Origin of the sequence: Roseobacter sp. HKCCA0434, assembly GCF_032464675.1 — a bacterium.
GTDB lineage: Bacteria > Pseudomonadota > Alphaproteobacteria > Rhodobacterales > Rhodobacteraceae > Pontivivens.
The window spans coordinates 1-42,160 of sequence record NZ_JAWDKL010000026.1 but is presented as its reverse complement, the minus strand read 5'-3'; the positions used below and the strand labels follow the sequence as shown (position 1 = coordinate 42,160).

Here is a 42,160-nt window from a genome sequence, read left to right as displayed (position 1 = left end):
CGGAGAGTAGCTTAGAGACCGCCAGACCCTGTCCAAGGATCGGGGAGCACCTCAGTCGATGATCAAATGGTCCGACGTGAAGGGCATGGACCGGCCGGTCGAAGGCCACGTCACGCTGACGCTTCGGCACACGAAAGGGCGCAAGGTTCGGACGATCACGCTCCGCCAGCAGGCGATCGACATCCTGGTGAAGATCCCGCGCTCCAACCGGTCCCCTCATGTGTTCTGGAACAAGACCGAGGAGGGCTACTACCGCGGCCCAGCGAACCTCTTCTGGGACTATGCCCAGGAGACGGGTTTCGGAGCCCGGCTCCATGACATCCGCCACAAGTTCGCGATCGAACGGCTGAGGGAAGGGTGGTCGGTCTATCGCGTCCAGCGCTACATAGGCCACGGATCGGTGAACACGACCGAGCGCTATTACTTCCGCTACCTATCGCGGGAGCAGCAGGAGATCGCCAACGCGGACGGTAATGCCGGTCTTTGAAACAGCATGGCGTATGCCCGCAGCAGCCCCGCCCGAAACGGCGGGACTTCGTCGTTTCAGGACATCTTCCGGGAAGTTCGCTTGGCATCGGCGGCTGCATCTCGGCATAGTCGGTGCAACCGGCGCGGCGAACAGTCGTCATACTATGCCGAGTCTGGCATTTCATGACTCCAAGACCCGCAAGGGCGGGTAAGACCAGAAACCAGTAAAATAAGGCCAAAGTGGCGGAGAGACAGGGATTCGAACCCTGGGTGCCCGCAAAGGCACAACGGTTTTCGAGACCGCCCCGTTCGACCACTCCGGCACCTCTCCGCGGGGTGGGGATCGTCTAGCGAAAGGTGCGGGGGGCTGCAAGCCCTCTTTGCGGCGAAAACGCGGTCCCCTCGCGCGCCGGGGCAGAGGAGGGTTGACAGGGGCCGCTTGCGCGCGCATAGGGACGCCTCCGGATCACCTCGCGAGGGGTGGTGCGGGCTGTTTTCAATGTGTCCCGTGACCGACGGGACCGCTGTCCGAGGTGCGGGGGACCCCGCGCGAACACCCCGCAAGGGGGGCCACAGGGCGCGACAGGACAAGGACGACACGCATGTTCGCGGTCATCAAGACGGGCGGTAAGCAGTACCGCGTTGCAAAGGACGACGTCTTCACCATCGAGAAGCTCGATGGCGAGGCCGGTGACGAGATCCGCTTCGGCGAGGTCCTGATGGTGGGCGGCGACAGCACCACCGTGGGCGCGCCCTTCATCGAAGGTGCCGCGGTCGTCGCGGAAGTGGTCGAGCAGACGCGCGGCGAGAAGGTCGTCTCCTTCAAGAAGCGTCGCCGCAAACACTCCTCGCAGCGCCGCAAGGGCCACCGTCAGCACCTGACCAAGGTGCGCATCACCGATATCGTAACCGCGTAAGCGACCGGACAGGAGAGTAGAGCATGGCACATAAAAAGGCAGGCGGTTCCTCCCGCAACGGTCGCGACTCCGCCGGACGTCGCCTCGGCGTCAAGAAGTTCGGCGGCGAAGCCGTGATCCCGGGCAACATCATCGTGCGTCAGCGCGGCACCAAGTGGTGGCCGGGCAACGGCGTCGGCATGGGCCGCGATCACACGATCTTCGCCACCGAGGAAGGCTCCGTGACCTTCCACAAGGGTCTCAAGGGCCGCACGTTCATCAGCGTGCTGCCTGCGCAGGAGGCCGCTGAATAAGCCGGACCTGAACTGCATGCATTCAGCGGGGATCGGCGGAAACGCCGGTCCCCGACCTCGTTTCCGCCCCCTCGCATCTACCGCCGCCAATCAAGGAAACGCGGCATCACGAGAGGGAGACGGGCCAATGACCCTGACCGGAAAAGATCTGATCGCCATGGGCTACGAGAGCGGGAGCTGGTTCGCCCAGGCGATCGCCGAGGCCAATGCGCGCAATCTTCAAGGCGGGGATTTGCGGCACTATCTCGATCGGATGGCCCCGCCGCGCAAGCGTCCGCTGCTGGCCGAACCCGCGCCGGTGGACTGGCACCTGGAGGCCGAGGGCGAGGACGACGCGGAGAACGTGGCCGCCGTGCGCCGCACGATGGACGCGCTGATGCGCACGCCGACGCTGGTGGGTGGGGCCGTCATGCCCGATGCCTGTCCGGCAGGACCCGAGGGCACGATCCCGGTGGGCGGCGTGGCCATCGCACGCAATGCGATCCATCCCGGCATGCACTCGGCCGACATCTGCTGTTCGGTGATGATGACCGAGTTCCACGACGTGGCGCCGAAGGACGTGCTCGACACGATCCACGCCGTGACCCATTTCGGGCCGGGCGGGCGGGGCAACGGTGAGCGGTTCACCCTGTCGCCCAAGCTGCTCGACGCCTTCCGGGACAACATGTTCCTGAAGGACGCGAAGATCGTGCAGGCTGCGATGGAGCATCTGGGCACGCAGGGCGACGGCAACCACTTCGCCTTCGTCGGGGTGTCCTCGGCCACGGGGCGGACCTGTCTGTTGACGCATCACGGCTCCCGCGGGCCGGGGGCGGGACTTTACAAGCTCGGGATGCGCCATGCTGAGAAAATGCGGCGCAAGCTGTCGCCCGAGACGGCGAAGGGCAATGCGTGGATTCCGGCGGACAGCCCGCAAGGCGAAGCCTATTGGGAAGCGCTGCAGCTGATCCGCAAGTGGACGAAGGCGAACCATAACGGGCTGCATCAGGCCGTGGTGGAACGTCTGCGCGCGCGGATCGAGCGGCGGGTGTGGAACGAGCACAACTTCGTCTTCCGCAAGGGCGACCTCTACTACCACGCGAAGGGGGCGACCCCGGTGGACGAGGCGTTCCTGCCCGATAGCGGTGGCGTGCAGATCGTGCCGCTCAACATGGCGCAGCCGATCCTGCTGGTGCGCCGGGCCGAGGGCGCGCCCGATCACGGCTTCGCGCCGCATGGCGCGGGCCGGAACATGAGCCGGACAGCGCACAAGCGCCGGATCGGCGATCGGCCGGACACGGAGGTCTTCGCCGAGGAGACGGCGGGCATCGACGCGCGGTTCTACTGCGGGCGGATCGACGTGTCCGAACTGCCATCGGCCTACAAGGACGCGGGCACGGTGCGGCGCCAGATGGCGGCGCATCGGCTGGCGGACGTAGTGGACGAGATCCTGCCCCACGGCGCCATCATGGCCGGGGATTGGGAGCATGACGCGCCGTGGAAGGTGAAGGCCCGCGCCAAGTGGGCCGCGCGCGAGGCCGCATCGTGACCGGGTTCCCCTCGAAGAAGGGAGGCGCTGGCGAAAGCCGGCGCCCCCCGCTATCGTCTGCCTTTCCAATCGGTTCCGCGTCGGAGAACGGGATGACCGCACCCATCATCGAGACCAAACGCCTGACCCTGCGCCCGCTGCGTGCCTCGGATGCCGGGCTGATCTCGCTCTATGCCGGGGATGCGCGGGTGGCGAAGATGACGACCCGCATCCCGCACCCGTTCCCCCCCGGCGCGGCCGAGAGCTATATCGGCCGTGCTTCGCGCGACGATGCGGGCGAGACGATCTGGGCGCTCGACGCGACGAAGCAGGGCGGGTCGGAACTGCTGGGGCTGATGGCGCTCGGCGATGACGGCTCGGTCGGCTATTGGGTCGCGCCGCCTTTCTGGCGGACCGGCTACGCGACCGAGGCGCTCGGCGCGATGGTGGACGCGCATTTCGCGCGGGGCGGCGGAGTGCTGAGCGCCAGCGTCTTCCAGGACAATCCGGCCTCGGCGGCGGTGCTGACGGCGGTCGGATTCCGCTACGAGGGCGAGGGGGAGACTGTCTCGGTCGCGCGGGGCGGGCGGGTCGAGACCTGGACCTACGCCTTGAGCGCCGCGGATCGCGCTGCCGCGACCGCTTGAGCGTTCGGGCGTCCTCGCGTATCAGCCGAAGCTGACAAGGAAAGGCGGATGGCATGAAGTTCCTCGATCTCGCGAAGGTCACGATCCGCTCGGGCGCCGGAGGGCGGGGCTGCATCTCGTTCCGGCGGGAGAAGTACATCGAATATGGCGGGCCCGACGGCGGCAATGGCGGGCGCGGCGGCGACGTGATCGCCGAGGCGGTCGAGGGGCTGAACACGCTGATCGACTACCGCTACCAGCAGCATTTCTTCGCCAAGAACGGGCGTCCCGGCGAGGGTCGGCAGAAGACCGGCGCGGATGGCGACGACATCGTGTTGAAGGTGCCGGTGGGAACCGAGATCCTCGACGAGGATCAGGAGACGGTGATCGCCGATCTGACCGAGGTGGGCCAGCGGGTCATTCTCGCCAAGGGCGGCAATGGCGGCTTCGGCAACCTGCACTTCAAGACCTCGACCAACCAGGCGCCGCGCCGCGCCAATCCCGGCCAGGACGCGGTGGAGCGGGTGATCTGGCTGCGGCTGAAGCTGATCGCGGATGTGGGTCTGCTGGGTCTGCCCAATGCGGGTAAGTCCACCTTCCTCGCCGCCACGTCGAACGCGCGGCCGAAGATCGCGGATTATCCCTTCACGACGCTGCATCCCAATCTCGGCGTCGTCGCGGTGGACGGGGCGGAGTTCGTGATCGCCGACATCCCCGGCCTGATCGCGGGGGCGCATGAGGGGCGCGGCATCGGCGACCGGTTCCTCGGCCATGTCGAGCGTTGCGCGGCGCTGCTGCATCTGGTCGACGGCACGTCGAGCGAGGTGGCGGAGGATTACCGTACCATCATCGCGGAGCTGGAGGAGTATGGCGGCGGGCTGGCGGAGAAGCCGCGCGTGACCGTGCTCAACAAGATCGACGCGCTCGATGCGGAGCTGGTAGAAATGCAGAAGGCGGAGCTCGAAGAGGCCTGCGGCGGCGAGGTGCTGACCCTGTCGGGCGCGGCCGGGACCGGGTTGACCGAGGTGCTGCGGGCGCTGCGCGCGCTGATCGTCGCGCGCGCAAAGGCGGAGGCCGAGGCCGGGCAGGAGCCGCAGCAATGGACCCCCTGAGCTCCGCCGAACGGCTGGAGGCGGCCTCCACCATCGTCATCAAGATCGGCTCGGCCCTGCTGGTCGGGCAGGAGGGTCTGCGCGAGGAGTGGCTGGGCGGATTGCTGGCCGATGTCGCGCGGTTGCGTCGCGCGGGCAAGCGGGTGGTGCTGGTCTCCTCGGGCTCGATCGCGCTGGGGCGCGGGGTGCTGACCCTCGATCCCGGCCCGTTGCCGCTGGAACGCTCGCAGGCGGCGGCGGCGGTCGGGCAGATCCGCCTGGCGCGCGCCTATGAGGAGGGGTTGCGCCCGCACGGCGTGACCACGGCACAGGTGCTGATGACGCTGGAGGACAGCGAGGACCGGCGTCGCTACCTCAACAGCCGCGCGACGCTGCGCACGCTGACCGGCCTCGGCGTCGTGCCGATCGTCAACGAGAACGACACGGTGGCGACGGACGAGATCCGCTATGGCGACAATGACCGGCTGGCAGCCCAGGTCGCCGCGCTGGTGGGTGCCGATGTGCTGGTGCTGCTGTCGGACGTGGACGGGCTCTATACCGCCAATCCCCGCCTGGACGAGGATGCGGTGCACGTGCCGCTGATCGACCGGATCACGCCCGCGATCCTCGGCATGGCGGGCGGCGCGGGCACCGCAGGGGCCAAGGGAGGGATGCGCACCAAGGTCATGGCCGCGGAGACGGCGATGCAGGCGGGTTGCGCGCTCGCCATCTGCCGTGGGGACACGCTGCGCCCCATCACCGCGCTGGAGGAGGGCGCGCGGGCGAGCTGGTTCGTACCCGCGCAGGACTCGGCGCGCGCGCGCAAGCTGTGGATTGCGGCGATGGTGCCTCGCGGTGTGCTGCGGGTGGATGCGGGCGCGGTCGAGGCGCTGCGCAAAGGCCGCTCGCTGCTGCCTGCGGGCGTGTCCTCGGTTGAGGGAACATTCGACCGGGGCGATGCGGTGGATATCGTTGGGCCGGAGGGCATGGTCGCCCGTGCGCTCGCGGGATATCACAGTGCCGAGCTGACCCGGATCGCGGGCCAGCAGAGTGGCAGCATCGAATCGATCCTCGGGCATCCGGGGCGCGCGCATGTGGTCCATCGCGACGACATGGCGATCTGATCGTCGTCAGGGTTGCCGGGGGGATCGTGGCAACCCGTCATGGTTGTCCGAAACTGATTTTCGGTGGGCTATCGGCCTGTTTTCCTTTCTTTTTTCGTGACGTTCGTCGCTAAGGTCGGGGCAAGCAGCGCCTGGCGGAGCGATGACATGCGTTTTCTTGCGGTTTTACTTCTTCTGACGGGCTGCGCGTCCTTCGGCGCGTCGGGCGGCGAGGTTCTGGTGGCCGGGGCGGATGTGCTGGTGCCGCGGGCCAACTCCTTCTATGCGCGTGAGGAGCCGCTGCCCGACCTGTTGCAGCGCCATGCGCGTCTGACGGCAGTCGGCGAAGGCGCGGGCGGAGAGACCGGCGGGATGGAACGGCTGTGCCAGTTCGGGGACGGCATTCCCGATATCGTGCTGCTGACCCGCTCCCCCCGTCTGACCGAGATCCGGCGGTGCGAGCGGGCGGGCGTGATGATTAGCGCCGACCTGGTGGCGCTCTACAATGGCGGCATCGCGGGGGCGCCGCCCTTCGAGCAGGTCTGGATTGCCTTCGTGCCCGCGCGGTTGCAGCGCAACCCGGCGGCACGGCGGGCGGTGGAAAGCTTGCGTTACGATTTCGACGGGATCATTAAGGGCAGCGACTACGAACGCCTCTTTTCGGCCCGACGGACCTGAACCGATGAACGACATGGATGTGCGCGGCGTGATGGCCGCGATGGGCGCGGCGGCCAAGGCCGCGTCCGCCGAGCTGGCCTTCGCCAGCGGCGATGCGAAACGCGCGGCGCTCGAAGCGGCGGCCGATGCCGTGGACGCCGCGATCCCCGAGATCGTCGCCGCCAATGCGCGCGACATGGAGTTCGGGCGCGGGAAGGGCCTGTCGGGCGCGATGCTCGACCGGCTGATGCTCGACGAGGGCCGCATCGGCGGCATCGCGGCGGGCCTGCGCGCCGTTGCCGGGCAGGACGATCCGGTCGGTGCCGTGATCGCGGAATGGGACATGCCGTCCGGGCTGCATATCCGCCGCGTGCGCACCCCCATCGGCGTGATCGGCGTGATCTACGAGAGCCGCCCGAACGTCACGGCGGATGCGGGGGCGCTCTGCCTGAAATCGGGCAACGCGGTGATCCTGCGTGGCGGGTCGGAGAGCTTCCACTCCTCTGCCGCGATCCATGCCTGCATGGTCGAGGGGCTGCGCGCGGCCGGGTTGCCGGAGGCGGCAATTCAGTTGGTGCCCACGCGAGATCGCGCCGCGGTGGGCGAGATGCTGACGATGACCGACCATATCGACGTGATCGTGCCGCGCGGCGGCAAGGGCCTGGTCGGTCGGGTGCAGGCGGAGGCGCGGGTGCCGGTCTTCGCGCATCTCGAAGGGATCTGCCATGTCTACGTGGACGGTGCCGCCGATCTGGAGAAGGCGCGTGCCGTGGTGCTGAACGCAAAGACCCGGCGCACCGGGATCTGCGGCTCCGCCGAAACGCTGTTGGTCGACCGTGCCTTCCTCGACCGGCACGAGGCCATCGTGCGCGACTTGCTCGACGCGGGCGTCGAGGTCCGCGGCGATGCGGAATTGCAGCGCATCGACGGCGTGGCCGCGGCGCAGGAGGACGATTTCGGTCGCGAGTTCCTCGACATGATCATCGCGGCGAAGGTCGTGGACGGGGTGGACGGGGCGATCGCGCATATCCGCGAATACGGCTCGAACCATACCGATGCGATCCTGACCGAGGACGATGCGGTGGCCGACCGCTTCTTCCAACGGCTCGACAGCGCGATCCTGATGCGCAACGCCTCGACCCAGTTCGCCGATGGTGGCGAGTTCGGCATGGGCGCGGAGATCGGCATCGCGACGGGCAAGCTGCACGCGCGCGGCCCGGTGGGGGCCGAACAGCTGACCAGCTTCAAATATCTCGTGACGGGCGACGGGACGGTGCGCGGCTGAGGCCGCGCCACCGAAACGCCCCCCGAAAACGCCAGAGGCCCCGACCTTCTTGATGGGTCGGGGCCTCTGTCGCGTGGTGCGTATTCTCGCGTGGTCTTGTCGGGGGTCAGCCGTTCCAGGTACGGACGGGACCGCAGTCGAAGTGAACGAAGTTGGAGCGCGGGTAGCGACCGACGCCGCCGGCGCCACAGGCGACGCCTGCTTCGTACATGTTCTGCACCGAGCGGGAGGAGAGCCGCAGATCGGCCGCCATCGCGCGGGTGTGGTAGGAGTTGCGTGCAACGCCGCGGTGCGAGCGGCTGAGCGCGCGGTTCGTCTCCGGGCTGCGATAGCCGGACATCAGCTGGTAGGTCTCGGTCGTGTCCATCAGGCGGCTTGCGGCGGCCATGATGTCGATCGTGCGCACGTCGACGGCGCGGATCTCGTTGCGACGCCAGTCGCGGAACAGGTAGTTGATCTCGTCGAGCACCTGCGGGATGTACTCGCCCTCGACCCAGTAGACGCTGTCGACGCGCTCACCGGTGCGGGGGTTGAAGATCTTGACGCTGCGGATATCACCGGCACCGGTCAGAACGGCGGGCGTACCAGCAAAGGAGGGTGCTGCTGCGATTGCGCCCAGGCCTGCAAGGCCGCCCAGAACGCCACGGCGGGTCACGACACTCGAAGTCATTTACAATATTCCTTGATCTGTCCCAGTTGGTTGCGAACTTCGGTGGTGGCCGTGTCCGCTTGAGCATTCTTATGCCACACGAGTTTTTTTGTACCAAGTGGCACTTGTGCAGCAACCAAATCATGCGACATGCGTTATAGGGGCGCTACGGGTGCCCTGCCGTGTTCGCAAATGTTCTCTTTTTGGAGCGTCGCGACATAGGCTGGGTCGAGTTTCGGCGGTTAACCGCCAGTTGAGGGTAGCAAGCGGATCGCGTTCGGCGGAACTTTGCCGGAAATGTGATGACCGCAAACTGTGTCAAAGGACGTAAGCAGTGTATCAAATTCGCAACGCATCGTTTTTCTGCACCGTTTCACTGGCCGCGATGGCCATCGGGCAGGTCGGATTCGCTCAGAACGAGTCACTTCCGACACTGTCCGAGCAGCCTGCGCAGTCCCCGGAACTGGCCGCGCTGTTGCAGTCGGATGCACCTGCCGCAATCCGCGACTACTATAATGCGCGTGGAAATGCCTCGATCTTCCTGAGCGGGGATGCCGAGGCCGGGCGCGCCCTGATCGACGCGCTGGCCGACCAGCATCGCCATGCGCTTCCGGCCGCGGACGATCTTCTCGCCGAGCTGACGGCGCACGCGACGGACGCGATCAGCGGTCGGGGGACGGCGGAGGGCGAGCTTGCCTTCGCCCGCGCCTGGCTGAACCTCGCCAAGCAGCGTCTGTCGGGCATCGTGCAGCCGCGCGCGCTCAGCTCGAACATGGATCGCAGCTTGCCCGAACTCGACGAGGCCGAACTGATGGCCCGCCTCGACGGTGACGCCGTCGAGGCGATTGCGGGATTGATGCCGGATCATCCGCATTACGCGCAGCTTCTCGACCTGCGCGCCGAGCTGGAGCGTGTGGTCGCCGCGGGCGACTGGGCCGCGGGCGAGATCCCGTCGGGCGGCTCGATCGAGGCCGGAGATACCGATGCGCGCGTGCCGCAGATCCGTGCGCGCCTACGCGCCCTCGGCGACTATCGCGACGGCGGCGTCCCTGCGCGCGAGACCACGCTGGCGGGAGAGGAGCCGCTGGACGGCGAGTCCACCCTCGATGGCGAGGCGCCGCTAGACACTGTGCGCGCCGCGCCGATCTCGCAGGACGGCCAGCGCATGGATGCCGTGACGGTCGAGGCGTTGCAGGCCTTCCAGCGCCGTCATGGCCTTAACGATGATGGCGTGGTCGGGCCCAAGACGCTCGCCGCGCTCAACACAACGGCCGAGGAGCGGCTGCGCCAGGTCCTCGTGAACCTGGAGCGGGTGCGCTGGACCGGCTGGGATCGCGATGCCCGCCATATCTACGTGAACCTGCCCGACTATCGCGCGACGCTGAACGTCGATGGCGAGGAGGTCTTCGAGACCCGCGTCGTCGTCGGCCAGGCGCGCCACCAGACGGTCGAGTTCTCCGACACCATGACGCATATGGTGGTCAACCCGACCTGGACGGTGCCGCGCTCGATCGCGACCGAGGAGATTTTGCCGGCGCTGCGCAGCAATCCCAACTATCTCAACGAGAACAACATGAGCCTGATCGACGACGGGTCGGGCGTGTGGGTGCCGCCCGATACCTCCATGATCAACTGGGCGAACTTCTCGCAGAGCTATTTCCCCTGGTGGATCCGGCAGGGGCCTGGGCCGGGCAATGCGCTCGGCAACGTGAAGTTCATGTTCCCCAACGAGCATGCGATCTACCTGCACGACACCCCGTCGCGCAGCCTGTTTGCGCGTGATGCCCGCGCCTTCAGCCACGGTTGCGTGCGGGTGGCGGATTACCGGGGCCTCGCCGAGGCGTTGCTGTCGCCGCAGATGAGCGATCCGATGAGCACCTTCGATCGTCACCGCTCCACCGGGCGGGAAACGCGGGTCAATCTCGACGTGAAACCGGCGGTTCATATCGACTATCGCACCGTCTGGGTGGACGAGGATGGCCGCGCGCAGTTCCGCGACGACATGTACGGCCGGGACGAGCTGGTGCTCGACGCGCTGATCGACCTGGGGGTCGAGGTCGGGGCCGCGCAGGGCTGACGCCTTCCTTTCGCGTGGGCGACGCTCTATATCGCCCACGACGGACGGAGGACGACATGACCCTTACGATCGAGACCATCGCGCGCGAGATCGGCGCCAAGGCGGAGGGCGACCTGTCGCTGCGGATTGCCCGCCCGCGCCAGCCCGACGAGGCGGGGCCGGACGACCTCGCGCTCGCCATGAGTGCCGAGTTCCTCGACAAGCTGTCACAAGGGCAGTCCCGCGCCGCGATGGTGGCCGAGGGCACCGACTGGCGGGCGCTGGGGCTGGAGGCCGCGGTGATCGTCGGGCGGTCGCGCTATGCGATGGCGGGTCTGGCGCGCCTGTTCTCGACTCCGCCCGCACCGAAGGATCCCGTCCATCCCAGCGCCGTGATCGACCCGACCGCCTCGCTGGGCGAAGGCGTGACGGTCGGTCCTCTCGCCGTGATCGGTAAGGGTGTGGAGATCGGCGCGAATACGCGGATCGAGGCGCAGGTCCATGTCGGCGACGGCGCGCTGATCGGGGCGGATGGCTGGCTGATGCCCGGTTGCCGCATCGGCAGCGGCGTGACGATCGGCGCGCGCTTCATCGGTCAGATGAACGCGGTGATCGGCGGCGACGGCTTCTCCTTCGTCAGCCCGCAGCCCAACGCGGTCGAGGATTACATGGAGCGCGGGACCATCGCAGCATCCATGCAGGCGGACCGCTACGAGCGGATCGACAGCCTGGGCGCGGTGGTCATCGGCGACGATGTGGAGGTCGGCGCGTGCTCGGTGATCGACAAGGGCACGGTCAGCGACACGCGGATCGGAGACGGCGTGAAGATCGACGCGCATGTGATGGTCGGTCACAACGTGCAGGTGGACGACACCACGCTGCTCTGCGCGCAGGTCGGCATCGCGGGCTCCACCCGGATCGGCAAGCGGGTGGTGCTGGGCGGGCGCGTGGGCGTCGCCGACCATATCTCGATCGGCGATGATTCCATCGCGCTGGCCGGGTCGGGTGTTACGACGCGCGTGCCCGAACGCACCGTCGTGATGGGCTATCCTGCGCTGAAGCAGGACGTTTTCATGAAGATTTTCAAGGCGACACGCCGTTTGCCGAGCCTTGCGGCCAAGGTCGCGGAACTTCAGAAACGGGTTCCAAACGACGACGACAAGGGCTAAGGCTCGGCGAGATGCGAAGCGAGGCAGGATCATGTCCGACGAAGTGACCGAAAAGATGCGCGCGATCATCGCGGAGCAGGCCGTGCTCGACCCGTCCGAAGTCAGCATGGACGCGACCCTGGAAGATCTGGGGATCGACAGCCTCGGACTGGTCGAGGCCGTCTTCGCCATCGAGGAGGAGTTCGACGTCCAGGTCCCCTTCAACGCTAACGATCCTGCCGACAGCCAGTTCGACATCACGAACGTCCAGAGCATGGTGAACGCGGTCAAGCAGCTGGTCGCGGCGAAAGCCGGCTGACATGCGCCGCGTCGTCATAACCGGCCAGGGCGCGATCAGCGCGCTCGGCCACACGGCGGTCGCCACCATGCAGGCGATGCGCGAGGGCAAGTCGGGCATCGGCCCGCTGGTCCTGCGCGACAAGGACCGGCTGATGATCGACATCGGCGGGCAGGTTCACGGGTTCGAGCCCGATGCCGTGTTCTCGCGCCAGCAACTCTCGCTTTACGATCCGAACACGCAATTCGCGCTGGTCGCGGCAGCGGAAGCGATGAAGCAGTCCGGCTTGCAGATCGACGACGCTTTGGCCGAGCGGACGGGCGTGATCCTCGGCAATTCCGGCGGCGGGCTGCGCACGATCGACGAAAATTACCGCACCGTCTACGAGGAGGGGAAGAACCGCGTTCATCCCTTCGTCGTGCCGCGGCTGATGAACAATGCCGCCGCCTCGCATATCTCGATGACCTACGGAGCGAAGGGGCCGTGCTTCACCGTCTCGACCGCCTGTTCCTCCTCGAACCACGCGATGGGCGAGGCGTTCGAGAAGATCCGCGCGGGCAGCGCCGACGTGATGCTGACCGGCGGGTCGGAGAGCATGCTGGTCTTCGGCGGCATCAAGGCCTGGGAAGGGCTGCGCGTGATGTCGAAGGACGGCTGCCGTCCGTTCTCGAAGAACCGCAACGGGATGGTGCAGGGCGAGGGGGCGGCGATCTTCGTCTTCGAGGAATACGAGCGGGCCAAGGCGCGCGGGGCGGAGATCCTGGCCGAGGTGATCGGCTTCGCCATGTCCTCGGACGCCTCCGACATCGTCATGCCGAACCGCGACGGCGCGGCGCGCGCCATGCGCGGGGCGCTGGCGTCGGCAGGGATCGACCGGACGGAGGTCGGCTACATCAACGCGCACGGAACCGGCACCGCCGCCAACGACCGCACTGAATGCGCCGCGGTGCGCGAGGTCTTCGGGGATCACGCGGACGCGCTGATGATCTCCTCCACCAAGTCGATGCACGGGCATCTGATCGGCGGCACCGGCGCGGTGGAGATGCTGGCCTGCGTCATGGCGGTGCGCGACGGGATCGTCGCCCCGACGATCAATTACGAGCAGCCCGATCCCGAATGCGATCTCGACGTCGTACCCAACACGGCGCGCGAGGCGCGGGTCGAGGTCGCGATGTCCAACGCCTTCGCCTTCGGCGGGCTGAACGCGGTGCTTGCGCTGCGCAAGGTCTGACGAACCTCGGACATGAAAAAAGGGGCGCGGACGCCCCTTCCTTCGATCATCGGCCTCTTCCGGCGCTCAGGGCAGGGCGTTCATCGCCGCCGTGAAGCCCGCGAGGCTGATCTGCAGGTCGATCGGGCCGGTCGGCACGTTGATCGCGGCCACCCGCAGGTTGAGGATGTTGCCCGCCTTCATCGCGTCCACGGCACCCTGATTCAGCGCGAACCGCGCGACGCAGCCGCTGTCGATGCAGAAATTGTAGCCGAATCGCTGGGCACGGCCCTGGTCGACGCGGAAGGCGATGCCCTCGGTCAGTACGACGCCGAGGGGCAGGACCAGCGTGACGCCGACGACCGCGTTGGAGTTGCCGTCTTCCAGCCGAACGAGGCTGAATTCCGCCGCAGGGCGCCCGTCCTCGTTATTGGCGGTCTGGAACAGGATGCACTCGTCGGTCTCGCCCACGCAGCGCAGCTCCCAGTCGTTGAACTCCTCGCGCACCGTGTCGGGGGCGGCGCCGGTCCGCTCCACCGCCGGGGCGGAGGGTTCGGGCGCGGGCTCTGGCTCCGGCTCGGGGGCGGGCTGCGGCGCGGGCGCGGGGGCCGGGCGCGGGGCCTCGAAGCCGGTCGTGGGACCTTGCTGCGCGAGGGTCGGCAGGGCGAGGCTCGCGACCAGGGCGGCGAGGGGGAGGATACGGAAACGCATGTCGAAAACCCGTCTTTCGTTGAACAATCGATTGCCGAAAGACCTGTCAGCTTGCGTCCTGTCTGTCAACGCGACGGTCGTGGCCGGCCAGCCAAGAGGAAAAGGGTGCCCCTTGCGGAGCACCCTTTCCCATACCTGCCGCGTTTTCGCGGCTTTATCCCTGTCAGACCGGCCGAACCAATGTCTGAAAGCGACGCTACGGAAACGATTCCGTCCCGTCAACAGGCAGATTTGCGTGACATTTTCCGCGTGCCTCCGCACTGGATCGGCCGGGGTGAGACGCTATGCTGCACGGCGGATCGAGAGGGGAGAGCAGGGCGATGACCGAGACGCTATTCGTGGGCGGCGGTGGCGAGGACCAGGCGCAGGCGCAGGTTTTGGCGCTGAAATACGCCAACCGCCACGGGCTGATCGCTGGGGCCACGGGCACCGGCAAGACGGTGACGCTGCAGATCCTCGCGCAAGGCTTCTCGGATGCGGGCGTTCCGGTCTTCCTGTCGGACGTTAAGGGCGATCTGTCGGGCTTGGCCGCGGCGGGGGCCGAAACGGACGCGCTGCATCCCAAGCTGGTGGAGCGGGCGGCGACGATCGGCCTCGACCCGTTCGACTATGCCGCCGCACCCGTCACCTTCTGGGACATGTTCGGGGAGAAGGGCCATCCGCTGCGTACCACGGTCGCGGAGATGGGGCCGCTGCTGCTGGCGCGGCTGCTGGATCTGAGCGAGGCGCAGGAGGGCGTGCTCAACATCGCGTTCCGCGTGGCGGACGAGCAGGGGCTGGCGCTCCTGGACCTCAAGGACCTGCAGGCGCTGCTGGTCTGGGTGGGCGAGAACCGGAGCGATCTCAGCCTGCGCTACGGCAATGTTTCGACCGCCAGCGTCGGCGCCATCCAGCGGCGGTTGCTGGTGCTGGAAAATCAGGGCGGGGCGGGCTTCTTCGGCGAACCGGCGCTGGAGCTTGAGGACATGATCGCGACCAAGGCGGACGGGCGCGGACGCATCAACGTGCTGGCCGCCGACCGTCTGATGCAGTCGCCGGGGCTCTACGCCACGTTCCTGCTGTGGCTGCTCAGCGAGTTGTTCGAGCAGCTGCCGGAGGTGGGCGACCCCGACAAGCCGAAATTCGTGTTCTTCTTCGACGAGGCGCATCTGCTGTTCGACGACGCGCCCGATGCGCTGATCGACAAGGTGGAGCAGGTGGCGCGGCTGATCCGCTCCAAGGGCGTGGGCGTGTGGTTCGTGACGCAGAACCCCGACGACATCCCGCCGGACGTGCTGGGCCAGCTTGGCAACCGGGTGCAGCATGCGCTGCGCGCGTTCACCCCGCGCGACCAGAAGGCGCTGCGCGCGGCGGCGGAGACGTTCCGCCCCAATCCGCGCTTCGACATGGAGGACGCGATCCGCGATGTCGGCATCGGCGAGGCGGTCACGAGCTTCCTGGAGAAGAAGGGCGTGCCGGGCATGGCGGAGCGCACGCTGATCCGTCCTCCGTCCTCGCGCCTCGGGCCACTGAGCGCGGCGGAGCGTGGGGCGGTGCTGGCGGCCTCGCCGCTGGCTGCCAAATACGACACGGCGCTGGACCGAGAGAGCGCGTTCGAGATCCTGTCGAAGCGGGCGGAGACCGCGGCGGCCGAGACCGAAGAGGACGCCGAGCCGCCGCGCGACCGGCGCTATCGCGGGCCGCAGAGCGCGCCGAGCGGGCGCGAGTACAATTCCGGCCGCCGCTATTCGCCCGGTCAGGCGAAGCCCAAGCCGCGCAGCCGCTCCGACAGCATCGCCAAGACGTTCGGCAAGTCGCTGGCCCGCCAGCTCGGCACGCAGGTCGGGCGGCAGATCACGCGCGGCGTGCTGGGCGGGCTGTTCCGGGGACGCTAGGCGACACTCAGCCCGAGGTGAGCCGCTGCCCGATCTCGCCCTCGATCAGTTGCTCGAACGGGGATGGCGCGAGGCGTCCCGGCTCCGCGAACGGGTCGGAGAAGGCGTAGATGGTGAACATCATTAGCCCGCTATAGGCCGAATAGAGGCACAGCAGGGCGATGTTCTCCCGCGTTGGGGGGAACACGAAATAGGGCACCGTGACCAGAACGGTGCCGGCGATCGCGGCAACCCAGAACAGCGTGCTCATCCCGAACAGCGCCGTGCTTTCGCGTTGCTGCCGCAGGGCAGCGAGGTGCTGCGCATCGGCGATCATCGCGTCGCGCAGGCTGTCCTGGCGGGGGGTCTGCGGGTCGAGGTCGAGTGCGGCGAGGTAGATCCGTTCGTGCAACGCCCAACCATCGGCGAACTGTGTGTCGTCACGGTCGGCCCATTCCTCGCCGACGACATGCGCGACGTAGTCGACAACTGCCTGCTGAACGGTCGCGGCGCCGTCGGGATCGTAGCGCGCGATATCGCCGTGGATGTTCGCGAGGGCCGTCGCCTCCGCCACCAGGTCGGCGCGCAAGTCGGCATAGTCGTCGAGCTCCTGCGCGAAGACCAGCGCGAGGACGAGACCGTGCAGCGCCGCGACCCGCCGGGCGGTCGCGCTGGCGGCCTGGCCCGTCAGGGGCGGGGTGTCCACGCCCGCCAGCCACCGCGCGCCCGCGTAGATGCCGAGCGACAGCGCGACCGTGCCGAGGACGAAGACGAGGCCGAGCCAGATCATCCTGTCTCGCGGATACGCAGCTTGTGCAGGCGGTTGCGCTCCCGCTCCACGACCTCGATGCGGAACCCGTCGAAGGAGAAGACCTGACCGGTGGTCGGAATGGTCTGCGCGACATGGATGACCAGGCCCGCCACGGTGTTGGCCTCGTCATCGGGCAGCGCCCAGTCGGTCGCGCGGTTGAGGTCGCGGATGCTCATCTTGCCATCCACCAGGATCGAGCCGTCGGCCATGCGCTCGATCCCCTCGACCTCCACATCCGTCTCGTCGGTGATGTCGCCGACGATCTCCTCCAAGATGTCCTCCAGCGTCACGAGGCCCTGCAGCGCGCCGTATTCGTCCACCACCAGCGCGAAATGGCTGTGGCGCAGCAGGAAGGCGCGCATCTGGTCGTCGAGCGTGGTGGCGTCGGGCACGAACCACGGCTCCATCACCACGTCCATCACGTCGAATTCCGCCAGCGCGGCCAACCCGCCGCTGGTGCCGCGCACCAGCTTGTCCACCGCGCGCAGCAGGTCCTTGGCATGGATCACGCCGACGATGTTCTCGGGCTCGTCGCGGAACACGGGGATGCGTGTGTGCGGCGAGCGCAGGCAGGCCGTGAGGATCTCCTCCGGCGGCAGGTCCGCGTCGATCATCTCGATATTGCGGCGGTGGATCATCACCTCCTCGACCGTGCGGATACGCAGGTCGAGCGCGGCGAGCAGCCGGTCGCGGTCGTCCTTCTCCACCCCGCCCTCGGAGGCGTGGAGGGTGATGGCCTCGGCGATCTCGTCATGGGCCATGATCTGCGCCTCGGGGTCGGTGGGCACGCCGAAAAGTCGCAGCGTCTGCCGCACGATGAAGCGGACGAAATTCACCACCGGGGCGAGGACCCGCACCACCACGCCGATGGGAATGGCGACGAACCCGGCCATCCGCTCGGGGTTGATGATCGCGTAGGTCTTGGGCAGCACTTCCGCGAAGATCAGCACCAGCGCGGTCATCACCAGAGTCGCCGCCGCCACGCCGTTCTCGCCCAGAAGCCGCGTGAAGAGCGCCGTGGCGAGCGAGGTGGCGAGGATGTTGGCGAGGTTGTTGCCCAGCAGGATGCCGCCGATCAGCCGCTCGTTATCCTCCTTCAGGTCCAGCGCCCGCTTGGCCCCCGCGCCATCCATGCCGTGCAGCTTCGCGCGGTTGGCCGCGGTCAGCGCCGTCTCGGATCCCGAGAAGAAGGCCGAGAACAGCAGGAGGATCAGGATCGCGACGGCGGGCAGCCAGATCGCGATATCGGTGAGGGAGAGGCCGGTCTCGTCCATGTGATCGTCCTTGGCGGGTCATGTCTTGCAACGGCCTTCGTTATGGGGCGTGCTGCGGGTCAGGACAAGGAGGGGCCATGCCGCGCATCGCCGATTGGGGAGAGCTGGAGGGACCGCTGACGGCGTTCGGTGGGGTGCATTCCAACCTGCACGCGCTCGACGCGCTGCTGGCAGAGGCGCGAGGCACGCCGATCTGCACGGGCGACGTGGTCGCCTATTGCGCGGACGCGGCGGCGTGCGTGGCGCGGGTGCGGGGGGCCGACATCCGCACGATCGCCGGGAATTGCGAGACGCAGCTGGCCGACGGGGCCGCCGATTGTGGCTGCGGATTCGAGGACGGTACCGCTTGCGACCTGCTGTCGGACGCGTGGTACGCCCATGCCGCGCGCGAGGTGGATGCGGATGCGCGCGCGTGGATGGGCGCGCTTCCCGACTGGGCCACCTTCCGCCATGCCGGGCGGCGCTGGCTGGTCGTGCATGGCGCGCCGAGTGCACAGAACAGCTTCGTCTGGCAGAGCACCGATCTCGCGCCGGAGATCGCGCTGGCGGAGGCGGAGGTCGGCCGCATAGACGGCATCCTGTCGGGGCATTCGGGCCTACCCTTCGTCCGCAGGGAGGGCCGTCACCTCTGGGTCAACGCAGGTGCCATCGGGATGCCGCCGCATGACGGCGCCACCGCGACCCGGTTCGCCGAGATCGACGCGGAGGGCGACGTCTCGATCCACCGGCTCGACTACGACTGGCACGGCGCGCGCGATGCGATGACCGCGTCGGGGCTGGTGCAGGGCTATCACGAGACGCTACGCACCGGCTGGTGGCCGAGCGAGGACGTGCTGCCTCAGGACTTGCGCCGCAGCCAGCCGTCGATGGCCTGAGCGACAGCCTCGGGCCGCTGGTGGTGCAGCCAGTGGTCGCAGCCATCCAGGTCCACCCGCTCCAGATCGTCGCAGAGCGCGTCGAGCCCTTCGGTCGCTTCTGGCAACAGCGCGGTGTCGCCGGTGCCCCAGATCAGCAGATGCGGCATGCTCACCGGCATCTCGACCTTGGCCCAGTCGGGCAGGGGCCGCGGCTGGCCCGGCGGCGCGACCTCGACCGGCGAGACGCGATACCAGCTCACCATCCCCTCCACGGCGTTCGGGCGGGACCATTCGCGCACATATTCAGCGCGCAACTCGGGTGTCATCCAGCTCATGTCCATATGGGCCGAAAACAGGCCGGTCAGCTTCGCGAAATCGTCGGCGCGCAAGGTGTCCTCCACGCCCTCCGCCCGCAGCCAGTCGATATAGCGGCTGGCCTGAGACTGCGCCCCGCCCGCGCTCAACGCCCGCTGAAAACAGGTCGGGTGCACGCCGTTGAAGATGACGAGATGCGAGACGAGGTCCGGCATTGCGAAGGCGGCGGCGTAGGCGACCGCCGCGCCCCAGTCGTGCCCGACCAAGACCACCGGCCCGCCGCCCTCCTCAGAGATCACGGTCGCGAGGTCCGACAGCAGGTGCTTCATCGCGAAACCCGTGAGGTCGGGGGCCGGGTTGCGGCTGATCCCGAAGCCGCGCTGGTCGAAGGCGACGCCGCGATAGGAGGGCAGGGCGGTCATCAGCGCGTCGAACGCGCCGGACCATTCGGGGAAGCCGTGCAGGAAGACGAGCACCGGCGCACCCTGCGGGCCCGCGCTGCGCACCCGCGTCCGCGCGCCGTCGATCTCGATGAACCGCTCCTCGATCATGCGGCCAGACTGGCCCGCCCGCGCCGGTCAGGCAAGCGAGGTCGTGACATGCGCGCCGGTTTCCAGCGTCTTGTGCACGGGGCACTTGTCCGCGATCTCCAGCAGCTTCTGCCGGTCCGCCTCGGTCAGGTCGCCTTGGAGCCGGATCGTGCGGTTGAGGTGGTCGATGCGGCCCTCGCCCTGCGTGCAGGTATCGCAGTCGGAGGCGTGGATCTTGTCGTGGGTCACGTCGACCTCGACATGCGTCAGGTTCAGCCCCTTGCGCCGCGCATACATCCGCAACGTCATCGAGGTACAGGCCCCGAGCCCGGCGGCGAGCAGTTGGTAAGGCGTAAAGCCCAGATCGGTGCCGCCATAGGATTCGGGTTCGTCCGCGAGGATGTGATGCTTCGGCCCCGCGCTGATGTCCTGCAGGAATCCGTCCGGCGAGGATTCGGAGGTGCGCACCACCCCCTCGGGCGCGCCGACCGGCTTGGCCGGTGGGGTGAGGTCGACATATTTCGCGGCCCAGCTCGCGATGACGTCGGCGGCATATTCGGCATCCTTCGCGTCGCTCAACAGATGGTCCGCGTCGTCGAGCGTGACGAAGCTCTTGGGGTGGCGCGCGGCCATCCACAGCTCGGTCGCGTTGTCGATGCCGACCGTCCGGTCCCCCGGCGCATGCAGGATCAGCAGGGCGCGCCGCAGGCCGCGCAACGCATCCTCCAGCTTGCTGGAGGCGACGTCCTCGACGAATTCCTGCCGGATGGTGAAGGGCCGACCGCCGAGGTGCACCTCGGCCTTTCCGCGCGCGGCGATCTCTGCCAGGTGGTCGCCGAAATTGGCGGTGACGTGGTGGGGGTCGGCGGGCGCGCCGATCGTGGCGACGGCCTTGACGCTCGCCAGATCGGGCGCGGCCTTGATGACCGCGGCGCCACCCAGCGAATGACCGACGAGCAGGTCGGGGGCGAGGCCCATCCCCTCCAGATGCCGCGCCGCGGCCAGCAGATCGCCGACATTGGAGCTGAAATGCGTGTTCGCGAATTCGCCATCCGAATGGCCGAGCCCGGTGAAGTCGAAGCGCAGCACGGCGAAGCCCGCCTGCGTCAGACGTTGCGAGATGCGGCGCGCGGCGGCGATATCCTTGGAACAGGTGAAGCAATGCGCGAAGATCGCGGTGGCCAGATGCGGCCCCTCGGGCCGGTCCAGCCGTGCGGCAAGCCTGTCGCCCGAATGGCCCTCGAATGTCAGTTTCTCGCTTCCCATTCCGCTCTCCGCCGCTTCGCTATCCTGCCGGTCGGCCCTATCTAGGCACGGGCACCCCCGGATTGACAGGGCGGGTCGCGGGAAGGTGAGGGATGAAGTTCGTTCGCATGTGCATGACAATCGCGGCCGCGGCGCTGCTGCTGGCTGCGCTGGCCGCCTATCTCGGTGCGCTGCATCCCGCGGGCGACAGCTTCGCCGCGTTGCGCCTGCAACTGGGATTGCTGGCTCTGGTCCTCTACGCCGTCAGCCTCCCCGCGCGTGCCGTTCTGGCAGAGCGTCTGGCCGCGCTCGCCGTCATCGCACAGGCGCTGCCGATCCTCGCCACCGGCTGGGGCGCACGTGCACCCGAGGGTGAGACGATTACCCTGCTGCAGCACAACGTCCTTTTGATGCATGGCGATTTTCTGAGCCTTGCAGCCGCGCTCGAAAGCTACGATGCCGACATCCTGACATTGCAAGAGATCGGCGGCCCGGCCACCTCGCTTCTCTCACTTCTGTCACGCGCCTATCCGCATGTTCCCGACTGTCCCAACGCCTCGACCACGGATGCTCAGATCTTCAGCCGGTTCCCGCTCAGCGATGTCACGTGCGGCCGCACGGTGATGGCGGCGACCGCCGACACGCCGATCGGGCGGGTCAGGGTCGCGTCCGTTCACCCGTTCTGGCCGTGGCCCTACGCGCAGTCGCGATCCATCGCCGAGATCGAGGATCTGCTGGGCGACGAAACGCTGCCGGTCGTCATGGCGGGCGACTTCAACAACACCGCCTGGTCCCATGCCGTCACACGGGTGGAGGCGGCGACGGGCACCCACACCGTTCCCGGCGTCCGACCGACCTTCGGCATCGAGCCCGCGTCGCCGTTCTGGCCGGGCCTCGCGATCGACCACGTCCTCGTCCCGGAGGGCTGGGGCGCCGAAGTGACTTTGCTGCCAAAGCATGGCTCCGACCACCGGGCCTTGCTGGCCCGGATCGGTCCCTGAGCCGCCTCAGATCGCCGAAAACCATTGTCCTGCCGCGCATTCGGGTTAGGCTGTCCCACACGGATGATGGAATGGGAGCGGTCGTGGAGCGCAAGAGCGGTATCATCGGAGTAACCGAAATGATGGCTGGTTCCCGGATCAGCCGACTGCATGCCGACCTGTGCGATCTGAGGACCCGCGCCCGTGACGAGGGGTGCGAGGCGACGGCCCGAGCGGTTGACCTCGCCGTCGAGATGCTTGCCGTCGAACGCGAGGACGATCCCGCGCCGGGGATCCGCCCGATGGACGGCGATGGCTGACAGCCCGTGGCGTTGATCCGCGATCGCCTTCCCGTGATGCCCTGGCGGAAGGCCCACACCGCCCGAAATCCCGGAATGCAGCCGCTCGATCCGGCCGATTGGCTGCAACGGGACGAAACCTTCGCCGACCAGATGGCGCTGCGCGATCGGCTGATCGCCGGGCGGCGGGAGCTGGTCACCGCTCGGCGGGACGGCAGCGAGGCCGCCATTCGAGAGATGGCCGCGCAGGTCGCGACGTCTTTGGCAACCGACCCCGGCTATACCGCGTCCCATGACGGCATCCGACGCCCGGATGGTGTCGTGGTGGACGAGCCGGATCCGCTGATCCGGTCGGGCCGCCTCGTGCAGGAGGATCTGCTGCTGCTGGTGCCGCGCGATGGTCGCTGGGTGCTCGAGGCGGGCGTGCTGTGCTTTCCCTCGCACTGGACGCTGGGGCAGAAGATCGGGCGTGATCTGGGACGCATCCATGTCCCCGTGCCGTTCTATTCCGGGGAGCTCGAACGCCGGGTGCAGCGCCTGTTCGACGCGCTGCGGCCCGGCCGTCCCCTGTGGCGGGCGAACTGGCTCCTCTATCCCGACGCCGACCTGCACAACCCGCTTCTCGAATTCGAGGAGAAGCGCGCCGACTGGTCGGGCGGGCTCTATCTGCGGGTGGAGCGGCAGAGCCTCCTGAAGCTGCCCGAGACGGGCGGCGTGGTCTTTTCGATCAAGACCGACATCGCGCCGGTCGGCGCCGTGCCGCGCGAGGCCCTGGTCGACCTGCTCACAGCCTTCGACGCGCTCGGCCCGGTCGAGCGGGGCTACAAGGGCGGGGATGATGCACGCGCCCGGATCGTCGCGGCAATCGACCGCGCCGCATAGGCTCGGCCCGGTTCGGCCGTCGGCCGTGTCGCCAGATTGCAGATGGTGAACGCAAAAGGGGCGCCCGCCGGGGCGCCCCTTTCCGTCCGATACGGTCCCGCTCAGCAGGAGTAGTAGAGCTTGTACTCCATCGGGTGCGGCGTGTGCTCGTAGGCGTAGACCTCTTCCCATTTCAGATCGCAATAGGCGTCGATCTGGTCCTTGGTGAAGACGTCGCCGGCTAGCAGGAACTCGTGATCCTTCTGCAGCTCGTCCAGCGCCTCGCGCAGGGACGCGCAGACGGTCGGGATCTCGGCCAGCTCCTCGGGGGGCAGGTCGTAGAGATCCTTGTCGTTCGCGTCGCCGGGATGGATCTTGTTCATGATCCCGTCGAGACCGGCCATCAGCAGGGCCGAGAAGCAGAGGTACGGGTTCGACGACGGATCGGGGAAGCGGGCCTCGACGCGCTTCGCCTTGGGGCTCTCGGTCCACGGGATCCGGACGCAGCCCGAACGGTTGCGCGCGGAATAGGCGCGCAGCACCGGAGCCTCGAAGCCGGGGATCAGACGCTTGTAGGAGTTGGTCGACGGGTTGGTGAAGGCGTTGAGCGCCTTCGCGTGCTTGAGGATGCCGCCGATGAAGTAGATCGCCTCGTCGCTGAGGTCGGCATACTTGTCACCTGCGAAGAGCGGCTTGCCGTCCTTCCAGATCGACATGTTGACGTGCATGCCGGTGCCGTTGTCGCCCGCCATGGGCTTGGGCATGAAAGTCGCCGACTTGCCATAGGCGTCCGCCACGTTGTGGATGACGTACTTGTACTTCTGCAGGTTGTCCGCCTGGGCGGTCAGCTTGTCGAAGATCAGGCCGAGTTCGTGCTGGTTGGACGCGACCTCGTGGTGGTGCTTGTCCACCTTCATGCCCATCCGCTTCATCGTGGACAGCATCTCGGAGCGCAGGTCCTGGCCCGGATCGATCGGGTTGACGGGGAAGTAGCCGCCCTTCACGCCCGGACGGTGGCCGGTATTGCCCATCTCGTACTCGGAGTCGGTGTTCCAGGCACCGTCCACCGCGTCGACCTCGAACGCCACCTTGTTCATGGAGGTGGAGTAGCGCACGTCGTCGAACACGAAGAACTCGGCTTCCGGCCCGACGAAGAAGTCGTCGCCGATGCCCGAGGATTTCAGGTAGGCCTCTGCCCGCTCGGCCGTGCCGCGCGGATCGCGGTCATAGATCTCGCCGGTGTCGGGCTCGACGATCGTGCAGTGCACGCAGAGCGTCTTTTCCGCGTAGAACGGATCGACATAGGCCGATGCGGGATCGGGCATCAGCTTCATGTCGGAATCGTTGATCGCCTTCCAGCCGGCGATGGACGAGCCGTCGAACATGAAGCCTTCCTCCAGGAAGTCCTCGTCGACCTGGTCGCTCATCACGGTGACGTGCTGCAGCTTGCCGCGCGGGTCGGTGAAACGGATATCGACATAGGCGATATCCTCGTCCTTGATCATCTTCACGAGATCGGAGTTCGCACTCATGGTCTCTCTTGTCCTCTCTGCTGGGATTTCGTTGATTTCGCCGGGGTCGGTCAGAGCGCTTCCGCGCCCTCTTCCCCGGTGCGGATGCGGATGGCGTGGGAGACGTCCATCACGAAGATCTTGCCGTCGCCGATCTTGCCGGTCTTGGCCGCGGCGACGATCGCCTCGATGGCCGGTTCGACGAGCGCGTCGTCCACCACCACCTCGACCTTCACCTTGGGCAGGAAATCCACGACATATTCGGCACCGCGGTAGAGCTCGGTATGCCCCTTCTGCCGGCCGAAGCCCTTGGCCTCGATTACCGACAGGCCCTGGATGCCAACGTCCTGAAGCGCCTCTTTCACCTCGTCGAGTTTGAAAGGTTTGATGATCGCTTCGATCTTCTTCATGGAATACCCTCTGCCATGCTCTCCTTGCCCGCGATACCAAACATCGGTCGCGGCGCATTTCAATGATGGGCGATGTGGGGCGGCGGGGGGAAGCGTCGAATCCGGCGAATGTGCACAAATTTTGGGCAGGAGGCCCGTTTTCGATGCAAGATGAGAAGTCCGTCCTGCTGACCGCGGCCCAGATGCGCGCGCTCGAACAGGCCGCGATCGACAGCGGCCGCGTGACGGGGCTGGAACTGATGGAGCGCGCGGGGCGCGGCGTGGTCGATGCGGTGCTGGAGGAATGGCCCCATTTCGCCACGACCCCGCACCGGGCGGTGGTGCTCTGCGGTCCCGGCAACAATGGCGGCGACGGCTTCGTCGTGGCGCGCCTGCTGAAGGAGCGCGGCTGGGACGTGGACGTCTTCCTCTACGGCGAAGTCGGGGCATTGCCGCCGGATGCCAAGGTGAACGCCGAGCGGTGGTTGGAGATGGGGGACATTTCCGCGTGGTCTGATAGCTCTATCGAAGATGAGATCGATGAGATCGAAGAAGGCCTCGTCATCGATGCTCTTTTCGGGATCGGTCTGTCCCGAACGATGCCGAATGACACCGCCTCAACCTGGCGGGGCATCATGGGTAAGTCCTTCTTGGGGTCGGGTGGTGCCGTAGTCGCTATCGACATGCCCAGCGGTATCTGCAGCGACTCCGGAACGAACTTGGAGGGCGCCTTCATCGCAACGCTCACCGTGACGTTCGGACGGAAGAAGCTCGGTCACGTGCTCTGTGGTGGCGGCAAGCTTAGTGGCGGCGCAACCTGGTGCGGAACCCTTAGAGTTGTCGATATCGGCCTGCATTCCCTGTTTTCCGGGGCGTCAGCCCCGGATCGCGCCCGACCCGCCCCCCAGGGCGGGCGCGATGCGCCCCCCCTCGGGCCGGGCGCGATCCTCGACGCTTCGTATCGCTCGGTAAGACTGATCGAGGGTGTCTCTCCAGCTGTTATCGCACGCACAGGCGCGCACAAATACGCCCACGGCCATGCGCTCGTCCTCGCCGGTGGCGTAGGCCGGGGCGGTGCTGCCCGCCTGGCCGGGCGGGGGGCTCTCAGGATCGGTGCGGGTCTCGTCACCGTCGCCCCGCCGCCTTCGGCGCTCATCGAGAATGCGGCGCAGCTCAACGCCATCATGCTTCAACCCGTTCGCGATGCGGATGCTCTGGCCGGAGTCTTGCAGGACGACCGTATCAACGCCCTCTGCCTCGGCCCCGGTCTGGGCGTCGAGCGCGCGGCCGAGCTTGTCCTCACAGCCCTCGCCGCGACCCGCGCCACCGTACTCGACGCCGATGCGCTGACCGCCTTCGCCGACAGCCCGGCGCGTTTTTTCGTGATGCTGCATCCCAGATGCGTCCTGACGCCCCACGCGGGCGAGTTCGCGCGCCTGTTCCCCGATCTCGCAGAACGGCTCGACGCCGTCCCGACCTCCGGCCCCGCCTATTCCAAGGTCGATGCAACCCGCGAGGCGGCTGCGCGCGCGGGATGCACCGTGCTCTATAAGGGCCCCGACTCGGTCATCGCCGACCCGGACGGGCGCTGTTCGATCAACGCATCGGTCTATGAGCGGTCGGCCCCGTGGCTCGCCACCGCAGGCTCGGGCGACGTCCTGGCGGGTTTCATCACCGGCCTGCTGGCGCGCGGTCTCACCCCGCACAACGCCGCCGCAACCGCCGCCTTCCTCCACACCGAATGCGCCCTCGCTTTTGGCCCCGGCCTGATCGCGGAGGATCTGCCCGAGCAGCTTCCGCGCGTGCTGGCGCGGCTCACGGCCAATTCCCCCTAGCGTCCCCCCCGGCCCTCTGCTAATCGGGGCCGGATTTGGCGGGGGCGACCCCGACAGGCCCCTATGCGGGCGTGGTGGAATTGGTAGACACGCCAGATTTAGGTTCTGGTGCCGCGAGGCGTGGGGGTTCGAGTCCCTTCGCCCGCACCAAGGGGCCGCCCTGGATGAGACGAGACGCCCCCGGCGCGGGGGCCCATGACCGAGGTGAGACGAATGCAGGTCAACGAGACCCAGAACGACGGCCTGAAGCGGGGCTACGAGATCACGATGACGGCCGCCGAGCTCGAGGCGAAGGTGGACGAGAAGCTCGAGGCCGCCCGCACCGAAGTGCAGATGAAGGGCTTTCGCAAGGGCAAGGTCCCCAAGGCCCTGCTGAAGAAGCAGTTCGGCAAGTCCGTGCTGGGCGAGGCGATGCAGGAAGGCATCGACGACGCGCTCAAGTCGCATTTCGAGACCACCGGCGACCGCCCGGCCATGCAGCCCAACGTCACGATGGCCAAGGATGACTGGAAAGAAGGCGACGACGTGGTCGTCAACGTCTCCTATGAGAAGCTGCCCGACATCCCCGAGGTCGATTTTTCCGCCCTGACGGTCGAGAAGATGACGGCGGAAGTCGAGGACGAGGCGGTGGACGAGGCGCTCGCGAACCTCGCCGAGACCGCGCAGAACTTCAAGAAGCGGCGCAAGGGCTCGAAGGCGAAGGATGGCGACCAGGTCACCATCGACTTCGTGGGCAAGGTCGACGGCGAGCCCTTCGAGGGCGGCGCGGCCGAGGATTTCCCGCTGGTGCTGGGCTCGGGCCAGTTCATCCCCGGCTTCGAGGAGCAGCTCGTCGGTGTCAAGGAAGGCGAGGAGAAGGCCGTCGAAGTGACCTTCCCGGCCGAGTACCAGGCGGCGAACCTCGCCGGCAAGGAGGCCGTGTTCGACGTGACCGTCAAGGCGGTGGCCGAGCCGACCGCGGCGGAGATCGACGACGAGCTGGCGCAGAAATACGGTGCCGAGGATCTCGACGCGCTCAAAGGCCAACTACGCGAGCGTCTGGCCGCCGAATATGCCGGAGCCGCCCGCACGGTGACCAAGCGCAACCTGCTCGATGCCCTTGATGACGCAGTGAAATTCGACCTCCCGCCCTCGATGGTCGAGGCGGAGGCGAACCAGATCGCGCATCAGCTTTGGCATGAGGAGCATCCGGAGGTGCAGGGGCACAACCACGACAAGATCGAGCCGACGGAGGAGCACAAGACGCTCGCCGAGCGGCGCGTGCGTCTGGGTCTGCTGCTGGCCGAGGTCGGGCAGAAGGCCGAGGTGACGGTGACGGATCAGGAACTGCAGCAGGCCGTGTTCCAGCAGGCCCGTCAGTATCCGGGTCAGGAAAAGGCCTTCTTCGACTTTATCCAGTCGAATCAACAGGCTCTGCAGCAAATCCGCGCGCCCCTCTTCGAGGACAAGGTCGTGGATCACATCTTGGAACAGGCGAAGATCGACGAGAAGACCGTCAGCAAGGACGAGCTTCAGAAGGCCATCGAGGAGATGGATGCGGAGTGATCCGCACCCATGTTCCGGCAATGAGGAGGGCGTCCCGCGGGGCGCCCTTTTTCATGGATTAACGCCGATAAAAGCGGTCTGCGATGCGTATGGCACGCGTATGGCACCTGGCTGGCAGGTCGCGCCGCGTTAACCTTTCGGTCGGAGCCTCCGGCGGGGATATTTGGCGAGAGTGAAACCGCCCGCGTAGAAAATTTGTCGGCGATATGTTGCAGAGGGCCTGACTCGTATTTACCTTCTGTTCACTGCCATAAGCGGCAGGCGAAAGGAGTTCTCCAGTGGAACTTTTCGTGTAGTCCCCATGCTTGAGGCAGGCGTGATCCGCCATGCTTGAAGTGGTCCCAAAGGGGATTGGGATAGAACAGAATGTATGCCGTTCCAGCGGATTGGATCGGTTCGCGAACTGACCGACGGGACGTCGGAGGACACTACTGATGAACTGGCTCATGTGAGGCAATAATCGGAAGTGGGGTCCTGCTAACAGGCCAGCGAATAATGTTTGAGGATGGCGGCTGGGATCGCTTGGCCGTAGATGTGAGGTCCGAAGAGACTCGGGTAACCCTTTCATCAACTGCGCCAGAGAGCACCGCCGTCCGCCCTTTTCACTTCCTGCAAATATCCTCGCCCGAAGGGCGAAATCCGCGGCGCGTCAGCGCCGGTCGTAGGCGAAGGGGACGAAGGCGGCGACGTCGTTCGGGCCTGCGCCCGCCTCGGTCGCTTCGCCCGCCAGCATCGCGAAGCGGTCGAGCAGGGGGGTAGGCAGGCCCGCATCGGTCAGGGCGGCGCGGAAGACGGCATTGTCCTTCATCACGTCCGCGAGGCTGAAGCCGACCGTGTCGTCCTCTCCCAATGCCTTGGGCAGACGATCCTTCAGCAGCGGCATCCCGGCGGGGCCGGTGGCGAGGATGCGGATCGCGGTCTCGAAATCGAGGCCGCTTTCGCGGGCGAGGGGCAGCAACTCGGCCAGCCCCGCGAAATAGGCCTGGATCATCGCGTTGTTGACCGTCTTCATCGCCATGCCGGTGCCGAGCGGCCCGGTGTGGAAGATCCGGTCGGTGAGGGATGTGAGCGTTTCGATGGCCCGGGCGGCGTCGGCATCGGTGCCGCCGATGAAGATACCGCAGTGTCCCGCCTCGACCAGTTCGGGGCCGCCGGAGATCGGGGCGTCGACGGCGCTGGCGCCTGCCGCCTGCAGCGCGTCGAGGCGGCTGCGCAGGACCTGCGGGCGGACGGTCGAGGTCTCGACGATCAGCTTGCCGGTGAGGTCCAGCGTCGCGAGGCGGTCGAGCGTTTCGGCGACCGCCGTGTCGTCGTAGAGGCTGGTGACGATCGTGTCGGCGCGGGCGACGGCGTCCTCGAACGTGGCGGTCGCGATGCCGTCGGGGCTGCGGCCCGATCGGGTCCAGCCGGTGAGGGCGTGGCCTTGTGCCGAGAAGCGGCGGGCCATCGCGGTGCCCATGCGGCCGAGGCCGAGGATGGCGAGGTGGGGCATGGTCTGTCCTTTCTGACGTGAGCGCATTGTCAGCTGCCTTGCCACGGCAGGCCAGCGGCCGACCTCGGGTGGGCGCTCGGACCCTAGATGTGATGCAGTTTATCCGTCAAAGCCGAATGACGGTGCCGCGATGTGAGCCATTGCAAAAGCGCCCTCCCGGGGGGAGGTCGGGCGCTGGCCGGTTTCTGGTCGAAACCGGCCCTTTCATGTCACTCCCCCAATTCCACCGGGCCCAGTTCCGACCAGCAGTCGCCGGGGCCGGGATTGGTGCGTTCGGTGCGGCCGCCGAGGTGGTCCATCACGCCCCAGACGGCATTCAGCGCGGTGGAGACGGCGCCCTCGACCCAGCCCGGCGTCCAGCTCACGTCGTCCCCGGCGAGGAAGATACCCCGCTCCATCTGCGGCTTCCCGCTCTGCACGAAATGCGAGTACATGCGGTGGTTGTAGCGGTAGTGCCCCGGAAGCGCGCCCTTGAAGGCACCGAGGAAGTTGGGGTCGGCCTCCCAGCTCACCGTGATCGGGTCGCCGATGATGTGGCTGCGGATGTCGACGCCGGGATAGATCTGCTCCAGCGCCGAGAGGGCGAGGGAGACGCGCTGCTCCACCGGCAGGGGCAGCATCTTGAGCGCGTCGGTCATCCACGAATAGGTCAGGCACATGACCCCCGGCTTGCCCGGCCCCTGGTCGAGCAGGTAGGTGCCGCGCGTCAGCCGGTCGGTCAGGGTCATCGACATCACCTCGCGCCCCTCGGCGTCGCGGTCGCGCCAGAAGGGGCGGTCGGTCATCACGAAGGTCTTGGACGACTGCATGTAGCGGGTGCGGTCGAGCGCCATCCACAGCTTGGGCGAGAACAGGTTCTCCTGCACCTCGATCGCGGTGGTCATCAGCCAGGACTGGCAGGTGACGACGACGGCCTCGTAGGCGTCGGTATGGCCCCACTTGTCGGTGACGCAGAGCTGTCCGCGCTTGTCGCGGAAGATGCGGGCCGCCCCGGTGCGCGGGGCGCCGCCGTTGAGCGACTTGAGCGTGGTGCCGTGCGGCCAGTGCACGGGGCCGACGGGGGCATGGGCCCAGATCCCTTGCGGCACCTGGTCGGCCCCGCCCGCGATCAGGTGCTGGTCGTCGTCGAGTTCTGTGAGGTTGACGCGCAGGATCTCCAGCATCGAGTTGGGAAAGTCGCTGTCCCAGCCGCCGGTGCCGAAGCCGACCTGGCCGAAGACCTCTCGGTGGTGGAAGGAAAGTTTCTGGAACGCTTCGGAGGAGACGACGAAATCGTAGAAGGTGCGCTCGTCCCAGGCCTTCACCAGCGGGTTCCAGATCTCCTTGATCCGGTCCACGTCGCGCGCGGAGATGGCGGCCTTGAGGTCGGAGAAGCGGGCGCCTTCCTCCAGCGCGGCGTCATAGGCCTCGGCCACCTCGCGGTAGAGCTCGGGCAGGTCGTCGAGCGTCTCGGCATAGTGGCGGCGCCCCTCGATCTCGATGACGGTGGAGCCCGCGGCCTTGGTCAGCGGGTTGGGGAAGGGTTTGACCTTCAGCCCCAGCTTGTTGACGTAGTGGTAGAAGGCGCGGGAGGATTTGGGAAAGCGCATGCCGCCAAGCTCGGCCACCACGTCGGTCTGGCCGGTGAAGGCCTGCGAGCGCAGACGCCCGCCGATGCGGCCCGGCTCGTAGAAGATCGGGCGCAGGCCCATGCGCATCAGCTCGTAGCCCGCGGTGATGCCCGCCATGCCCGCGCCGATGATCGCGACCTTCGCGCCGTGGTGGCGGGAGGGCAGGGTCCCGAGGCCCTGCGGGTGGCCGAGCCAGCGATCGTAGGAAAACGGAAAATCGGGGCCGAAGGCGGTGACTGGTTGGCTCACGTATAGAGCTCCGTCCGGGTCTGGGAGAGATAGTCGAGATCGGCGCGGACCCGCGTCACGTCGTCTCGGGTGATGTCGGCGATGACCAGCCCCGCCGCGTCGCCCGCGCGGGCGAGGTCGGCGCCGTCGGGGCCGACGATGCAGCTGAGCCCGCAATAGTCGAACGTGCCGTCGGGGCCGGTATAGTTGGCATAGGCGATGGCGAGGCCGTTCTCCTGCGCGCGGGCGGGCACGAGGCGGGTGGCGACGCCCGTGTAGGGGTGCATGTTGGCGGTGGGGACCAGCAGCAGCTCCGCCCCGCGGCGGGCTAGGGTGCGGGCTAGCTCGGGGAACTCGATGTCGAAGCAGATGGCGAGCGCGCAGCGCAGCCCGGCGAAGTCGAAGACCTCCGACAGCCGGTCGCCTTGGGTGAACTGCGCGGCGTCCACGTCGCCGTAGAGATGGGCCTTGCGGTACTGCGTGCGGATTTCGCCGTCCGCGTCGAACAGGACCGCGCCGTTGCCGTGGCCGGGCAGGGGGCCGGTGGTCAGGATCGGCAAGTGGGCGCGGGCGATGGCGGCCGCCTCGGCCCAAAGGCCCTCGTCCGGTGCGGCCTCCAGCGGGTCGAGGGCGTCGCGGCCCACGGTGTAGCCGGTCAGGAACATCTCGGGCGTCATCATCAGGTCCGCGCCGCCCGCCGCCGCCTCGCGCGCGGCGTCCTCCAGCCGGGTGAGTGCCCCGCTGGGTGTGCGCGTGGGCTGGCATTGCAAAAGGGCGAGGCGCATCGACACTCCGTCAGGTCCAAGGGCGCATCCTTGCCGTCCCGGCGCGCGGGGTCAATGCGGGGGCCGGGTCCATGCCCCGCAGCACCGCCCCTTGCAGACCCCGGTGGGCGTGATTACACCTTACCGGACTTTCCCGAAGGACCGGGGGCACCGGCCCCCGGAGAGGACGAGGCACAGGCATGAACGACCCCATCGAGACCTACATGAACCTTGTGCCCATGGTGGTGGAGCAGTCGGCGCGCGGCGAGCGGGCCTACGACATCTTCTCCCGCTTGCTCAAGGAACGGATCATCTTCGTCAACGGCCCCGTGCATGACGGCATGGCGAGCCTGATCGTGGCGCAGCTTCTCTGGCTCGAATCGGAAAATCCGAAGACCGAGATCCAGATGTATATCAACTCGCCCGGCGGGCTGGTGACGGCTGGCCTGTCGATCTACGACACGATGCAGTACATCAAGCCCAAGGTGTCGACGCTGTGCGTGGGCCAGGCAGCCAGCATGGGCTCGCTCCTGCTGACGGCGGGTGCGAAGGACATGCGCTATTCGCTGCCCAACGCCCAGATCATGGTGCACCAGCCCTCGGGCGGGTATCAGGGCCAGGCGACGGATATCCTGATCCATGCGCGCAACACCGAGAAGCTGAAGAAGCGGCTGAACGAGATCTATGTCGAGCATACCGGCCAGGATTACGACACGGTCGTGGACGCGCTGGAGCGGGACAACTTCATGGACCCCGAAAAGGCCAAGGAGTGGGGCCTGATCGACAAGGTGCTGAGCCGCCGCGAGCAGGCCGAGACCTGACCCGCCCCGCGCGACGCGCCGCCGTCACGCGGCAATGCGACGGAGCGGCCCCTTGTCATTTGGTGACGGGGACGCTCCAATACCCTAGTTGCGGACACCGGCGCGCGGGATGCGCCCGGTGAGAGGAGAGACCCGATGAGCAAATCCGGCGGCGAGTCGAAAAACACCCTCTACTGCTCCTTCTGCGGGAAGAGCCAGCACGAGGTGCGCAAGCTGATCGCGGGCCCCACCGTGTTCATCTGCGATGAATGCGTGGGCCTGTGCACCGACATCATCCGCGAGGAGACGAAATCGGGCCTGGTGAAATCCACCGATGGCGTGCCGACGCCGCAGGAGATCTGCCAGGTGCTCGACGATTACGTGATCGGGCAGGAAGGGGCCAAGCGCGTCCTGTCGGTCGCGGTGCACAACCACTACAAGCGGCTGGAGCACGCGTCGAAGAACTCGGACGTGGAACTGGCCAAGTCCAACATCATGCTGATCGGCCCCACGGGCTGCGGCAAGACGCTGCTGGCGCAGACGCTGGCGCGCATCCTCGACGTGCCCTTCACCATGGCGGACGCGACCACGCTGACCGAGGCCGGTTACGTGGGCGAGGATGTGGAGAACATCATCCTCAAGCTGCTGCAATCGGCCGAGTACAACGTGGAGCGGGCGCAGCGCGGCATCGTCTATATCGACGAGGTCGACAAGATCAGCCGCAAGTCGGACAACCCGTCGATCACCCGCGACGTGTCGGGCGAGGGCGTGCAGCAGGCGCTGCTCAAGATCATGGAAGGCACCGTGGCGAGCGTACCGCCGCAGGGTGGTCGCAAGCATCCGCAGCAGGAGTTCCTGCAGGTGGACACCACGAACATCCTGTTCATCTGCGGCGGCGCCTTCGCGGGGCTCGACAAGATCATCGCGCAGCGTGGTCGCGGCTCGGCCATGGGCTTCGGCGCGGATGTGCGCGATGCGAACGAGAAGGGCATCGGGGAGCTGTTCTCGGAGCTGGAGCCGGAGGATCTGCTGAAATTCGGCCTGATCCCGGAATTCGTCGGCCGCCTGCCGGTGATCGCGACGCTGCGCGATCTGGACGAGGACGCGCTGGTCACGATCCTGAGCGAGCCGAAGAACGCGCTGGTCAAGCAGTACCAGCGCCTGTTCGAGATGGAGGATGCCAAGCTCACCTTCACCGACGAGGCGCTTAAGTCGATCGCCCGCAAGGCGATCGAGCGCAAGACGGGCGCGCGCGGGCTTCGTTCGATCCTGGAGGCGATCCTGCTCGACACGATGTTCGACCTGCCGGCGCTGGAAGGCGTGGAGGAGGTCGTGGTCAAGCCCGACGCGGTCGATGGCGAGGGCAAGCCGATCTACGTCTATGCCGACAAGGCGAAGGAACCGGCGACGGCGGGGTGATTCCGACCGTCGCGTGAGAGAGGGCCGCTCCCGTCCGGGGGCGGCCTTTTTCGTGTCAGGCGGACAGGGCGAGGTAGGCGGCGTAGCCCAGCAGCATCGCGGCCCCGGCCCCGCGGGCGATCCGCCAGCCGCGCCAGAGGGCGAACGTCAGGATCAGCGTGATCGCGAGCAGCAACGGCATGTCGAGGGCGGCGATGCGGGGTGCGACCTCCAGCGGGACGACCAGTGCCGTGACGCCGAGGATGCCGAGGATGTTGAAGATGTTGGAGCCGACGATGTTGCCCACGGCGAGCTCCGGCTGACCGCGCCGGGCGCTGACGAGGGAGGCGGCAAGCTCGGGCAGGGAGGTGCCGACGGCGACGATGGTCAGGCCGATGACTGTTTGCGAGACGCCGAGGCTCTCCGCGATCTCGACCGCGCCGCGGATCAGCAACTGCGCGCCGAGGAGCAGCCCGCCGAGGCCGAGTGCGAGGTTGAGCGCGATGCGCCAGGCGGGGTCGCCGGGGGCCTGAGCCGTTACGATTTCCAGCCGCCCGCGCCTTGCCAGCCAGATCGCGGTGGCGAGATAGGCGGCGAGGGCGGCGAGCAGCAGCAAACCGACACCGCGGCCCGCCTCGCCGTTCCACAAGGCGAGCGCGCCGAGCAGCGCCGATCCGGCCAGTGCCGCGCGGTCGAGCGCGGTGGAGGGCAGCGGCAGGGGCGCGACCAGGGCGGCCGCGCCGAGGATTAGCAGGATATTGGCGATGTTGGAGCCGACGACGTTGCCCACGGCGATGCCCGGCGCGCCCGCGAGCGCCGCCTGCACCGAGGTCAGCAGCTCGGGCATGGAGGTGCCGAAGCCGACGATCAGCAGGCCGACCAGCAGAGCGGGCACGCCGAGGCGGGTGGCGAGCGCGACGGCACCGCGGACCAGCACCTCGCCTCCGACCAGCAGGAGGGCGAGACCGGCGGCGACGAGGATCAGGGACATGGGAAGGCGGTCCGGGAGAGGAGAGGGCACGCGCCGCCGCTCCGGCCTCTCCCTGGTGCGGCAGCTTGAGATGCGTGCGCGGCGGGCGGCTTTCAAGTAGGGTGAGGGGGTCGATCATGGAGGTGCACCGATGAGTTGGAAACCCGACGGATACACGAGCGTCAGCCCCTACCTGATCGTGCGCGACGCCCGCGCGACGCTCGCCTTCGCGGCAGAGGTCTTCGGCGCCGAGGAGCTGCGCGTCATCCCGCGCGAGAGCGGCGACGGCATCATGCATGCCGAGACGCGGATCGACGACACGGTCGTGATGATGGGCGAGATGCCGGAGGCCGGGGACGCGCATGTCCATGTCTATATGGCCGATCCCGATGCCGCCTTCGCCCGTGCGCTGGCCGCAGGGGCCCGAGAGGTGCAGCCGATGAGGCGGGCGGGCGACGGCGACTATCGGGGCGGCGTCGATGACGGGAACGGCACGACCTGGTGGCTGTCGCGTCAGGAAGCGTGATCGTCGGGGCCATCGCGGCCCGGTCATCCGACTGGACGTCGCGGCGCGGTTTGCGTATCTGTCTGCCAAAGCATTTCGCGAGGACGCCATGAACTTCATCCTGCGCCTTCTGACCTGGTGGGACAGCTCCACCATCGGAACCCAGATCTTCACCGCCCGGCACGGGGAGAAGGTGGGCGAGGATGCGGCCGGCAACGTCTTCTACCAGAAGGATGGCGGCAAGCGGCGCTGGGTCATCTACAATGGCGACATGGAGGCGAGCCGCGTCTCGCCCGAATGGCATGGCTGGCTGCACCACACCTGGGACGAGCCGCCCAGCAAGGTCGCGCTGCCGCGCAAGTCGTGGGAAAAGCCGCATGTCGAGAACCTGACGGGCACGGCGATGGCCTATCGCCCCCCCGGTTCGATCATGACCCCGCAGGAGCGGCCGCGCACCCGCGGCGATTACGAAGCGTGGACACCGGAGTAGGCGCATGGCCTCCAATGTGACGGAAACCCTGATCGGCGCCGCCGTGCTGGTCGCGGCAGGCGGGTTCATCGCCTATGCCGCGCAGACCACCGATTTCGGCGGACCGGGGCGCGGTGATTTCGAGCTGACGGCGGCCTTCCGCTCCGCCGCCGGGGTGGGCGCGGGCACGGACGTGCGTATGTCGGGCGTCAAGATCGGCACGGTCTCGGGGCTCAGCCTCGATCCGCAGACCTATCAGGCGATAGCGACGCTGGCGCTGAACACGGCGGTGGAGGTGCCCGAGGATTCGGACGCGCGCATCCTGGCGGACGGGCTGCTGGGCGGCAACTACGTGGCGATCACGCCGGGCGGGTCGGAATTCATGCTGGAGGACGGCGGTCAGATCCTCAACACGCAAGGTTCGGTCAGCCTGATCGACCTGCTGATCGCCTTCGGCACCGGGCAGGACGAATGACCGACGCCTGGTCGGCGCGAGCCTACGGGGCCAATGCGCGCTTCGTCTCCGATCTCGGCGCGCCGGTGGTGGACCTGCTGGCCCCGATGCCGGGGGAGCGAATCCTGGACCTCGGCTGCGGGGACGGTGCGCTGAGCGTGCATCTGCGCGATGCAGGCGCCGAGGTGGTGGGCGTCGATGGATCGGCGGACATGATCGCGGCGGCGCGCGAGCTGGGGCTCGACGCGCGGGTGATGGACGGGCATGCGCTGGAGTTCGACGGCGAATTCGATGCGGTGTTCTCCAACGCCGCGCTGCACTGGATGGTGCGGCCCGACGCGGTGATCGCGGGCGTGGCGCGGGCGCTGAAGCCCGGCGGCCGCTTCGTGGGCGAGTTCGGCGGGCATGGCAACGTGGCCGCCATCCGCACGGCGCTGATCGCCTGCCTCGCGGAGGACGGCGTCGCGGCGGATCTGAAGGACATCTGGTTCTTCCCCAGCGCTGACGAGTATGCCGGGCGGCTGCGCGCGGGCGGATTCGAAGTGGAGCGCTGCGAGATCATCCCGCGGCCCACGCCGGTGCCCGCCGGGATGCGGGCGTGGATCGAGACGCTGGCCGCCCCCGTGCTGCCGAAGGTGCCCGGCGATGTCGGGGCGTTCCTCGACCGGGTGGTGGCGCTGCTGGCGCCCGCCTTGCAGGATGCGGCGGGCAACTGGACTGCGGATTATGTGAGAGTGAGGTTTTCATGCGTATTGCCTTGATCGCGGCCCTGTTGGCCGCGTCCCCCGTGATGGCGCAGGTCGAGCAGGACATCCTGCGCGAGTTGCAGGAGGAATTCGGCGGCGGCGTCGATGCGGTGCCCGAGCGCGGGGAGGTCAACTCCGAGCTGCGCAATGGCGCGATGCTGCGCGGGCTCGACAAGATGACGGGCCGCGCGGTCGACGTGCCGGTGATGGCGGGCGACGTCGTGCAATACGAGCGGCTCGACATCCGGCTGGAGGCGTGCCGCAGCCCCGCGGAGGGCGAGGTGCCCGACGCCTATGCCTTCGTCACGGTCCAGGATCGGCGCTATGACGAACCCCAGTTCTCCGGCTGGATGATCGCGACGAGCCCCGCGCTCAACGCGATGGACCACCCGCGCTACGACCTGTGGGTCGCGAGTTGCATCGACGAGATGCCCAGCGGCTTCGAGGCGCCGATCGACGCGCCGGCCGATCTGGAATCGACGCTGAGCACCCTGCCGGGCGAGGAACCGATCGATGGCGAGGCCCCGACCGAGGAAGGTGCGGGCGACGCGACCGAAGGGGACGGGACCGATGCGGGCGATGCGGTGGAGGGCGATGACCTCGACGACGCGCCGCTCGACGAGGGCGCGACGCAGTAGCGTCAGGCGCGCGCGCGGGCGAGGATGTCGTCCGCGCTCAGACCGTCGGGCAGGGCGTGAAAGTCGGCCTGCTGGACGAGCGCGTGGGCCAGCCGCTTGCGATAGGCGGTCCGGCTGATCTCCTCCGCCCCCATGCGGGTCAGGTGGTCGGTGACGAACTGGGTGTCGAGCAGGGTGAACCCCCCGGCGCGCAGTCGGGCCACCAGCCAGACCAGCGCGAGCTTGGACGCGTCGGGAATGGCGCTGAACATGCTCTCCCCGAAGAAGGCGCCGCCGAGCCGCACGCCGTAGAGCCCGCCGACGAGCGCGCCCTCTTGCCAGATCTCGACGGAGTGGGCGGCGTTCATGCCGGCAAGCTCGGCATAGAGGTCGCGGATCTCGTCGTTGATCCAGGTCTCGGCCCGGTCGGCGCAGGCATCGACCACGGCGGCGAAGGCGGTGTCGACGCGGACCTCGAACCCGCCGCGACGGGCGCGGCGGGCGAGGGATCGGGAGATGTGCAGCCGGTCGAGCGGGATGACCCCGCGCCGGTGCGGATCGACCCAGCGGGTCACGCCGTCGCGATGCTCGGCCATCGGAAACACGCCCGCCGCGTAGGCGCTCAGCAAAAGCTTGGGCGTGATCTCCAACTCGTCGCGGGGCATGTCAGGCCTCGAATTCCTCCGCCAGCCATTTTTCGAGCCAGTGGATGTCGTAGTCGCCCGTCTGCACGTCGCGCGCGCCCAGCAGGTGCGCGAAGAGCGGCAGGGTGGTGTCGATCCCCTCGACCACGAACTCGTCGAGCGCGCGGCCCAGACGCGCCAGCGCCTCGTCCCGGTCGCGGCCCTCCACGATCAGCTTGGCGATCAGGCTGTCGTAATAGGGCGGGATGCGGTAGCCGGCATAGATGGCGCTGTCCATGCGCACGCCGAGCCCGCCGGGCGCGTGGAAGGTCGAGATCGTGCCGGGTGAGGGGCGGAAGCTCGGGAGCTTTTCCGCGTTGATCCGGCATTCGATGGCGTGGCCCTTGGGGACCAGCTCCTCCTGCGTGAAGCTCATCGGCAGGCCGGCGGCGACGCGGATTTGTTCGCGCACCAGATCGACGCCGTAGACCGCCTCGGTCACGGGGTGTTCGACCTGTAGGCGGGTGTTCATCTCGATGAAGTAGAACTCGCCGTTCTCGTAGAGGAACTCGATCGTGCCCGCGCCGATATAGTTGATCTGCGCCACCGCGTCCGCGCAGGTCTTGCCGATCGCGGCGCGCTGCTCGGGCGTGATGACGGGGGAGGGGGCCTCCTCGAACACCTTCTGGTGACGGCGCTGCAGCGAGCAGTCCCGCTCGCCCAGATGGACGGCGTTGCCCTTGCCGTCGCCGAAGACCTGCACCTCGATATGGCGGGGCAGTTGCAGGTATTTCTCGATATAGACCGCGTCGTCGCCGAAGGCGGCCTTGGCCTCGGACCGGGCGGACTGGAAGGCGACGTCGAGATCGTCGGGGCTGGTCGCGACCTTCATACCGCGCCCGCCGCCGCCCGCCGCGGCCTTCACGATGACCGGGAAGCCCATTTCGGCGGCGATGCGGCGCGCGTCCTCCAGCGAATTCACCCCGCCCTCGGAGCCGGGAACGCAGGGCACGCCGAGGCGGCGCATCGTGTCCTTGGCCGCGATCTTGTCGCCCATGACGTTGATATGCTCGGCCGAGGGGCCGATGAAGGTGATGCCGTGATCGGCGACGATCTGGGAGAACTGCGCGTTCTCGGACAGGAAGCCGTAGCCGGGATGCACCGCGTCCGCGCCCGAGATTTCACACGCGCTGATGATGTTGGGGATCGACAGGTAGCTCTGCCCACCCGGCGGCGGGCCGATACAGACGCTCTCGTCTGCCATGCGCACGTGCATCGCGTCCGAATCGGCGGTGGAGTGCACGGCGACGGTGCGGATGCCCATTTCCTTGCACGCGCGGTGGATGCGCAGGGCGATCTCGCCGCGATTGGCGATCAGGACCTTGGTGAACATGGGCGCCTCACTCGATCACGACGAGGGGGGCACCGAATTCCACCGGCTCGCCATCGCCGACGATGATGCGCGCGACCTTGCCGGATTTGGGCGAGGGGATCTGGTTCATCGTCTTCATGGCCTCGATGATCAGCAGGGTCTGGCCCTCGCTGACCTGATCGCCGACCGAGACGAAGGCGGGCGCGCCCGGCTCCGCCTGCAGGTAGACGGTGCCGACCATCGGCGAGGTGACCGCGCCGGGATGCTGCGCGGGATCGTTGCTGGCCGCATCGGCGGGGGCGGAGGCCTGCGCGCTGACGCCGGCGGGTGCGGAGGGCGCGGGGGCGGAGGCGTGGGCGACCGCCGCGGGGGCCGGGGCGGCCTGCTGCACCACCGTCTGGCGCGAGACGCGGACGTCGATCTTGTCGTCCTCGCCGTAGCGGCGCGAGACCTCGATCTCGGTCAGGTCGCTATCCTTGAGAAGCTCCGCCAGTGCCTTGACGAAGGCGGTGTCCGCGTCGCGTGTCGAGCCCATGAATCCTCGCATCTGTCTGGCCCATCGCCGCCGGGGCGGGGCATCGGTGACTGTCTGTCGCACCTATACGATGCAGTGACGTAACGTGAAAGGGTGGATCGGCCAGCCCGGACGGGTCGCGCCCCGTCCGGGAAGGGTCGTGTCCGGTCTCTCGCGCCGTTGCTTGCGCAGGTCGGGCCGGGTGGATCAGCCGCCGCGGGCCGAGCGGGTGAGGCGCACCGCCTCGGCCATCTGGTCGCGCGGGAGGTAGCCGCGGATCAGCGTCTCGCCCAGCACGAAGGTCGGCGTGCCGCTGATCTCCAGCCGGTCGGCGAGCGCGCGGTTCTGGGCGATCTGCTCGTCGATCTCGGCGCTGTCCATGCCGTCGCGCATCGCATCCACATCGACGCCCACACGCTCGGCCACGCGGAAGATCTGCTGGTCGTCGAGGCGGCCGGGGAATTCCATCAGCGCGTCGCTGAACGCCTTGTAGAGGTCCTCGCCCTGGCCCTCCAGCACCGACATCGCGGCGCGCGAGGCGGTCTCGCTGACGGGGCCGAGGATCGGGAATTCCTTGACCACGAGCCGGATGTTTCCGTCCGCTTCGAGCAGCGCCCCGACCTCCGGATGCGCGCGCTTGCAGTAGCCGCACTGGTAGTCGAGGAACTCGACCAGCGTGATGTCGCCCTCGGGATTGCCGCCGACGAAGGAATAGCCGTCCTCATAGAGCGCGTCGGCGCTGGCGCGGACCATCTGCAGCTCCGCCTGCTGGGCCTCGGCGGCCTGTTGCGCCTCCAGCACGCCGATCACCTCCATGATGATCTCGGGGTTTTCCAGCAGGTAGCGGCGCATCTCGGCCTGAAGCACGGCACGCTCCTCGGGCGGGAGGGCGTTCTCCTCCTCTGGCAGGGTCAGGCGGGGGGTGTCGGCGGCGACGACGGGCGCGGACCGCTCGTCGAGGCCCGAGGCCGACCACAGGCCGATGCCGAGGGCCGCGATCAGGGCGGCGGCTGCCACGCCGGTCAGCAGGTTGCGTGTCATGTTCTGTCCCTTTCCGTTCCGTCAGCGATCGAGCGCCGTCAGCAAGTCCTGTGCCCTTATCCAGTCGGGCGAGCCATTGGGCAACCCGTCGCGGGCCTGCGTGGCGAAGCGGATCGCGTCCGCGCGCGCGCCCGACAGCGCATAGCGCTCGGCGGTGTAGAGGGCGGCCTGGGCCGGGTTGCCGAGCCGTGCATGCGCCTCGGCCAGCGCGCGCAGCGAGACGGGGGTGCCCG

Annotated in this window: 42 protein-coding genes, 2 tRNA genes and 2 pseudogenes; 28 read left to right on the top strand and 18 right to left on the bottom strand. The window is 67.8% G+C overall.

The window, feature by feature from the left end; genetic code table 11:
* The first annotated feature begins 58 nt into the window (after positions 1–58).
* Complete coding sequence (locus RX333_RS14580; RefSeq protein ID WP_316015683.1) at positions 59–487, top strand: site-specific integrase; 429 nt, start codon at positions 59–61, stop codon at positions 485–487.
* Positions 488–709: 222 nt separating this feature from the next.
* On the opposite strand, the gene RX333_RS14575 is transcribed toward RX333_RS14580, so the two are convergent.
* A tRNA-Ser gene (locus RX333_RS14575) sits at positions 710–799 on the bottom strand.
* A gap of 271 nt (positions 800–1,070) precedes the next feature.
* Here RX333_RS14575 and rplU point away from each other — a divergent pair.
* The 8 genes and pseudogenes from rplU to RX333_RS14535 all read left to right on the top strand — a co-directional run.
* A pseudogene (gene rplU, locus RX333_RS14570) lies at positions 1,071–1,382 on the top strand (50S ribosomal protein L21); the annotation flags it as partial.
* A 26-nt stretch (positions 1,383–1,408) separates the two neighbouring features.
* The gene (gene rpmA / locus RX333_RS14565; RefSeq protein WP_316015682.1) at positions 1,409–1,678 is read left to right on the top strand and encodes a 50S ribosomal protein L27; all 270 of its coding nucleotides are present in this window, start codon (positions 1,409–1,411) and stop codon (positions 1,676–1,678) included.
* Between the two features lie 127 nt (positions 1,679–1,805).
* Positions 1,806–3,206, top strand: a complete 1,401-nt coding sequence (locus tag RX333_RS14560; protein WP_316015681.1) for an RtcB family protein — start codon at positions 1,806–1,808, stop codon at positions 3,204–3,206.
* A 92-nt stretch (positions 3,207–3,298) separates the two neighbouring features.
* Positions 3,299–3,832: a GNAT family protein gene (locus RX333_RS14555; RefSeq protein WP_316015680.1), complete on the top strand. Its 534-nt coding sequence runs from the start codon at positions 3,299–3,301 to the stop codon at positions 3,830–3,832.
* Positions 3,833–3,885: 53 nt separating this feature from the next.
* On the top strand, positions 3,886–4,923 hold the full coding sequence (gene obgE, locus RX333_RS14550; RefSeq protein WP_316015679.1) for a GTPase ObgE: 1,038 nt from the start codon (positions 3,886–3,888) through the stop codon (positions 4,921–4,923).
* Complete coding sequence (gene proB, locus RX333_RS14545; protein WP_316015678.1) at positions 4,911–6,026, top strand: glutamate 5-kinase; 1,116 nt, start codon at positions 4,911–4,913, stop codon at positions 6,024–6,026. Before obgE ends, proB begins: the two co-directional genes overlap by 13 nt.
* 147 nt (positions 6,027–6,173) lie before the next feature.
* Positions 6,174–6,683, top strand: coding sequence for a hypothetical protein (locus RX333_RS14540; RefSeq protein WP_316015677.1), 510 nt, complete (start codon positions 6,174–6,176; stop codon positions 6,681–6,683).
* Positions 6,684–6,687: 4 nt separating this feature from the next.
* Positions 6,688–7,947 (top strand): glutamate-5-semialdehyde dehydrogenase, encoded by a 1,260-nt coding sequence (locus RX333_RS14535; protein ID WP_316015676.1) that lies wholly within the window; start codon positions 6,688–6,690, stop codon positions 7,945–7,947.
* A 106-nt stretch (positions 7,948–8,053) separates the two neighbouring features.
* Here RX333_RS14535 and RX333_RS14530 read toward each other — a convergent pair whose 3' ends face one another.
* Positions 8,054–8,617, bottom strand: coding sequence for a YcbK family protein (locus RX333_RS14530; RefSeq protein WP_316015675.1), 564 nt, complete (start codon positions 8,615–8,617; stop codon positions 8,054–8,056).
* Between the two features lie 364 nt (positions 8,618–8,981).
* Here RX333_RS14530 and RX333_RS14525 point away from each other — a divergent pair, with 364 nt between their 5' ends.
* From RX333_RS14525 to RX333_RS14510, 4 genes are read left to right on the top strand one after another with little or no spacing between them, the layout of a single operon-like run.
* A complete protein-coding gene (locus RX333_RS14525; RefSeq protein WP_316015674.1) occupies positions 8,982–10,673 on the top strand; it encodes a murein L,D-transpeptidase in 1,692 nt (563 codons plus the stop codon).
* A 56-nt stretch (positions 10,674–10,729) separates the two neighbouring features.
* On the top strand, positions 10,730–11,821 hold the full coding sequence (locus RX333_RS14520; RefSeq protein WP_316015673.1) for a UDP-3-O-(3-hydroxymyristoyl)glucosamine N-acyltransferase: 1,092 nt from the start codon (positions 10,730–10,732) through the stop codon (positions 11,819–11,821).
* 31 nt (positions 11,822–11,852) lie between these two features.
* Positions 11,853–12,119: an acyl carrier protein gene (locus RX333_RS14515; protein WP_316015672.1), complete on the top strand. Its 267-nt coding sequence runs from the start codon at positions 11,853–11,855 to the stop codon at positions 12,117–12,119.
* A 1-nt stretch (position 12,120) separates the two neighbouring features.
* Entirely contained in the window at positions 12,121–13,329 is a 1,209-nt protein-coding gene (locus RX333_RS14510; protein WP_316015671.1) for a beta-ketoacyl-[acyl-carrier-protein] synthase family protein, read from the top strand.
* Between the two features lie 66 nt (positions 13,330–13,395).
* Here RX333_RS14510 and RX333_RS14505 read toward each other — a convergent pair whose 3' ends face one another.
* Positions 13,396–14,019 (bottom strand): invasion associated locus B family protein, encoded by a 624-nt coding sequence (locus RX333_RS14505; protein ID WP_316015670.1) that lies wholly within the window; start codon positions 14,017–14,019, stop codon positions 13,396–13,398.
* 320 nt (positions 14,020–14,339) lie between these two features.
* Here RX333_RS14505 and RX333_RS14500 point away from each other — a divergent pair, with 320 nt between their 5' ends.
* Positions 14,340–15,893, top strand: a complete 1,554-nt coding sequence (locus RX333_RS14500; protein ID WP_316015669.1) for a helicase HerA-like domain-containing protein — start codon at positions 14,340–14,342, stop codon at positions 15,891–15,893.
* A gap of 7 nt (positions 15,894–15,900) precedes the next feature.
* Here the strand turns inward: RX333_RS14500 and RX333_RS14495 are convergent, their stop codons facing one another.
* Together RX333_RS14495 and RX333_RS14490 are read right to left on the bottom strand one after the other, a co-directional pair.
* On the bottom strand, positions 15,901–16,662 hold the full coding sequence (locus RX333_RS14495; RefSeq protein WP_316015668.1) for a hypothetical protein: 762 nt from the start codon (positions 16,660–16,662) through the stop codon (positions 15,901–15,903).
* Positions 16,659–17,957 carry an HlyC/CorC family transporter gene (locus RX333_RS14490; RefSeq protein WP_316015667.1) on the bottom strand — a complete coding sequence of 433 codons (1,299 nt, stop codon included), beginning with the start codon at positions 17,955–17,957 and terminating at the stop codon, positions 16,659–16,661. The genes RX333_RS14495 and RX333_RS14490 overlap by 4 nt, the downstream gene beginning before the upstream one ends.
* A gap of 77 nt (positions 17,958–18,034) precedes the next feature.
* Here RX333_RS14490 and RX333_RS14485 point away from each other — a divergent pair, with 77 nt between their 5' ends.
* Positions 18,035–18,832, top strand: coding sequence for a metallophosphoesterase family protein (locus tag RX333_RS14485; RefSeq protein ID WP_316015666.1), 798 nt, complete (start codon positions 18,035–18,037; stop codon positions 18,830–18,832).
* Here the strand turns inward: RX333_RS14485 and RX333_RS14480 are convergent.
* Complete coding sequence (locus RX333_RS14480) at positions 18,796–19,680, bottom strand: alpha/beta hydrolase (protein WP_316015665.1); 885 nt, start codon at positions 19,678–19,680, stop codon at positions 18,796–18,798. The two genes, RX333_RS14485 and RX333_RS14480, sit on opposite strands and share 37 nt — an antisense overlap.
* Before the next feature lie 27 nt (positions 19,681–19,707).
* Entirely contained in the window at positions 19,708–20,925 is a 1,218-nt protein-coding gene (locus tag RX333_RS14475) for a bifunctional alpha/beta hydrolase/OsmC family protein (protein ID WP_316015664.1), read from the bottom strand.
* Between the two features lie 92 nt (positions 20,926–21,017).
* On the opposite strand from RX333_RS14475, the gene RX333_RS14470 reads away from it, so the two are divergent.
* The 3 genes from RX333_RS14470 to RX333_RS14460 all read left to right on the top strand — a co-directional run bounded on the left by RX333_RS14470 (position 21,018) and on the right by RX333_RS14460 (position 23,065).
* On the top strand, positions 21,018–21,905 hold the full coding sequence (locus RX333_RS14470) for an endonuclease/exonuclease/phosphatase family protein (RefSeq protein ID WP_316015663.1): 888 nt from the start codon (positions 21,018–21,020) through the stop codon (positions 21,903–21,905).
* Positions 21,906–21,976: 71 nt separating this feature from the next.
* Positions 21,977–22,204: a hypothetical protein gene (locus RX333_RS14465; RefSeq protein WP_316015662.1), complete on the top strand. Its 228-nt coding sequence runs from the start codon at positions 21,977–21,979 to the stop codon at positions 22,202–22,204.
* Positions 22,205–22,240: 36 nt separating this feature from the next.
* On the top strand, positions 22,241–23,065 hold the full coding sequence (locus RX333_RS14460; RefSeq protein WP_316015661.1) for a DUF3445 domain-containing protein: 825 nt from the start codon (positions 22,241–22,243) through the stop codon (positions 23,063–23,065).
* 101 nt (positions 23,066–23,166) lie between these two features.
* Here RX333_RS14460 and glnA read toward each other — a convergent pair whose 3' ends face one another.
* Both glnA and RX333_RS14450 read right to left on the bottom strand, forming a co-directional pair.
* Positions 23,167–24,576, bottom strand: coding sequence for a type I glutamate--ammonia ligase (glnA, locus tag RX333_RS14455; protein ID WP_316015660.1), 1,410 nt, complete (start codon positions 24,574–24,576; stop codon positions 23,167–23,169).
* A 50-nt stretch (positions 24,577–24,626) separates the two neighbouring features.
* Positions 24,627–24,965, bottom strand: a complete 339-nt coding sequence (locus tag RX333_RS14450) for a P-II family nitrogen regulator (protein WP_316015659.1) — start codon at positions 24,963–24,965, stop codon at positions 24,627–24,629.
* Positions 24,966–25,108: 143 nt separating this feature from the next.
* Here RX333_RS14450 and RX333_RS14445 point away from each other — a divergent pair, with 143 nt between their 5' ends.
* From RX333_RS14445 to tig, 3 genes are all read left to right on the top strand, one after another.
* The gene (locus RX333_RS14445) at positions 25,109–26,779 is read left to right on the top strand and encodes an NAD(P)H-hydrate dehydratase (protein ID WP_316015658.1); all 1,671 of its coding nucleotides are present in this window, start codon (positions 25,109–25,111) and stop codon (positions 26,777–26,779) included.
* A 65-nt stretch (positions 26,780–26,844) separates the two neighbouring features.
* Positions 26,845–26,929 (top strand) — tRNA-Leu (locus tag RX333_RS14440).
* A 63-nt stretch (positions 26,930–26,992) separates the two neighbouring features.
* Complete coding sequence (tig, locus tag RX333_RS14435; RefSeq protein ID WP_316015684.1) at positions 26,993–28,324, top strand: trigger factor; 1,332 nt, start codon at positions 26,993–26,995, stop codon at positions 28,322–28,324.
* 649 nt (positions 28,325–28,973) lie between these two features.
* Here tig and RX333_RS14430 read toward each other — a convergent pair.
* The 3 genes from RX333_RS14430 to RX333_RS14420 form a co-directional block, all read right to left on the bottom strand.
* Complete coding sequence (locus tag RX333_RS14430; RefSeq protein ID WP_316015657.1) at positions 28,974–29,816, bottom strand: NAD(P)-dependent oxidoreductase; 843 nt, start codon at positions 29,814–29,816, stop codon at positions 28,974–28,976.
* A 209-nt stretch (positions 29,817–30,025) separates the two neighbouring features.
* Complete coding sequence (locus tag RX333_RS14425; RefSeq protein WP_316015656.1) at positions 30,026–31,675, bottom strand: NAD(P)/FAD-dependent oxidoreductase; 1,650 nt, start codon at positions 31,673–31,675, stop codon at positions 30,026–30,028.
* Positions 31,672–32,439 (bottom strand): nitrilase-related carbon-nitrogen hydrolase, encoded by a 768-nt coding sequence (locus tag RX333_RS14420; protein WP_316015655.1) that lies wholly within the window; start codon positions 32,437–32,439, stop codon positions 31,672–31,674. The genes RX333_RS14425 and RX333_RS14420 overlap by 4 nt, the downstream gene beginning before the upstream one ends.
* A gap of 179 nt (positions 32,440–32,618) precedes the next feature.
* On the opposite strand from RX333_RS14420, the gene RX333_RS14415 reads away from it, so the two are divergent.
* Positions 32,619–33,239 (top strand): ATP-dependent Clp protease proteolytic subunit, encoded by a 621-nt coding sequence (locus RX333_RS14415; RefSeq protein WP_316015654.1) that lies wholly within the window; start codon positions 32,619–32,621, stop codon positions 33,237–33,239.
* Between the two features lie 135 nt (positions 33,240–33,374).
* Complete coding sequence (gene clpX, locus RX333_RS14410; protein ID WP_316015653.1) at positions 33,375–34,637, top strand: ATP-dependent Clp protease ATP-binding subunit ClpX; 1,263 nt, start codon at positions 33,375–33,377, stop codon at positions 34,635–34,637.
* Between the two features lie 55 nt (positions 34,638–34,692).
* Here clpX and RX333_RS14405 read toward each other — a convergent pair whose 3' ends face one another.
* Positions 34,693–35,607, bottom strand: coding sequence for a calcium/sodium antiporter (locus RX333_RS14405; RefSeq protein ID WP_316015652.1), 915 nt, complete (start codon positions 35,605–35,607; stop codon positions 34,693–34,695).
* A 130-nt stretch (positions 35,608–35,737) separates the two neighbouring features.
* Between RX333_RS14405 and RX333_RS14400 the strand changes: the two genes are divergently transcribed.
* The 5 genes from RX333_RS14400 (at position 35,738) to RX333_RS14380 (ending at position 38,398) form a co-directional block, all read left to right on the top strand.
* Entirely contained in the window at positions 35,738–36,112 is a 375-nt protein-coding gene (locus RX333_RS14400) for a VOC family protein (protein WP_316015651.1), read from the top strand.
* A gap of 88 nt (positions 36,113–36,200) precedes the next feature.
* A complete protein-coding gene (locus tag RX333_RS14395) occupies positions 36,201–36,581 on the top strand; it encodes an NADH:ubiquinone oxidoreductase subunit NDUFA12 (protein WP_316015650.1) in 381 nt (126 codons plus the stop codon).
* Between the two features lie 4 nt (positions 36,582–36,585).
* Positions 36,586–37,035, top strand: a complete 450-nt coding sequence (gene mlaD, locus RX333_RS14390; RefSeq protein ID WP_316015649.1) for an outer membrane lipid asymmetry maintenance protein MlaD — start codon at positions 36,586–36,588, stop codon at positions 37,033–37,035.
* Positions 37,032–37,775: a class I SAM-dependent methyltransferase gene (locus RX333_RS14385; RefSeq protein ID WP_316015648.1), complete on the top strand. Its 744-nt coding sequence runs from the start codon at positions 37,032–37,034 to the stop codon at positions 37,773–37,775. The genes mlaD and RX333_RS14385 overlap by 4 nt, the downstream gene beginning before the upstream one ends.
* Positions 37,760–38,398, top strand: coding sequence for a DUF2155 domain-containing protein (locus RX333_RS14380; RefSeq protein WP_316015647.1), 639 nt, complete (start codon positions 37,760–37,762; stop codon positions 38,396–38,398). The genes RX333_RS14385 and RX333_RS14380 overlap by 16 nt, the downstream gene beginning before the upstream one ends.
* Before the next feature lie 2 nt (positions 38,399–38,400).
* Here RX333_RS14380 and aat read toward each other — a convergent pair whose 3' ends face one another.
* The 5 genes and pseudogenes from aat to RX333_RS14355 all read right to left on the bottom strand — a co-directional run.
* A complete protein-coding gene (gene aat / locus RX333_RS14375; protein WP_316015646.1) occupies positions 38,401–39,042 on the bottom strand; it encodes a leucyl/phenylalanyl-tRNA--protein transferase in 642 nt (213 codons plus the stop codon).
* 1 nt (position 39,043) lies between these two features.
* Positions 39,044–40,393 (bottom strand): acetyl-CoA carboxylase biotin carboxylase subunit, encoded by a 1,350-nt coding sequence (accC, locus tag RX333_RS14370; protein ID WP_316015645.1) that lies wholly within the window; start codon positions 40,391–40,393, stop codon positions 39,044–39,046.
* A gap of 7 nt (positions 40,394–40,400) precedes the next feature.
* Entirely contained in the window at positions 40,401–40,907 is a 507-nt protein-coding gene (gene accB, locus RX333_RS14365) for an acetyl-CoA carboxylase biotin carboxyl carrier protein (RefSeq protein ID WP_316015644.1), read from the bottom strand.
* Positions 40,908–41,093: 186 nt separating this feature from the next.
* Complete coding sequence (locus RX333_RS14360) at positions 41,094–41,927, bottom strand: DsbA family protein (protein ID WP_316015643.1); 834 nt, start codon at positions 41,925–41,927, stop codon at positions 41,094–41,096.
* Between the two features lie 21 nt (positions 41,928–41,948).
* Positions 41,949–42,160 (bottom strand): annotated as a pseudogene (locus RX333_RS14355) (peptidase M48); the annotation flags it as partial.

What these genes read in the sequence shown, in the direction of transcription:
- RX333_RS14580 (WP_316015683.1), top strand. Translation starts at nt 59, where the DNA reads ATGATCAAATGGTCCGACGTGAAGGGCATGGACCGGCCGGTCGAAGGC.
- rpmA (WP_316015682.1), top strand. Translation starts at nt 1,409, where the DNA reads ATGGCACATAAAAAGGCAGGCGGTTCCTCCCGCAACGGTCGCGACTCC.
- RX333_RS14560 (WP_316015681.1), top strand. Translation starts at nt 1,806, where the DNA reads ATGACCCTGACCGGAAAAGATCTGATCGCCATGGGCTACGAGAGCGGG.
- RX333_RS14555 (WP_316015680.1), top strand. Translation starts at nt 3,299, where the DNA reads ATGACCGCACCCATCATCGAGACCAAACGCCTGACCCTGCGCCCGCTG.
- obgE (WP_316015679.1), top strand. Translation starts at nt 3,886, where the DNA reads ATGAAGTTCCTCGATCTCGCGAAGGTCACGATCCGCTCGGGCGCCGGA.
- proB (WP_316015678.1), top strand. Translation starts at nt 4,911, where the DNA reads ATGGACCCCCTGAGCTCCGCCGAACGGCTGGAGGCGGCCTCCACCATC.
- RX333_RS14540 (WP_316015677.1), top strand. Translation starts at nt 6,174, where the DNA reads ATGCGTTTTCTTGCGGTTTTACTTCTTCTGACGGGCTGCGCGTCCTTC.
- RX333_RS14535 (WP_316015676.1), top strand. Translation starts at nt 6,688, where the DNA reads ATGAACGACATGGATGTGCGCGGCGTGATGGCCGCGATGGGCGCGGCG.
- RX333_RS14530 (WP_316015675.1), bottom strand. Translation starts at nt 8,617, where the DNA reads ATGACTTCGAGTGTCGTGACCCGCCGTGGCGTTCTGGGCGGCCTTGCA.
- RX333_RS14525 (WP_316015674.1), top strand. Translation starts at nt 8,982, where the DNA reads ATGGCCATCGGGCAGGTCGGATTCGCTCAGAACGAGTCACTTCCGACA.
- RX333_RS14520 (WP_316015673.1), top strand. Translation starts at nt 10,730, where the DNA reads ATGACCCTTACGATCGAGACCATCGCGCGCGAGATCGGCGCCAAGGCG.
- RX333_RS14515 (WP_316015672.1), top strand. Translation starts at nt 11,853, where the DNA reads ATGTCCGACGAAGTGACCGAAAAGATGCGCGCGATCATCGCGGAGCAG.
- RX333_RS14510 (WP_316015671.1), top strand. Translation starts at nt 12,121, where the DNA reads ATGCGCCGCGTCGTCATAACCGGCCAGGGCGCGATCAGCGCGCTCGGC.
- RX333_RS14505 (WP_316015670.1), bottom strand. Translation starts at nt 14,019, where the DNA reads ATGCGTTTCCGTATCCTCCCCCTCGCCGCCCTGGTCGCGAGCCTCGCC.
- RX333_RS14500 (WP_316015669.1), top strand. Translation starts at nt 14,340, where the DNA reads ATGACCGAGACGCTATTCGTGGGCGGCGGTGGCGAGGACCAGGCGCAG.
- RX333_RS14495 (WP_316015668.1), bottom strand. Translation starts at nt 16,662, where the DNA reads ATGATCTGGCTCGGCCTCGTCTTCGTCCTCGGCACGGTCGCGCTGTCG.
- RX333_RS14490 (WP_316015667.1), bottom strand. Translation starts at nt 17,957, where the DNA reads ATGGACGAGACCGGCCTCTCCCTCACCGATATCGCGATCTGGCTGCCC.
- RX333_RS14485 (WP_316015666.1), top strand. Translation starts at nt 18,035, where the DNA reads ATGCCGCGCATCGCCGATTGGGGAGAGCTGGAGGGACCGCTGACGGCG.
- RX333_RS14480 (WP_316015665.1), bottom strand. Translation starts at nt 19,680, where the DNA reads ATGATCGAGGAGCGGTTCATCGAGATCGACGGCGCGCGGACGCGGGTG.
- RX333_RS14475 (WP_316015664.1), bottom strand. Translation starts at nt 20,925, where the DNA reads ATGGGAAGCGAGAAACTGACATTCGAGGGCCATTCGGGCGACAGGCTT.
- RX333_RS14470 (WP_316015663.1), top strand. Translation starts at nt 21,018, where the DNA reads ATGAAGTTCGTTCGCATGTGCATGACAATCGCGGCCGCGGCGCTGCTG.
- RX333_RS14465 (WP_316015662.1), top strand. Translation starts at nt 21,977, where the DNA reads ATGGGAGCGGTCGTGGAGCGCAAGAGCGGTATCATCGGAGTAACCGAA.
- RX333_RS14460 (WP_316015661.1), top strand. Translation starts at nt 22,241, where the DNA reads ATGCCCTGGCGGAAGGCCCACACCGCCCGAAATCCCGGAATGCAGCCG.
- glnA (WP_316015660.1), bottom strand. Translation starts at nt 24,576, where the DNA reads ATGAGTGCGAACTCCGATCTCGTGAAGATGATCAAGGACGAGGATATC.
- RX333_RS14450 (WP_316015659.1), bottom strand. Translation starts at nt 24,965, where the DNA reads ATGAAGAAGATCGAAGCGATCATCAAACCTTTCAAACTCGACGAGGTG.
- RX333_RS14445 (WP_316015658.1), top strand. Translation starts at nt 25,109, where the DNA reads ATGCAAGATGAGAAGTCCGTCCTGCTGACCGCGGCCCAGATGCGCGCG.
- tig (WP_316015684.1), top strand. Translation starts at nt 26,993, where the DNA reads ATGCAGGTCAACGAGACCCAGAACGACGGCCTGAAGCGGGGCTACGAG.
- RX333_RS14430 (WP_316015657.1), bottom strand. Translation starts at nt 29,816, where the DNA reads ATGCCCCACCTCGCCATCCTCGGCCTCGGCCGCATGGGCACCGCGATG.
- RX333_RS14420 (WP_316015655.1), bottom strand. Translation starts at nt 32,439, where the DNA reads ATGCGCCTCGCCCTTTTGCAATGCCAGCCCACGCGCACACCCAGCGGG.
- RX333_RS14415 (WP_316015654.1), top strand. Translation starts at nt 32,619, where the DNA reads ATGAACGACCCCATCGAGACCTACATGAACCTTGTGCCCATGGTGGTG.
- clpX (WP_316015653.1), top strand. Translation starts at nt 33,375, where the DNA reads ATGAGCAAATCCGGCGGCGAGTCGAAAAACACCCTCTACTGCTCCTTC.
- RX333_RS14405 (WP_316015652.1), bottom strand. Translation starts at nt 35,607, where the DNA reads ATGTCCCTGATCCTCGTCGCCGCCGGTCTCGCCCTCCTGCTGGTCGGA.
- RX333_RS14400 (WP_316015651.1), top strand. Translation starts at nt 35,738, where the DNA reads ATGAGTTGGAAACCCGACGGATACACGAGCGTCAGCCCCTACCTGATC.
- RX333_RS14395 (WP_316015650.1), top strand. Translation starts at nt 36,201, where the DNA reads ATGAACTTCATCCTGCGCCTTCTGACCTGGTGGGACAGCTCCACCATC.
- mlaD (WP_316015649.1), top strand. Translation starts at nt 36,586, where the DNA reads ATGGCCTCCAATGTGACGGAAACCCTGATCGGCGCCGCCGTGCTGGTC.
- RX333_RS14385 (WP_316015648.1), top strand. Translation starts at nt 37,032, where the DNA reads ATGACCGACGCCTGGTCGGCGCGAGCCTACGGGGCCAATGCGCGCTTC.
- RX333_RS14380 (WP_316015647.1), top strand. Translation starts at nt 37,760, where the DNA reads ATGCGTATTGCCTTGATCGCGGCCCTGTTGGCCGCGTCCCCCGTGATG.
- aat (WP_316015646.1), bottom strand. Translation starts at nt 39,042, where the DNA reads ATGCCCCGCGACGAGTTGGAGATCACGCCCAAGCTTTTGCTGAGCGCC.
- accC (WP_316015645.1), bottom strand. Translation starts at nt 40,393, where the DNA reads ATGTTCACCAAGGTCCTGATCGCCAATCGCGGCGAGATCGCCCTGCGC.
- accB (WP_316015644.1), bottom strand. Translation starts at nt 40,907, where the DNA reads ATGGGCTCGACACGCGACGCGGACACCGCCTTCGTCAAGGCACTGGCG.
- RX333_RS14360 (WP_316015643.1), bottom strand. Translation starts at nt 41,927, where the DNA reads ATGACACGCAACCTGCTGACCGGCGTGGCAGCCGCCGCCCTGATCGCG.